Genomic DNA, 48579 nt, shown 5'->3' with positions numbered 1-48579 from the left:
CCGCCACGGAGGCCGCTTCGCGGACGGCGCCGTCGTCAAGCTCGACGACGGCGTCCGCAAGCGGCCAGAGCGCGTCGAGGTCGTGGGTCGCCACGACCGCTCCGCGCCCTTGCGCCTTATGCGCGCCGAGAAACGCGCGCAGCAGGCGGATGCCGCCGTCGTCGAGCCCCGACGTCGGCTCGTCGAGCAGCAGCCAGCCGTGCCCGGCCGCGGCCAGGCAGGCCCATGCAAGGCGGCGCTGCTGCCCGCCGCTGAGCGTCCACGGCTCGCGCGCGAGCAGCTCCGCCGGCAGGCCCGCCTGCTCCAGCGCCGCGGCTGCGCGCCGCTCCCGTTCGTCCCCGTCGAAGCCGTACGGCTTCATCGAATAATGAAGCTCCTCCCGGATGCTCCGGGCGAACCATTGGGATTCGCTGCGCTGCAGCGCGGCCCCGTAGCGAAGCAGCGCTTCCCGCCGCGGCTTGGCGCCCCGCCACAGAGGCAGGCCGTCCACCTCAATGCGTCCGGCCGCAAGGGTCCGCAGACCCGCCATCGTTTCCAACAGCGTCGTCTTGCCCGCTCCGTTCCTTCCAACGATCAGCGTAAGGGTGCCGGGCGCCGAAGCAAAAGTAACATCCCGCAGCAGTTCACCGCCGCCAACGCCGCCTATGCGGTCTTCAGCGAGTACGGTAACGTGCTCCAACCGCCAGCCTGCCGTCATAATCCGGCCACCGCCTCCGCCAGTTCTTCGGGCGTTAACGGCAGCGGATCGAGCCGGTAACCCATTTCCCTTAAAGCCAATGCCGTCTCAACGGCGTACGGAGGCCGATAACCGAGCCTCTCACTTGGGCTCGGCCGGCCCCCCCCGCGCTTCATCGCATACTCGCTCTCCGGCATCCTGCTGTCGGGCCCGCCGCCCGTTGCCTCCGTTTCCGGCACATAGAACGTTTCAACCGGCCCGTCAAACGCCACCCTTCCCTTCTCGAGCGCCACGATCCGGTCTCCGGCTTCAAATTCCTCCAAGCGGTGCGTAATCCATACGACCGTTCCGCCTGACCGCCATATGGCGCGAGCCCCGCACAGCACTTCCGCCCGCGACGCGGCATCCAGCATCGCGCCGGCCTCGTCGAACACAAGCAGCGGCGACCCGAAAGCGGCGCAGCCGGCCGCGACGAGCAGCTGCCGCTGCCCGCCCGACAGCGTCTCAACCGGCCGGCTGCGGGCTTCCCACAGCCCGCAGCCCCGCAAAATCTCCTCCGCTTTAGCGACGATTGATAAAGCATTGTCCGCCTTCGTCCTCTGCTCCAGCCCAAACAGCATATCCTCCCATGGCGTCGAACCGACGATCGCCGCGTCGGGATCCTGCGCCACGAACGGAAGCGGTTCGTCTCCGGCAAAGCCGCGGTCCATCGAGCCGCGAAACACCGCCGCCCCGCCCGCGGCCGCCTGGGGATGTCCGGCGAGCAGCAGCGCGAGCGTGCTTTTGCCGCTGCCGTTCGGCCCGATCAGCCCGACCCATTCTCCCTGACCCAGACGAAGCGATACGTCGTCGAGCAATGGAACTTCCCGTCCGTCATCCGCTGCGGCACGCACGGAGACTCCTTTTAAAATAAGATGCTTTGTGTTCAGCGTCCGCAAAAAGTTCACCGGCCCTCTTTCCGAATCCGGAACTGTATGTTAAAATCCATTTTGGTCAACCTCATTCACATGCACAGGTTAACAAATATAAGGAGTTGATGCAATCATGTCCATTCGTCCCCTGGTGTACACGGCACTGTTTGCGGCGCTGTTCGTCGCGATGAGCGCGGCGACCGTCCCGCTCGGCTTCTCGCCTGTCCCGATTACGCTGCAGAATCTGGCCGTGATGCTGGCCGGCGCCTTTCTCGGCGCGCGCTACGGATTTCTGAGCATCGGCATCGTCGTGGCCCTGGTCGCGCTGGGCCTGCCGCTTCTGCACGGCCAAGGCGGCATCGGATACATAAAAAGCGGAACCGGAGGCTTCATTCTCATGTTCCCGATCTGTGCGGCGGCCGTCGGTTATTTCACCGGCAAGCTGTTCAAATCGAACGTTCGCCGCTCCAAGCCGGCACTCTTCTACGTTCTGCTGTTCCTTATTTTCGAAGTGTTCGGATCGCTGCTTAGTTACGTCGGCGGCGTCCCTTGGCTCGCGGCTGTGTACAACTTGTCCTTCTCCCAAGCGATGGCGCTCGGCTTCTACCCTTACCTGGCCGGCGACGCCGCGAAAGCAGTCGTCTCGGCAATCGTTGCGGGCGCTTTGCACGCCTATGTGCCGGTCTGGAAGCGGAAATCGGCTAACAACATCACCGGCCTGCCGGCCGCGGCCGACAATTGACGGCTGTCGTGTGCGAATTCCCATCCCTTGTATGTTCGAACCTCCTCCTTCCCGGGTATGAATGATCAAACCCGCTAAAGGAGGCACTATTTATGGATTTCGGCGCAATAGCGGTCAAGCTGGCCGTCGGCTTCATCGGTTTATGGGCGGCAACCCGCATACTTGGAAAAAAAGAAATTTCTCAACTGACCCCCTTCGATTTCATCTCGGCATTGATTATGAGCGAAATTATCGGCAACGCGATATACGAACGCAAAAACACGATTCTGCATGTGCTGTTCGCGCTGGTGTTCTGGACGCTGCTCTCCTACATTTTTGAAAAGCTGACACAGCATGTGAAGCGAGCGCGCGAACCGCTCGATGGCGCTCCAGACCTGATCGTGAAGGAAGGGCGCATCGATTATGAGAAGCTGCGCCGCAATAAACTCGACGCCGACCAGCTGAGGATGATGCTCCGCCAGAAGGACGTTTTCTCCGTGCGCGACGTCGCTTATGCATGGTTCGAGCTGAACGGCTCGCTCAGCGTACTGAAAAAGCCCGCGTACGACACGGCGCAGAAGCAGGATCTCGGGCATTCCGAGGAGCACGTCAAGCTTCCCCATCTGCTGATTGAGGAAGGCAGCATCAACGATGACAACATACGCGGCATCGGCAAAACAAAAGAATGGCTTAGGGAAGAGCTGTCAAGGAACGGCCACCCGGATCCCTCGCGCGTTTTGTACGCGGAGTGGACGGAGGACGGAGAGCTTCATGTCGCGGCGATTCGCACTTCCGACGATTGACGGCGTTATCCGCTCGCTGACATTCAGCCAGGCAAATAAAGCCGGCCGGGAGCTTGTGCGAACACAAGACTCCGGCCGGCTTTCTGCTCTGCAGGGTCCCCGAAACGTAATATCGAAAGTTATATGCTGCAACTCGAAGATGATCGGCCACGCGTCACCCCATTAGTCGCTGCACTCCTCCGGCGCTTCCTCGGTGTTATCCGTTTCCACGTCCAGCTTCTTCGCCACCGTGTCGCGAATGACGGACATGACCAGCTGAAGCAGGTAGTTGATATCCGACTGGCTCTGCTGGAACTCGTCCACGATCGGAATGCCGTCGAGCTCATCCTGCAGAGAGGCCAACTCGCCTTCGATCTTGTCGACCATTTTCTGATTCTGGAACGACTGGAAAGCGACGAGCTCCTTCTGGCGCTTCTTCATCTGCGCGATCAGTGACTGCACACGCTCATTGCCCTTGATCTGGGCTTCGGCGCGGCGATAATGGCTGACTTCCTCCGACGTATAGATCATGTCGGCGATTTCTTTCGCCTTCGCCATAATGTCTTCCCGGATCAGCAGGTCGCGCGTATCGAACTTCGGTATCCCGCAGCCGCCGTGACCGTGATGATGATCATGGCCGTGCCCGTCATGCGCGTGCGATGCTTCATTTTTAGCCGTTTGCCGCTCTGCCATCTCGTTTCCCTCTCCTCATGACGCGGCTATCGTCCGTCAGGACACCGCTTCAGCCTTATGCTCCGTAACCGGCTCCGCCTTGATATACCACGTTTGCGGCTCCTTCACCTTCACTTGAATGAACTGTCCGATCCATTCCTTCGGACCTTCGAAGTGGACCAGCTTATTGCTGCGCGTCCGCCCCGCAAGGACGTTCGCGTTGTTTTTGCTCTCGCCCTCGACGAGCACCTCTACGATCTGCCCGCGCAGCGCTTCGTTGCCGGTCCGGCTCTGCTGGCCGATCAGCTCGTTCAACCGGTGCAGCCGCTGTTTCTTGACTTCCATCGGCACGTTGTCCTCCATCTCGGCCGCAGGCGTGCCCGCGCGCGGAGAATAGATGAAGGTGTACGCCGAGTCGAAGCCGACCTCCCGGACAAGCGACATCGTGTCCTCGAACTGCTCGTCGGTCTCGCCGGGGAATCCGACGATGATGTCGGTGGTCAGAACGGCGTCCGGCATCGCTGCCTTGATCTTGCGCACCAGCTCGAGATACGTCTCCCGGCTGTATTTGCGGCTCATCTTCTTCAGAACCTCGGTGCTGCCCGATTGAACCGGCAAATGGATATGCTCCACCAGGTTGCCGCCTTTGCCGAGCACCTCGATCAGATGATCGTCGAAATCGCGCGGATGCGACGTCGTGAACCGGATGCGCGGAATATCGATTTTGCGGATATCGTCCATCAGGTCGCCGAAGCGGTAATTCCGCTCCTCGAAGTCTTTCCCGTACGCGTTCACATTCTGGCCGAGCAGCGTCACTTCCTTGTACCCCTGCCGCGCCAGCTCGCGGACTTCGGCGATCACATCCTCAGGTAACCGGCTGCGCTCTTTGCCCCGCGTGTACGGAACGATGCAGTACGTACAGAACTTGTCGCAGCCGTACATGATGTTAACCCACGCGCGCATGCCTTCCCGCTTCTTCGGCAGGTTCTCGATGATGTCGCCTTCCTTCGACCACACCTCGACGACCATTTCCTTGCTGTACAGCGCGCCCTGCAGCAGCTGCGGCAGCCGATGAATGTTATGCGTGCCGAAAATCAAATCGACGAACGCGTGCTTTTGCAGAATGCGGCCCACGACCGATTCCTCCTGGGACATGCAGCCGCACACCCCCAGGATTAGCCCCGGCTTCTCGGTCTTCAGACGCTTCAGATGGCCGAGCTCGCCGAACACCTTGTCCTCCGCGTTCTCGCGGATCGCGCACGTGTTCAGCAGAATGACGTCCGCCTCCCTCCGGTCCTCCGTCGCGGTATAGCCCATCTGCTCGAACAGGCCTTTCATCACTTCCGTGTCGTGCTCGTTCATCTGGCAGCCGTACGTATAGATCAGATAGCGCTTGCCGCTGCCGATCGTCCGCAGCTCTTCCGGCACCGGCTCGCCGTACAGCACCTGGACGTCCTCTTTGCCGCGCTGCTTCTCCTGACGGTAATTCGGTTCGGATACGATATGAATATCCCGGCCGCCGATCCGGATCTTTTTGCCCGTCTCGTCGTCGGAGATGATTTTGGCGCCTGTAAAGTCGAAATATTTGGAGTAGTCCTTCGTTTCTTTCGCCACTTGCGTCACCCTCCGCTTTCGCAATAACCCTTAAATTATAGCACGAAAAGCGCGCAGTCGCTACTTCAAGTCCTATCCATCGCCCTGTCCGCCGCTCGTCCGCACAGCCGGATCAGTCTACGATTTCCGCCATGTCGCCGGTCGATGCGCCCGCCGCGTTCGCCTCGTCCGTGTCGATATGCATATCGAGCGCGAAATCCGGCGATACCCGCGCCACGACGTTCTCAAGCACCATTCCGCGCTCGCCGCCCAGCCGCACCCTCAGCCGCTGCTTGTCCGCTATGCCCCAGCGCTCCGCATCCGAGGTGTGAAAATGGATATGCCGCGCGGCCACGATCACACCCTCCTCGACCGTTACTTCGCCAGCCGGACCTTTGATCGTCATGCCCGGCGTGCCGGCGATGTTGCCGGATTCCCGGACAGGCGGCTTCATGCCGAGCGCAAAGGCATCCGTGCGCGAAATCTCAAGCTGCGTGCGCTTGCGTGCCGGTCCCAGAATACGGACCTTCGGAAAAGAGCCCTTCGGCCCGACGATCTCGACCGTCTCGTTGGCGGCGAATTGGCCCGGCTGCGAGAGCGGCTTCATCTCGGTCAGCCCGCCGCCTTTTCCGAACAGAATCTCGACATGCTCTTGCGACAGATGAATATGTCTGGCGGATACGCCTACAGGTACTTGTTTCAAGCAAATCAGCTCCTCTTGTATTTATCTCTTCGGTGACTGTCCCTTTCAATTTACCCTAATTTACCCCAAAAAGTGAAGTGAACCTTCGGTGAATATTGCCCGTGCTTCCCGGGGGTGCCTCAAGCGAAACAGGGTCCCCGAAAATAGTCGGAATACGCAAAAAGCATACGGCTGCGGGAGCCGTATGCTTGGGAACGATTCGGTTTAGCGGAACTCCGCCACCAATTTGTCAAATTGCGCAGGGTCAAGCTTCAGATCCTGCTTCACCAGACCTTCAGCTTGGAAGCCGGGAATCATATCCTCGTACGATTTGCGTTCCTTGTTCTGATAGATAAGGCCGGTAAGCATGCCGTTCGTCTCCATGATCTTGTTCATGGCGACTACGCGGTCGTGCGGGTTGTAATCCGGATATTGCTCCAGATTGACGATGTTCTCCTTGAACCAGTCGTAGGTGTTCACCTTGTTGAACGTGACGCAAGGGCTGAACACGTTGATCAGCGAGAAGCCCTCATGCTGAAGGCCTTGCTCGATCAGGCTCGTCAGCTGCTTCAAGTCGCTCGAGAACGACTGCGCCACGAACGTCGCGCCCGCGGACAGGGCGATCTCCAGCGGCGACAGGGTCGACTCGATCGAGCCCTCCGGCGTCGATTTCGTCTTGAAGCCTTCCGCGCTTCGCGGAGAGGTCTGGCCCTTCGTCAAGCCGTAAATCTGATTGTCCATTACGATATAGGTGATGTTCAGGTTGCGGCGGATCGCATGGACCGTATGGCCCATCCCGATCGCGAAACCGTCGCCGTCGCCGCCGGAAGCGATGACCGTCAGCTCGCGGTTGGCCAGCTTCACGCCCTGCGCGATCGGCAGCGCGCGGCCGTGGATGCCGTGGAAGCCATAAGCGTTGATATAGCCGGAGATGCGGCCTGAGCAGCCGATACCGGAAATGACCGCAAGGTTCTCCGGCTCAAGGCCGACGTTCGCCGCCGCGCGTTGAATGGCCGCTTGGACGGAGAAGTCGCCGCAGCCCGGGCACCAGTTCGGTTTGACGTTGTTGCGGAACTCTTTGAATGTCGCCATCTCAGTTCATCTCCTTGCAGGCTTTGTACACTTCGGAAGGCAGGAACGGGTTGCCGTCGTATTTCAGGAAGCTGCGGATCTTGTCGCCGTTGCCGACGTGCAGCTTCACTTGACCTGCCAGCTGAGCCGTGGCGTTGTTCTCGATCACGAGCACCTGCTTCGCCTGTGCGATGTAAGGCGCAAGCTGCTTGGCCGGAAACGGGTGAATCTGGCGAATCGTAATATGGTTGCTCGTGATCCCGTCGGCGTCAAGGCGCTGTCTCGCTTCGTCGATCGTGCCGCCGATGGAGCCCATGCCGATGATCAGCAGGTCCGGCGTCTCGTGCGGCGCGTCCACGCGCAGCGCGTCGCGGATCAGCAGGCCGTTCAGCTTGCCCAGGCGCTTATCCATCATCCGCTTGCGGTTGAGCGCGTTCTCGGACGGGCGGCCCTCCTGGTCGTGCTCGACGCCCGTCACGTGGTGCAGGCCGCCCTTCTCGCCCGGCAGGACACGCGGGGAAACACCGTCTTCCATAAACTCGTAGCGCTTGAACAATTTATTGTCCTCGAGTGCAGGCACATCGGCAACCAGCTTGCCGCGCTTGATTTCAACCGAGTTGATATCGAATACCTCACAGGATTGCTTGCCGAGCGACAGCTGCAGGTCGGTCATAACGATGACCGGCACCTGATACTGCTCGGAAATGTTGAACGCTTCGATCGTGTCGTAGAAGCAGTCCTCGATCGAGGCCGGCGCAATGACGACCTTCGGGATTTCCCCGTGCGTGCCGTATACCATCGCGTTCAGGTCGGATTGCTCCTGCTTCGTCGGGAGGCCTGTCGAAGGGCCGCCGCGCTGCGTGTCGACGATGACGAGCGGCTGCTCGGTCATGCCCGACAGACCGATCGCTTCCATCATGAGGGACAGGCCGGGGCCTGCGGACGCGGTCATCGTGCGCACGCCGGCATAGTTGGCGCCGATCGCCATCGTAACGGCCGCGATTTCGTCCTCGGTCTGTACGACCGTGCCGCCGAACTTCGGCAGCTTCTTGATCAAATACTCCATAATCTCGGAAGCCGGCGTAATCGGATAAGCGGACATCAGGCGGCAGCCGCCTGCAACCGCTCCCAGGCCGATCGCTTCGTTGCCGATGATAAACAGCTTTTGCTTGCCGTCCGCCTCGCCGAGCCGGAATTCATCGAGCGGGCCGCCCGCCTGCGCGAGTACGAATTCCGAGCCGCGCTTGACGGCTTCGATATTCTTCTCGACGATCGCCGGTCCTTTGCGGCCGAATTCTTCCTCAACCGCTTTATTGAATACCTCGATCGGCAGCCCGAGCAGTGCCCAGGAAGCGCCGGATGCCACCATGTTTTTCATAAGGGATGTGCCGAGCTCTTCGGCGATCGCCGTGATCGGAACCGCGAACAGCTGCGCGTTGACGCCTTCCGGAATGGTCGGGCTGAACTTCGCGTCCGCCACGATGACGCCGCCCCGGCGAAGCTCGTGCGCGTTCAGATCGATGCTCTCCTGGTCGAAAGCGACCAGAATGTCCAGATCGTCCGAAATGGCGCGCATCGGTGTCGTGCTGATTCTGATTTTGTTGTTCGTATGGCCGCCCTTGATGCGGGATGAGAAATGACGATAGCCGTACAGATAATACCCAAGCCGGTTCAGCGCCGTGGAAAAGATCCGGTCCGTACTTTCGACGCCTTCCCCTTGTTGTCCCCCGATCTTCCAAGACAATTGACTGATCAAAATGTCCATCTCCTCTTTGTGGTCGCGTGCCGACGCCTTTCGACGGCCGGTTAGTCCCCCGGCCAGACGACAGTCGACACGTTTCGGCATATCCATCTTTTCTTTATAAAGGTCAAATAAATTTTATGACTCCCGATCTTAAATATCAAGCCATTTTAAGCAATTGCAAACATAGTTCTTTTCGATCGAATTCATATCAAAACGAGAACGGACTGTCCCGGGTCATTTCGGCAGATGCTTCAGTAAAAACCGGAGCGCATTGCCTCGCACGAAGCTCTCCGCGGATCCTCTTCCGTAACGCCGCTCCAGCTTCTCCGCAAGCTCGGGCATTCCTTCCGGATCGGCCAAACCGGTTATATGGCGGTCGATTCCGTCAAAATCGCTGCCGAAGGCCAGGCATGTTTCCCCTCCGAGACTTAAGACCCGGTCGATGTGCGGAAACAGGTCTTCGACCTTCACCGTTTCATTCCTGCTGACGAACCACGGCACGAATGTAACCCCGATCAATCCGTCCATCGCGATAATCGCGCGGATTTGCTCATCGGACAAATTGCGCGGATGATCGCATACCGATTTGGCATTGGAATGGGAGGCGATAACGGGCGTGTCCGTCAGGTCGGCTACTTCCCAAAACCCTTTCTCCGACAAATGGGACACATCGATCAACATGCCCAGCTCGTTGCATGCCCGGACCAGCTTGCGGCCTTGTCTTGTAAGCCCCGCCCCTCGAGGCTCCATAACGCCGTCGGCCGCCCAGTTGGCATAATTCCACGTGAAACCGAGCGCACGCACGCCGAGATGGTACAGGATCCGCAGGGCGGCGAAATCGCCTTGCAGGCCGTCCGCCCCCTCCAGGGACAGCAGGGCGCAGAGCCGGCCGGCATCGACCGCAGTCCGCAGCTGCGCCGCGGTGCGGATGAAGGCGACATCGGACCGCGGAACGATGTGGCGGTAAAATAAATCGACGCTTTCCAATACGGACGAGAACGTGCAGGGGGTTTCCTCGGGCAAATAAACGGCGAACGTTTGCAGGCAAGCGTCCGCCGCCGTCAGCTTCTCATAGGTTACATCCAGCCGTTCCGATCCGGACCCGGAGAATGCCGTCGCTCTCCCCGTCAGCAGCTTGCTGAGCACGTCGCAATGCAGGTCCAACGCCCCGGTTCGCATCTAAATCCGCTCCTTTCGCGGGAATGATCGTGTCTGAACCGCACAAAAAGACCTGCTTACGAAGTAAACAGGTCATGGAATTCCACAAATTCCCGTGTATTGGCGACGCTTCTTACCGAGGTTCGACAATCAGCTTGATGGCCGTACGGTCCTCTCCGTCTATAACGATGTCGGTAAATGCCGGAATACAGATGAGATCCACCCCGCTGGGCGCTACGAATCCCCTCGCGATTGCGACCGCCTTGATCGCTTGATTTAACGCACCAGCCCCGATGGCCTGCAATTCTGCCGCCCCGCGTTCACGCAGAACGCCAGCCAGCGCGCCTGCGACGGAATTTGGATTGGACTTTGCTGAAACTTTTAATACCTCCATGGAAAGTACCTCCTCGGGAATGATGGATGGAATCCACTACTCCATCTTATTCGAGAAGGGAAATAAAATTCCTGCTTATTCACGGCCAACTTTTCGGAATAGCGTGACGATTTACCCGTGAGGACAAGCCCAGGAGGGCCGCCGCCGTATATCTACAGCAGCAGCCATTCCTCCTCCGTCAGTCTTATTTTCATGAGCGATTTCGCTTTCCCCGTCGATTCGTCCAGGTCCGCAAGCAGCCCGTGAAATTGCCATTTGCCTTCATCCACCGTGAAACGGACGGGAAGCTGTGTCAGAAAACGGTGCTCGACCGCGGTTCGCTCCATCCCAAGCACGCCTTCTTTCGAGCCGACCATGCCCGAATCCGTCAAATAAGCGGTTCCCTGCGGCAAAATGGTGTCGTCATTCGTCTGGACGTGCGTATGGGTGCCGACGACGATCGAGACGCGGCCGTCCAGATACCAGCCCATCGCGATTTTCTCGGAGGTCGCTTCCGCATGAAAATCGACGAGGACGCAAGGCGTCTGCTTGCGCAGCGAGCCGACCAGCTCGTCGGCTTTGCGGAACGGGCAGTCAATCGGCGGCAGGAACGTGCGGCCCTGCAAATTCACAATGCCCAGCGTCTTGCCGTTTGCCTTGATCAGGGCGCTTCCTCTTCCCGGCGCCTCCGGAAAATTGGCAGGCCGCACGATTCTCGGCTCTTCGTCGATCCACTCAAAGATGTCTTTATTGTCCCACGTATGATTGCCCATCGTGATGCCGTGAACGCCCCACTCGAAAAACTCGCGGGCGATCTGAGCCGTAATGCCGCGGCCGGCCGCGGCGTTCTCGCCGTTCACGATGACGATGTGCGGATTGTATTTGCTTGTCAGCGACGGCAGCACCTGTTTCAGCGCGCTTCGGCCCGTATTGCCGACGATGTCGCCGATGAACAAAACTTTCACTTGAATCCCTCCTCTACTCTCTCGTGGGAAAACCTCTATCGAGCCCTCTCGAACAGGATCGACCGCGTTTGGAGGCAGGTTTATCGCCGAACGAGAAAGTTTCCTGCGCTTCATTCCTTCAGCGAAGTTCAACTTTCTATCAGGGTAAAAAACGAAAAGCGGCTGGTAACCAGCCACTTTTCAGTCTGCCCGTTCCGGGCCGTTATTTTGCGTATTCCACCGCGCGCGTTTCGCGAATGACCGTTACTTTGATATGACCGGGGTAATCCAGCTCTCCCTCGATCTTCTTCGTAATGTCACGCGCCAAACGGAACGCTTCCGTATCGTCGATCTTCTCGGGCTGCACCATGACGCGAACCTCGCGTCCGGCTTGAATTGCGTACGATTTTTCGACGCCCTCGAAAGACTCGGATATCGCTTCCAGCTTCTCCAGCCGCTTGATGTACGTCTCAAGCGTTTCCCTGCGGGCTCCCGGACGAGCGGCGGACAAAGCGTCGGCCGCGCCCACCAGCATGGCGATGACCGAGGTTGCCTCCACGTCGCCGTGATGGGAAGCGATGCTGTTGATGACGACCGGATGCTCCTTGTATTTCTTCGCCAGCTCTACGCCGATTTCGACGTGCGAGCCTTCCACCTCGTGGTCGAGCGCTTTGCCGATGTCGTGCAGCAGTCCCGCCCGGCGCGCGAGCGTAACGTCTTCCCCGAGCTCGGCGGCCATCAAGCCGGTCAAGTAAGCGACCTCCATCGAGTGCTTCAACACGTTCTGGCCGTAGCTTGTCCGGAAACGCAGGCGGCCGAGAATTTTGATCAGATCCGGATGCAAGCCGTGTACGCCAACCTCGAACGTCGCCTGTTCCCCGTATTCGCGAATCCGTTCATCCACTTCTTTTCGAGATTTTTCGACCATTTCCTCAATGCGGGCCGGATGAATCCTGCCGTCGGCAACCAGTTTCTCCAATGAGGTACGCGCGATTTCGCGGCGAATGGGATCAAACCCGGACAATATGACCGCTTCCGGCGTATCGTCGATAATGAGATCGATACCGGTCAATGTTTCGAGAGCGCGGATGTTGCGGCCTTCGCGACCGATGATGCGGCCTTTCATTTCTTCATTCGGCAGCGACACGACGGATACCGTCGTCTCGGCCACATGATCCGCCGCGCAACGCTGAATCGCAAGCGAGATGATGTCCCTCGCCTTCTTGTCGGCTTCTTCCTTCGCCTGCTGCTCGATTTCCTTGATCATCTGCGCGGTTTCGTGGCGAACCTCCTGCTCGACATTGGACAGAATGATTTGGCGCGCTTCTTCCGTCGTCAGGTTCGAAATCCGCTCCAGTTCCTGGATTTGTCGTTTATAGATGGAATCAATTTGCTCTTGCGTTTCCTCGATTCGTTTCTCCTTGTTGGCCACTTGCTCTTCTTTGCGTTCCAGCGCTTCGAGCTTTTTATCCAGCGACTCCTCTTTTTGCTGCAGCCGTCTTTCCTGACGCTGCACTTCATTGCGGCGTTCACGAATGTCTCTTTCGGCTTCACTGCGGAGTTTATGGACTTCGTCTTTTGCTTCGAGCACCGTTTCTTTCTTCAGTGCGTCCGCTTCTTTTTTGGCATTTTCAACGATCTGCCCTGCAGCTTGCTCCGCACTGGAGATTTTGGCTTCGGCAATCGACTTTCGAACAAAATAACCTACCCCAAAGAAAATCGCGCCAACAACGAGAACGATCGGGATCCAGATTTCTAGCATCTTTCTCACCTCCTCGTTGTCACCAAGGCAAAACCATTGGATCGTATTTGGTTTTCAAGCCGGTTTTCATACCGATGTAACAGCTTTGTCGATAAAAATCGATTCGAATCAATTTTTGGAAGGAAAATCGATTCTAAGAATGAAGGAATACAGAATCATTTTAGCTGTATGCAAATTCAATTGTCAAGCCAATCCATGCCGTCCCTGTCTTCGCGCTCCACCGCGACGGTCTTCAGCGCCTCGCGAACGACGCCGGACGGATACCCCCGCCGTGTCAAAAATTGCGCCAGCTTATATCTCCGTTCGTGGAGTTCGCCCTTCAATGACCGCCAGCGTTTGGCCGCCGCTGTGACCGCACTCTCTAGCTCCGCCTGCGGATCGAGCGACTCGATCGCCTCTGCCGCTTCGGACTTGCCGATGCCCCGCCGCATCAGCTCCTGCCGGATCAGCATTCTGCCTTTGGCATGTGAATTGGTCCGCTGGCTGGCGAACGCCTTGGCGTAATCCGCGTCGTCGATCAGCCGCTCGCTTTCCAGCCGGTCGGCCGTTTCGCGGATCGTTTCTTCGTCAAGCTCCTTGCGCGTCAAATAGCGTTCGATTTCCTTGCGCGTCCGCGGCTTCGCTCCCAAATAGGCGACAGCCAGCGAGTAGGCGCGGTGCTTGCCGTCTTCGGCTTCGATGCGGCGAAGGTCCTCCTCCGTCACCCATGCGTCCTTCAGCAAACGGAAACGGATCATGATATCTTCATGAACGGACAGCACCGGCTCTTCCTGGCCTTCTTTATAAATGAAATAACGCCCGCGCTGCTTCCTGGGCTTCTCCACCGAGGAGATGCGGAACGCACCGGACATCTCCTCCCCGGACCCGGATACCATAACTTTCTCTCCCCCTTTCGGACCGTACTTCATTCTGTTGACGGCCCATCCGCCGAACCTCTAACAAAAAGGCACCTTAAAAAAGGTGCCTTGCATCGGTATAATGGAAAATTTCAATTAAAGCATCCGAAGAACGGGAGCCCGATCAGGCCGACTGACCGTTATTTACACCAGATCCTCGAAATCCTCTTCGTCCTCGTCTGCCCCGAGCGAAGCCGCGCCCGCTGCGCCAGCCGACAGGTTGCTGGACTCGCGGATCTGCTTCTCGATGGCCGCCGCGATATCCGCGCGATCCTTCAAAAACTGCTTGGCGTTCTCGCGTCCTTGGCCGAGACGATCGCCGTTGAAGGAGAACCAGGCGCCGCTCTTCTGCACGATGTCCATCTCCGTGCCGATATCGATCAGGCTGCCTTCCCTGGAGATGCCTTCTCCGTACATAATATCGATCTCCGCTTGCTTGAACGGCGGGGCGACTTTGTTCTTCACAACCTTGATACGTGTGCGGTTGCCTACCATGTCGTTGCCCTGCTTGATCGTCTCGATCCGGCGGACGTCCAGCCGGACGCTCGAATAAAACTTCAGCGCGCGTCCTCCCGGCGTCGTCTCGGGGTTGCCGAACATGACGCCGACCTTCTCGCGAAGCTGGTTGATGAAGATGGCGATCGTTTTCGACTTGCTGATCGCGCCCGAAAGCTTGCGGAGCGCCTGCGACATCAGGCGGGCCTGAAGGCCGACGTGCGAATCGCCCATATCGCCTTCGATTTCCGCCTTCGGAACAAGCGCCGCGACGGAATCCACGACAATGATGTCCACGGCGCCGCTGCGAACGAGCGCTTCGGCAATCTCCAGCGCCTGCTCGCCCGTATCCGGCTGCGACAAGAGCAGCTCGTCGATGTTGACGCCGAGCTTGCTCGCGTAAAGCGGGTCGAGCGCGTGCTCGGCATCGATGAACGCCGCTTGTCCGCCGATGCGCTGCACTTCCGCGATCGCATGCAGCGCGACGGTCGTCTTGCCGGAAGACTCCGGTCCGTAAATCTCGATTACCCTGCCTCTCGGCAATCCTCCGATCCCGAGCGCGATATCTAATGCGAGCGATCCGCTCGGCACGGTTTCAACCTGCATGCCGGCCTGCTCGCCTAATTTCATGATGGAACCTTTGCCGAACTGCTTCTCGATCTGGCGCAAGGCGTTTTCCAATGCGGCGCGACGATCTGACAACACTACCACATCCTTTTCCGTGATAAGTTAATGATACCTCATTTTAGTACCGTGAACAAGCATTTTTTCGAACATACATTCGCTTTTTTCACGACTGCCTTACCACGGCCAAAACAAAAACCGCAGCAAAGTAATCTTCGCTACGGTTCTTCCGTGAACTAGTTCAAATTATAGACTTGACGCCGCAATTTGGCAACCGGGTTCACAAAATGATCACACATTTCCAATGGCGCGCCAGAGGCGGTACAACGCTTGCTTGACGGCACGAATGCGGATGGCGCTCCGGTTGCCGTTCAGCTGCAGCTCGAACGTCCGCGTAGGCTTGCCGCGTTCGGCGACAGCCGTATAGACGAGCCCGACCGGCTTGCCTTCCGTTTCGGCCGGACCGGCTACTCCGGTGATCGCGACTCCGTAATCGCTGTTCGCGATATCGAGCGTCCGCTCCGCCATAAGCGCGGCCGTCGATTCGCTGACCGCCCCCGGGGCGCCTTGCCCTTCCAACTGAGCCATCGGGATACCGAGCAGCGCGTGCTTCATCCCGTTCGTATACGTCACGAAGCCGCCCGCGTACGCGCCGCTGCTTCCGACGACGTTCGTCAGAAGCTGCGCCAACAGGCCGCCGCTGCAGCTTTCCGCCGTAGCGACCGTCTTGGCCGTGTTGCGAAGCGCGGTAATGACCGCCTGCTCGATCGGCACGTCCTCTTTGGCATATAAATAAGCCCCCGCCAACGCTTCGATTTCCCCTACCGTCGCGTCGATCCGGGCGAACGCCTCGGCTTCATCGGCCGCTTTCGTGGAAATCCGCAGCGCCACCTCGCCTTCCTTGGCGTAAGGGGCGATCGTCGGATCGCTTTGTCCGTCGATCAGCGGCAGCAAAGCGGCCTCGAGCGACGACTCTCCGATTCCGGCAAAACGCAATATCCGCGAATAGAGCGGAAGCATTTCCCCCGTAATACCCCGCAGCCAATCGGCAGCCGGACCGTCGAACATCGGCTTCATCTCGCGCGGCGGTCCCGGAAGAAGCACATAATGCGTGCCGTCCGCGGTGAGCGCGTTGCCCACGGCCAGTCCGGTTTCGTTATCCAACGGCTCCGCGCCTTCGATCATAAGCGCCTGTCTGCGGTTGCTTTCCACCATATGGACGCCGCGCGAGGCGAACAGTTTCTCGATCCTGGCCATCGAAGGCTCATGCATAACGAGCCCGCGTCCCAGATAGGCGGCAAGCGCGTCCTTCGTCAAATCGTCCTGCGTCGGGCCGAGTCCGCCGGTGAACAGCAGCAGCTCCGCCCGGGAGCGGGCGACCTCGATCGCCTGCCGCAGCCTTGCCTCGTTATCGCCGACAACCGTCTGAAAATAGACGTCGATGCCGAGAACGGCCAAGCCTTGCGATAAATACTGCGCGTTCGTATTGACGATTTGGCCGAGCAGCAGCTCGGTGCCGACGGCGATGATTTCCGCTTTCATGCTGCAAGCCTCCTTCGATCGGTTTCCCACTCATAAAACGGACTGGCAGGGAAGCGTACGAATTTCCCGGCATCAAAAAACATCATTCCTCTCGGAATGATGTCGGGCTTCGGCACTGCCTGGGCCCGACGGCGACGAAATCGCGGGAAGAGCGACGCTCTGCCCTCACTCCACCGGAATAATATTCTTGTTCTTCACAAAGTAATCGATGCCCGAGTAGACCGTAATGAGCGCCGCCGCCCAACTGGCGACGATGTCGAATGGGATCTGGAGAAAAGCGAACGGAAAATTGTTCAGCAGCAAGGCGATGATCATCGTAATCTGGATGCCGGTTTTCCATTTGCCCCACTTGCTCGCGGCAATGACGCTGCCCTCGAGCAGCGCCACCTGGCGCAGCCCCGTGACGGCGAATTCGCGGCTGATAATGACGATAGCCATCCAGGCCGGCAGCTTATCCATCTCCACCAGCGAGATCAGCACGGCCGCCACCAGCAGCTTGTCTGCAAGAGGATCAAGCAGCTTGCCGAGATTGGTCACCTGTTTATTCTTTCGGGCGATGTAGCCGTCGAGCCCGTCCGTGCTGGCCGCGATAATAAAGATGAGCGTCGCCAGGATCTGCTCGTATGTAATCGAATACCCGTCGAATTCGATCGGGCGCAAATTCATCTCCACCAACAGAAAAAACATGATGATCGGCACGAGGAAAATGCGCGCCAGCGTGATGCGGTTTGCCAGATTCACGCGACTCCCTCCCCGGACAGATCGAACTCGTAGGCGTGCGTGATGCGAACCTTCTGGATCGAGCCGATTTCCGGCGTGCAGCCGGATATGAACACTTCGCCGTCGATTTCGGGCGCATCGAACGGCGACCTGCCGATGAACACATCGCTGCGGCCGTCATAGCGCTCCACCAGCACATCGATGACTTTGCCGATATATTTGCCGCCGAGGTTTTTGGACACCTCGCGCTGCACTTCCATCAACGTATTGGCGCGCCATTCCTTCACGTCGTCCGGAACCTGGTCCGGCAGACGGGAAGCGGGGGTGCCTTCCTCGCAAGAGTAAGAAAACACGCCTAAACGGTCGAATTTCATATCGCGCACGAATTCGCACAGCCGGTTGAAATCCTCCTCGGTCTCGCCCGGGAAGCCGACGATAATGGAGGTGCGGATCGCCGCTTCCGGCATGCGGGCGCGGATCTTCGCGATCAGCTCGCGCGCGTCGCGCTGGCGTCCGGGCCTGCGCATCCGCTTCAAAATGCCGTCCTCGCTGTGCTGCAAAGGCATGTCGATGTACTTGCAGATTTTCGGGTTGGAGGCGATCGTTTCGATCAGCTCGTCCGTGAAAAAACCCGGATACGCGTAATGCAGGCGAACCCACGAGATGCCTTCCACTTCGCTCACGCGGTTGAGCAAGGCCGGAAGCATGAAACCGTCGTACAGGTCCGTCCCGTAATTCGTCGAATCCTGCGCGATCAGGCTCACCTCGCGGACACCCTGCTCCGCCAGCCGCTCCACTTCGGCAACGATCGATTCGATCGAGCGGCTGCGGAACTTGCCCCGCATGATCGGAATGCTGCAGAACGTGCAGGCATTGTCGCAGCCTTCAGCGATCTTCACATAGGCCGTGTACCGCGGGGTCGCAACCTTGCGCGGCAGCTCCTGCTCGTAATCGAACACCGGATTGCCCACCTTGACGGGCTTCTTGCCGCGCAGCGCCTCGTCCACGATGTCGTTGATATGATGAAAATCCCCGGTACCGACGATGCCGTCGATTTCGGGCATCTCTTCCATAAGCTGCCGTTTATACCGCTGCGTCAGGCAGCCCGAGACGATGAGCGCTTTCAAACGGCCCGTCTCCTTCAAATCGGCCATGTCGAGGATCGTATTGACCGACTCTTCCTTGGCCGCATCTATGAAACCGCATGTGTTCACGATGATGACCGTGGCTTCCTCCGGCGCTTCCACAAGCTCGTATCCCCGGCCGTGTATCAGACCCGACATGATCTCGGAATCGACCAGGTTTTTCTCGCAGCCGAGCGTAACCACTTTCACTTTTTCAGTCATGCCGCGCATCCCCCAAACGTTCTCCGTAAAGCTGTCTAAACAAGTATAATACAACGGTTTGCGGCGTGTCAAAAATGGAAAAACCCCCGGCAAGCCGCTTGGAAAGCGGCATTTCGGGGGTTTTAGCGTCTTAACGATAGTTCGTGAATTGCAGCTCGACGCCCAGATCGGCGCCCCGCAGCAGCTGCATGACCGCCTGCAGATCGTCGCGGCTCTTGCCCGTCACGCGGATCTGATCGCCTTGCGTCTGGCTCTTCACCTTAAGTTTGGAATCGCGGATCAGAATGTTGATCTTTTTGGCGGCGTCCTGATCGATGCCCTGCTTCAGCTTAATGCGCTGACGGACCGTGCCGAGCGACGCCGGCTCGATTTTGCCGTATTCCAGATTGCCGATCGGAACGCCGCGCTTCACCATTTTCCCCTGCAGAATATCGATGACGGCTTTCAGCTTGTATTCGTCGTCCGATGCCACGACGAGTTCTTCCTTCTCAAGCTTGAGACTGCTTTTGCTTCCTTTAAAATCGAACCGGGTTTCGATCTCCCGCTCCGCCTGCTGGATCGCGTTGTTCAGCTCCTGCATGTCGACCTTGGACACGATATCGAATGAATTTTCCGAGCTCATCCCCGCCACTCCTTTTCCGAAAGCTTTGCTCACGATCCACATTATACCTGAACCGGCGCAAAAGAAAAAGCACCCTCCGCGGGTGGCGGAGACTGCAGGCTCCGGGCTGTCAAACCGCTGCGCGGCGGCTGCGGCCGTGCCGCGGACATGCCGGGCATGTTGGGCACGACCATACCTCGCCGTTGCCGGCATCGTCAGCCTGCCGCCGGTTCGGACGTTTCGGCCGCTCCCGCGGCAGGCGGCTCGATGATAAACCGCCTTCTCGTCTTATCGCCGTCATTCAGCAGCACGCCGTCGATCTTGATCTCGACATACGAGGTTGCTCCGATGTTCAACCATACCGGGCCTTCGATGTCGTACGATACGGCGAACGGGCCTGTTTCCGTCTTATAATGAAATCTTTCACCCTTATTGTTATTTTTGCGAACCTCGATCCAGCTCTGCCGGCCGTCGGCCACCGTAATTTCAAACTTATGAATGCCGGCCGTATTAATGGCAAACTTGTCCGTCGTGCTGTTGACGGCCTCCACGAATGTGAGCGTGGTGGCCGGGGGCGCAGGCTGAGGCTCCGGCGCGGGCTCCGGTTCGGGCAGAGGCGCCGCCGCATTGCCGTTCGCGCCCGTATCCGCGCCCGGTTTGCCGGTATCGCTTGCTTCACCATCCCCATTATCCTCCGGCGGCCGGGCCTCGTCGGTCATGCTCGGCCCGTTGTCCGCCGTCTCATTGTCGGCGCCGTTCTGCCTGTCGATCGCATACACGTACACCACGACCGCAATCAAAACGAGAAACGACCACATCAACAGCCGAAAGCCCCATTTGCTTATGCGATCCCCCGATTGCGCGGAGGACGAACGGCGTCTCTGCAGCATCGGCTGCTCCTGCATCGGCTCCGGCGAGGCCGACGGGATTTGCTTGGCGTACAGCCGCAGCACCTCTTCCGCATCCAGTCCGACCGTCTCGGCGTAGTTCTTCACGAACGCCCGCACATAAAAATTACCGGGAAGCATATGGTAATCTCCGGCTTCGATCGCTTCCAGATATCGTTTTCTGATTTTGGTCATTTCCTGAACATCGTCCAGCGAGTAGCCCCGCTGCTCGCGGGCCTTTCTCAGCAGATCGCCCAAATCCGACATGCCCCTGCCTCCTTCGGTTTCGATTTAAAGATCGTTGTAGTTCGCCGTGAACGTCTCGTAAGTGATTTCTTCGTCGGGCGTATTGCGCAGCTCGATAATGCAATCGAACGTGCTGTAGTCATAATGCGATTCCTTGATGAAAATGTCCGGATGCTCGATTACCTTCGTCGACGGCATCGCCATAATTTGCTGAAGCAGCGCGTGATGCCTCTCGTTTGAGCGGATGGTGCTGACGATGCCGTCAATGATAAACACGTTGCCCGGGTTCATTTCCTCCTCGGACAGCTGGGAGCGGACCGTCTGGCGCAGCATGGTGGAAGAAACGAACGCCCACCGCTTCATGGCGCATACGCTTCCGGCTATGATCGATTCCGTCTTGCCGACCCTCGGCATGCCGCGGAGACCGACCACCTGGTTGCCTTCCCTCTTAAACAATTCACCCAAAAAATCGACAAGCAAACCGAGTTCGTCCCGCGTGAACCGAAACGTTTTGCGGTCGTCCGAATCCCGTTCGATATAGCGCCCGTGGCGGACGGCCAATATGTCGACCAGCTTGGGCGGTCTCAGCGCGTTAACCGTGATGTTGTCGACCTTTTTCAGCATTTTGCCGAGCAGCTCGATCTTCTCGTCGTCATCGGTCTGAAGCAGCATGCCGCGCGTGCGGTCCTCCACCCCGTTGATCGTCATGATGTTCACTTCGAGCATCCCGAGCAGGGAGGCGATATCGCCGAGCAGGCCCGGACGGTTTTTATGTATCTTGTATTCCATATACCATTGCTTCAGTTCCATTAGGCACCCCAGGATGAAAAGGATAATATTCGACGCGGCCGGTTGTGTGAAAATCCATTTATAAAAATGATTCAACAAAATTCGCCATTCTCCTGCCGCGATTCGCCCAACATTGCAGAAAAGCCCCCTGTTATCGGGAGGCTCCTCTGCAAAACGATATTACGCGTTCGTTTCCGCCAATTTAACCATCAGCCTTGCGATCGTTTTGCGTTCCTGCTCGTCGCCTACATCCCACAGTTCCTTCAACACCCGTTCCTCGTCGTTCTTCGGGTCGACCTTCTCGTCCAGGAACTGGCCGATTTCAAATGCGAGCTTATTGATGGTCTCTTCGCCCATTCCCGTGTTTTTAGCCGCTTGAACGCGCTCGCCCAAAAAATGTTTCCAGTGATCGAATTTCGTAAGAACCGTTGCCATGCCTTCGTCGCCTCCCCTTGATGTGGTGTAACTGAATAAAGGAATGATCAACAGTTCTAGTGTGAGCCAACCGCGCTTTTATTATTCGACGAATGATGGCATGAAAAGGTTTCGGCCGCCCCTGCGCCGCCGCCGGTCAGGTCACCCAACCGCCGTTCGGGCTGATGATCTGTCCGGTTATGTAGCTTGATTCGGGCAAGGAGAGAAAATAAACGAGCGAGGCGATTTCATCGGGCTGGGCGAACCGGCCGGCGGGAATCTCTTCCCGAAGCGCAGCCTTCTCGTCCTGCTCCAGATTGCCCATCATGGCGGTATCGACCGCGCCCGGCGCAACCGCGTTAACCGTCACGCCGGAAGGGGCCAGCTCCTTGGCAAGCGCCTTGGTGAACGCGTTCATGCCGCCCTTCGTCGTCGAATACAACACTTCGCAAGAGGAGCCGGACATCCCCCACACCGAAGAGACGTTAATGATTCGTCCGTACCGCTGGGCGATCATGGCCGGCATGAACAGCTGCGTGGTCAGGAACATGCCCCTCAGATTGACCGCCATCACATCGTCCCAGGTTTCGTCCGTCACGTCCGCCAGCATGCCGTAATGGGCGATACCCGCATTGTTGACGACGATGTCGGGGACCATCCCCCGCTGCTCCAGCTTTTCCTTCATTCTGAGCAGCTGCTCCCGGGAACGAACGTCGGCCGACACCGTCATCGCATTGGCGCCGCTTCGCATGCACCTTCTGGCCGTTTCGTTCGCCGCCTCGTGCGAGTGCAGGTAATGGATGACGACGTTCATCCGCTCGGCCGCGAACCGCGAGGCGATGGCGGCGCCGATCCCGCGGCTCGCGCCGGTGATCAGCACCGTCATCTGGCTGAGCGGCTTCATGCCTGGTCCTTCCGCACGACCGATACCGCCATCTGATCCCAATCGAAATGCGCGCGCAAGCGCGCGTTCGCTTCCTCCAGCGCGATCGACTCGTACAGCTCAAGCAGCTTGAACAGGTCGCCTCCCCGGAAGCGGTAGCGGGTAAATTCGTTGGCAATCGATTCGGGCGAGTTCAGCATCCGCAAATAGCCGCCGACTCTTTTGCGCCTGGTGCGCTCGAACGCCGCGGGGTCCAGCCCCTTCCGCAGCGCTTCGTCAACCGCCGCCCGGACGCGGGCAAGCAGCTCGTCGGGATCGCGCGTTTCCCCGCCGATGACGGAGAACGCATAGTCCATGCTGGCATTGTATTCACTGCCGAACGAATCGGAAATCAGGTTGTCGTCGTAGAGCGACTGGTAAAGCTCCGAGCTTGCCCCGAACAGCGTCTCCAGCATCAGCTTGGTCGCCGCTTCCCGGCGCAGCAGCTCCCCCGCGGTGCCCGGCAGCTCCTTTTCCTTGAAGCCGAACATGCATTTGGGAAGCGATACGGGCAGCTTGAGCGAAAGACGGGGATTTTTGACGGAAGCGGGCTCCGGTTCGAACTTCCTTCTGATTTCGCCGGTCTCCGGAAAAGATTTGCGCGCCTGATTGTCCCGCACCAGCGCCATGACCTGTTCCGCCTTCACGCCGCCTACGACGAAGAGCAGCATGTTGGACGGATGGTAGAACGTTTCATAGCAGCGGTACAGCGTATCCTTATCGATTCGCCGGATCGATTCGACGGTGCCGGCAATGTCGATGTGAACCGGATGGTTATGGTACATCGCGTCGATCAGGCCGAAATAGACGCGCCAGTCCGGATTGTCCTTGTACATGTTGATCTCCTGCTCGATGATCCCCTTTTCCTTCTCCACGTTCTCCTCCGTAAAATACGGATGCTGAACGAAATCGATGAGCGTGTTCAGGTTCTCGTCGATTTGCTGCGTCGCCGAGAACAGGTACACGGTGCGGTCGAAGCTGGTAAAGGCGTTGGCCGAAGCCCCCTGGGAAGCGAACGTGGAGAAAATGTCGCCTGCCGGCTCCTCGAACATCTTGTGCTCCAGAAAATGCGCGATGCCGTCGGGCACCCGAATATAGTCGCCGTCACCGACGGTGAACGTGTTGTCGACGGAGCCGTACCGGGTCGAAAATGTGGCGTACGTCTTCTGGAAGCCTTCCTTCGGCAGCACGTAAACCTCCAGCCCGTTCGGCATCGTTTCCCGGTACACTGTTTCCTTCACGCCGGGATAGACAATCGTGTCCATCGTTCAGCCCTCCTTTTCGTCGCGGAGAAAATAAATCGTGTCGAGCTGGACGCGCTGCGCCACCCGTACGATGTCGGCCGCGTCCCTGTTTTCCACGTCCTGCAGCAAGCCCGCCGTCGTGCGGGTCCGTCCCGACAGCACGGAGTTGAAATCGAAGCCGATCATCTCGTACGCGCTGTCCTGAATTTCCCGCAGATGGTTGCCGATCATCGCCTTCGTCTGCGCCAGCTCAAGCTCCTGAACATCGCCTTTGCGCATCTGCTCGAGCTGCTCGGCGATGATCGCATTGGCTTTGTCGTAGTTGCCGATTTCGATGCCGGACTGAATGGTGACGATGCCTTTGTGGCCGTCGTAACGGGAAGCCGCGTAATAGGCCAGGCTGGCCTTTTCCCTCACGTTCATAAACAGCTTCGAATGAGGATAGCCGCCGAGTATGCCGTTATACAGCAGAGCGGCCGGATAATCGTCGTCCGCATAGCCGACGTTGGCCCTGAGCCCCATATTCAGCTTGCCCTGGCCGACTTCCATCCGTTCGACGACGGTTTTCGGCTTGCCCGCCGCCGCGCGGATATCCGGCGCGGGATAGCCCGCCGGCAAGCCTGCGGGCGCTTTAAACGACTGCGCGACGAGCCCGCTTACTTCCTCAAGCGTCGTATCGCCCACGACGTAAAGATCGAAGGCCGCCGAAGCGAGCCAGGCGCGATAATATTCCATAAGCGATTCGGGCGTAATGGACCCGAGGTCGTCGATCCGGCCGAGCGGATGCAGCCGATAAGGCTCGTTTGCGCACATCTCCTCCAGGCAGCGCTCGGCCGCATAGCGGATTTTGTCGTTCACGATCGCCTCCAGCCGCTTCCGAAGCGTCGTCTTCTCGGCGTCGACGTATTTGGCGCGGAACCGTCCGTCCTCGAGCGCGGGCTCGGTGACGGCCTCTCCGAGAAAAGCAAGCGCCGCTTCAAGCAGCGGCTTGTCTGAGGAAACGAATTGATCATGGATGACATCCATCCGGAATTGTACGATTTGCGCGTCTCCGCGCTTCAGCACATCGAAGCCGAAGCCCGCTCCGTACATATCGTCGAGCCGCTCGCGAAACGCTTTCGTCTCCGGCGTCGAGGCGGTTCCCCGGCGAAGAACGAACGGGATCAAGGCGGCGGGCGTCACGGCCGATTCGCTTAGCGGTACGCCTGCATAGAGGGCGACGGCGAACGTCTTGAACCTTTGGGTCGGCAGCACATGCAGCCGGAAGCGATTCCATTGCCCTCGTTGAAATCCGGTTTCGGTCACGCCCTTCAGCTCCCTTCGGACTTGCGTAATTAGGTGAACAATGCCTTACATTTCCATTGAATCCTACCCCATTCTAACCGATCGGAAAGCGAAGAAGCAACCCGCCGTGGGTTGCTTCTTCCGCGAACCATTATGGGCACGGCCGACGCTTTCGGCAAAATTCCGCGCGTCACATGGCAAATATATGCTTGCCGATCGTTTTGATCTGCGGCCTCGTCCAGATCCATCCGGAAGTGGCGGTATCCGGGTTGAAATAATAAAGAGCGCCGCCGGTCGGATCCCAGCCGTTGACTGCATCGTTCACCGCTTTGCGGGCGCGCTCGTTCGGCGTCAGCCATATTTGCCCGTCCGCCACCGCCGTAAAGGCCCTCGGCTGGAAGATCACCCCGGATATGGTATTCGGAAAGCTTTCCGATTGCACCCGGTTGAGAATGACGGCCGCCACCGCAACCTGCCCCTCATAAGGCTCGCCGCGCGCTTCGCCGTATACGGCGTTGGCCATGATTTTCAGGTCGTTCTCGGACAAGCCGAGCCGGTTCGATTTGGCCGCGCCGCCTCCGATGCCCCCGGCTTCGCCTGTACCTGGCTCACCACCGCCTCCTCCGCCTTTGTCCGCCTGGCCGCCCGGCAGTTCGTCGGCCGTGGGACGCCATTCCTTGGTCGCTTCCCACAATTTCAGCTTCGTTTTCCCTTCTACGACCCCGTTGGATTTCAGGCCGAACTTCCATTGGAACCAGGTGACGGCGTTGCGTGTCGACTGGCCGAACTGGCCGTCCACCTCTCCGCCGTAATAACCCAAATATTTCAAGCGGCCCTGAAGCTCGTAAACGTCCTTCCCGCTTGAACCGAGCCTTAAGGTGGCGGTGCCGAACGTTTCATTCGACAAGCCCCTGCCTAGATGCTGCATCGTGAATGCGCCGAACAACAGGCATACGATAATCGATGTCGCTGCGAGCAGTCTTATTTTCATGCTGTGTCGACTCTGCCTTTCTATCGCATAGTGGTTAACCCTGACGCGTTTGCGAACGGTTATAGTATGCGAGAGCGGCTGAAATCCTATGCCTGCTGCAGCCAAAAAGTGACGATCATGTATTTCGCGGGCTCCGGCGCCGCGCCCCTTATGGACATAAATCATTGTGAGCAAGAGAAAAGCTCCCGAAGGAGGCGAAGTCGCCTTCTTCAGGAGCTTATTTTGCCGGCTTGAAATTGATCCATGGACATCAGTACCTCACGGGGCTTGCTTCCTTCATACGGACCTACGACCCCGCGCGCTTCCATCTGGTCGATCAGTCTTGCGGCCCGCGTGTAGCCGACGCGCATGCGCCGCTGCAGCAGAGAAACCGAGGCCTGCTTGGCCTCGAGCACGATCTGGACGGCCTGGTCGAACAACTCGTCCAGGTTCTCGTCCTCCTCCGGTCCGCTCTCCTCGATCTCGGGAACCAGATCCTCCTTGTATTCCGCCTCGGCTTGCTCTCTTGCGAAATGGACGACCGACTCCACCTCCTGATCGGACAGGAAAGCGCCCTGCACGCGGATCGGCTTGGACATGCCCACCGGCAGGAACAGCATGTCGCCCCGGCCGAGCAGCTTCTCGGCGCCCACCATATCGAGTATGGTGCGGGAGTCGACCTGCGACGATACGCCGAACGCGATCCGGGACGGTATGTTCGCCTTGATGACACCCGTGATGACGTCAACGGACGGCCGCTGCGTCGCGATGATCAGATGAATGCCCGCCGCGCGCGCCATTTGGGCGAGGCGGGTAATCGAATCCTCAACGTCGCTCGCGGCAACCATCATCAGGTCGGCAAGCTCGTCGACGATAACGACGATGAACGGCAGCACGGCTGCCGGGTTGTCCTTCATGAGCGTATTGTAGCCCTCGATGTTGCGCGTGCCGGATTTGGAGAACAGCTCGTACCGCTTCTCCATCTCAACGACGATTTTCTTCAGCGCCAGCGACGCCCGGCGCGGATCGGTCACGACCGGCGCGAGCAGATGCGGGATGCCGTTGTACATATTGAGCTCGACCATCTTCGGGTCGATCATCAGAAACTTCACTTCGTCGGGCGCGGCTTTATAGAGGATGCTCGTGATGATCCCGTTGATGCACACGGACTTGCCGGAGCCCGTAGCGCCGGCCACCAGCAAGTGCGGCATCCTCGCCAGGTTGCCGACGATCGGCTGGCCCGAAATATCCCGGCCGAACGCAATCGACAGCTTGGAAGGCGCCTGCTGGAAAGCCGTCGTCTCCATCACCTCGCGCATCGTCACCATCGACACCTCCGTATTCGGCACCTCGATCCCGATCGCGGACTTGCCGGGAATCGGCGCTTCCATCCGGATATCCTTCGCCGCGAGCGCGAGCGCGATATCGTCGGTCAGGCTCACGATCCGGCTTACCTTGACGCCTGTGTGGGGCTGCACCTCATAACGGGTGACGGCCGGTCCTTGCACCACGTTCAGGACGGTCGCCTTCACGCCGAAGCTTTCCAGCGTCGATTCCAGCTTGCGCTTCGAGTCCGTCGTGTCCGACGGTCCGGATTTGCCGGACTGCGGCTTGGACAACAGGGACATTGGCGGCAGCAAATACGGCTTCGACGGCTTGACGCCGGGCTGGCCCGACTGCGGCGCCGCACCGGCGGCCGCAGCGGCTTGAACGCCGCCGGCTGCGGGGGCGGCATGCGGCTGCCCGTCAGGGTCGGTTCCTTCAACCGGCGCCAACGATTCCGGCCATATGGTGGGAGCGGCAGCGGCTCCGGGTTCCGACGCGTGCTCCCATGGCGGCATCGAGTCGTCCGGCTCCGCCGCCCCTGCCGCCGGGGATACTTCCTTTTCGCTCCAAGCGTCGAGGCCCACAAGCGGCGATTCCGCAGCGGTCTCCTCTTCGCCGTCCGCATCCGGTCGCCCTTGCCCGGCTGCGGACGGCTTGGCCTCCCGCCCGGCTTGCAGCCAATTGAAGAACAGCGTTTTCCTGCGTTTGGGAGCCCGGACAGGCTCGAACGGCTCTTCCATGTCTGCGTCCATGTCTTCGTCCAGGTCATCGTCGAGCATCAATATCGGCAGATCGTCTTGGCCGAGACCGTGTTTGCGCGCGGCCGATACGGCTGCCGCCGGCTGACGCGCACGGCCCGACGCCAGCTTATGCCGAAGAAGAGCCAGCATGCGGCCGCCCCGTTTGTGAAGCACCCTGGCCAGGTCCACATACGATCTGCCGGTCAGCAGCATGCCTGCGATCGCGAACAGAACGATCAGAATCAAATACGTCCCGACGTAGCCGAACAGGCTGTAAAGAATCCGGTATTCGGCATGGCCGATGAATCCGCCGCCCAAATTCCGTTGATTGAAGCCGGTTTCGAAAACGGGGGTCGATTTGAACGCCTGCCACAGACCGTTCGCAGGCTGCATAATCATGTCGCCGGTTAACGGGATGCCTAGAAACTCGGTTCGCTGGTTAACTTCCTTGATCGCCGCGAGCAGCGTCAATGCAAGAACGAGGAGCAAGACGCCCGACTTGCGGTTCGACCAGCCCGACGGCCATTTCCGTTTAATCATCACCGCCATGCCCGCATAGATGCCGACCAGCGGAATAACGAAATAAAATCCTCCCAGCAGTAAAGCGAAAAGCTTCGATAACGAGCGCCCTACCGCCGCCTCACCGGATAAGGCGATAACCGACACCGTGACAAGCAGGATGCCGTAGACCTCGTATTTCAGCTGTGCGCCGATCGATTTGTTTTTCCGTTTGCGTTTCGCCAAGCTCGGTCACCTCTCGGTATACGATTATACCATAAGAGGACAAATGTTCCTATGAGAACGTCACGCCGCTCCCGGGCACGCCGTAGGGGAACAGCATGCCGGGAGCAAGCTCCGGCCGCAGGTAGTCGTTCAGGGGACCGTCCAGAATACGGACGATTCTGCCGACACCGGGGTATATCGGCTCCAGTTGAAGCCGAAGCGCACCGCTCGTAATCTCGACGTACGTGCGCTCGTTCGCCTCTTCCCCGAGCCCCTGGGTTACAATATCCAGCGGGACGATCGTGTATAACGTCATTGCAGCGCCACCCCCTGCATCATCCGCTTGCGCTCCTCGATTCTCATGTTCAGCTCCCGCAGCACGTCCCCGATGCCGCCGATCGCGTCGATCAAGCCGTACCTGACCGCATCGGGCCCGACGACGCTTGTGCCGATATCGCGGGTCAGCTCGCCGGTTTTGAACATGAGGTCCTTGAACAGCTGATCCGTAATATTCGAGTGAGCGGTCACGAACCGCACGACCCGCTCCTGCATTTTCTCCAAATATTCGAAGGTCTGCGGCACGCCGATGACAAGCCCGTTCAATCGAATCGGATGAATCGTCATCGTCGCCGTTTCGGCAATGAACGACCTGTCGCCCGCCACCGCGATCGGCACCCCGATCGAATGCCCGCCGCCGAGCACAAGCGTCACCTTCGGTTTGGTGAGCGACGAAATCATTTCGGCGATCGCGAGACCGGCCTCGACGTCCCCGCCGACCGTATTCAGAACGATCAGAATGCCTTCGATCTTCGGATTTTGCTCGGCCGCGACAAGCTGGGGAATGAGATGCTCATATTTCGTCGTTTTGTTCTGCGGCGGAAGCACGATATGGCCTTCCACCTGTCCGATGATCGTCATGCAGTAAACGTTGGATTCCGTCGCCGGGGTCGTCGTTTGGCCGAACTGCTGAATATTTTGCGCAACCGGGTTGCCGGTTAGAGGATCTGCCGGCGTCGGCGCCGCAGGCTGTTCCATTCGGCCGCCGTCCTGATTTCGATATTCCGTCATTTGCTGTTGTTCCTCCTTCGTTGGCATACTCGTCATAGTATGGAATAAGGAACGTGTTTTATTCCGCTCAGGTTCGGTACGATAAGGCGCCGGCAGCAAGAAAAAACAGCCCCGGTCCATCCTGACGGACGGGACTCGGAGCTGTTCGTTTTCGGGTGCTTGGGTCGTATGGGTGTTATACTTCCATGATGATCGGCAGGATCATCGGACGGCGGCGGGTTTGTTCGTACAGGAACCGGCCGAGCGCGTCCTTCACGTTTGTTTTGAGCGATGCCCATTCGTTGACGTTGTCGCTCATCAGCTTGTTGAGCGTGGACGTTACGATGCGGTTCGCTTCCTCCAGCAAGCCTTCCGATTCGCGCACATATACGAATCCGCGGGAGATGATATCCGGACCGGACACGATCGCGCCGTCCTGCTTGCTGAGCGTCACCACGACGACGAGAATGCCGTCCTGGGACAGCAGCTTGCGGTCGCGCAACACGATGTTGCCGACGTCGCCGACGCCGAGGCCGTCGATCAGCACATTGCCTGCCTGTACCTTGTTGCCTTTGCGGGCGGTGCCGCCCTGCAGCTCTACCGTGTCGCCGTTGTCGAGCATGAAAATGTTGTCTTTCTCGACGCCGACCGCTTCGGCCAGCAGTGCGTGCTGGCGAAGCATCCGATATTCGCCGTGAATCGGGATAAAATATTTCGGCTTCATCAGATTCAGCATCAGCTTCAATTCCTCTTGGCTGCCGTGACCGGAAACGTGTACGCCCGATACCGAACCGGGACCGTAAATCACGTTGGCGCCAAGCCGGAACAGCTCGTCGACCGTGCGGCCGACATACTTCTCATTGCCCGGGATCGGCGTCGCGGCAATGATCACCGTATCTCCCGGCAAAATATCCACCTTGCGGTGCGTCGAGCGAGCCATGCGCGTGAGCGCGGACATCGGCTCGCCCTGGCTGCCCGTGGACAGAATGACAACGCGGTCGGCCGCCATTTTCCCGACTTCCTCCGGCTCGATGATCATGCCTTCCGGAATGTTCAGATAACCGAGCTCCGAGGCGATCGAGACGACGTTCACCATGCTGCGCCCGATGACCGCGAGCTTTCTCTTCGTAACCATCGCGGCATTGATGACCTGCTGAAGGCGGTGAACGTTGGACGCGAATGTCGCGACGACGACGCGCTGCTGCGATTTGCGGAAAATGTCCTCGAACTCTTTGCCAATATTGCTTTCCGACGGGGTAAAGCCCGGACGCTCGGCATTCGTGCTGTCCGACAGCAGGGCCAGCACGCCGCCGCTGCCGATTTCCGCCATACGCTGCAGATCGGCATACTGGTTGTTCACCGGGGTATGGTCGAACTTGAAGTCGCCCGTGTGAACGACGCGCCCCTCGGGCGTGTCCAAACAGACGCCGACCGAATCGGGAATACTGTGGTTCACCCTGAAGAACGTCGCCTTGATCGTGCCGAGCTGGACTTCGGAGTCGGCGTTGATCAGAATCCGTTTCGTCTCGCCGAGCAGGCCGGCTTCCTTCAGCTTGCCTTCAATCAAGCCGAGCGTAAGCTTCGTGCCGTATACCGGAACGTTCAAATGCCTCAGTACGTAAGGCAGCCCCCCGATATGGTCTTCGTGTCCGTGAGTGATGAGTATGCCGCGCACCTTGTCGCGGTTATCCGTCAAATACGTAATGTCGGGGATGACGATGTCGATGCCGAGCATGTCTTCTTCCGGAAATTTGAGGCCCGAATCCACGACCACAATGTCGTTTCCGTACTGAACGACATACATGTTTTTGCCGATTTCACCGACGCCGCCCAGTGCAAAAATGAGCAGTTTATCTTGGTTGTTCTTTTTAGACAAGTAAATCCGTACCTCCTGAATGTGTTGGACGCCGGTCCAAACGTTATTAGATTTTCAAAGATTTGCCGCACCCAGTCACTTGATCCCATTATACATGAAGAAAATGACATAACACAAGTCGACCCGCAAATCCGCCGTACCCGTAGGCTCTCCTAAAATACAAAAACCGATGCCGAGTGTGCACCGGTTTCCGTATCGCCTGCTTCGTTCCGGACTGTGGTCACAGCAATTTGCTTATAAAAGCGGCCTCCGCTTCCGTTGGCTCAACGAGCGGCAAACGGACGCCACCGACAGGCATTCCCTTCAGGCCGAGCGCGTATTTGACCGCCACCGGATTCGGCACGGGATGGGGACATTCGAACAGTCCCTTGAATACAGGATAACACTCCTGGTGCAGCTTGGCGGCTTCCGCCGCGTTGCCGGCGAGATGGGCTTCGATCAGGCGCTTCATTTTGCTTCCGATGATATGGCTCGCCACGCTGACGATGCCGTAGCCCCCGACCGCGAGCACCGGCAAGGTTACGCTGTCGTCGCCGCTGTATACGCGAAAATGGTCCGGCGCGCCGGCCGCGATAGCCGTAATTTGCTCGAGCGGCGCGCAGTCCTTCGTGGCGACGACATTCGGCAGCTGGGCCAGGCGCAGCGTCGTTTCCGCGCTGATGTTGACGCCCGTGCGACCGGGAACGTTGTACAGGAAAACCGGCAGCTTGGTCGCTTCGGCGACGGCACGGAAGTGGCGGTACAGCCCTTCCTGGCTCGGGCGATTGTAATAAGGCGCGACCAGCAAAATGCCGTTGACGCCGCAAGCCTCGGCCTCTTGGGTCAAATGGATGGAATGGGCCGTATTGTTGCTCCCGGTGCCGGCAATAATTTTGCAGCGGCCGGCTGCGCGCTCCACGGAGAACCGGAACAGGGCCAGCTTCTCCTCGTCTCCGAGCGTCGGCGATTCGCCGGTGGTGCCCGAAACGACGAGACTGTCGCTTTCCTGATCCTCAATCAAGTAATCGATCAAACGGCCGGTCGCTTCCCAGTCGATGCCGCCTTGCGCATCGAACGGTGTAACCATGGCGGTGATCAGTCTGCCGAATTCCACCATATGGACGCCTCCATCAAAGTTTCGGATTAATGGTACGGACAAGAGGTCGCTGCGCTGCATTGTAACGGTCTCCACCATCTGTTGAAGTCGCCTCCCCGCGGATTAGACACAAGGTAGGGAGGCGCCTTCAAAGGATGGCCGTAAACTTTCCGACTCGTTACAATTGCGCTCCACTCAGCCCGTTCGCACAAAAATACTTTAAATTAATTGCAAAAACCGGTTCCGTGGGTTTGGAACCGGTCAATTTGATGATTCGGAACCTGCACGTTATAAACGAGTGAACGACTAACGTTCATTATACCTTATGACCAGGGTATTAAAGCAAATAAATTATAAGTGCAGTTCAAATTTGTTGTGCAGGGCGCGGATGGCGGCGGTCATCTGCTCTTGGCGGACCAGCACCCAGATGGTGGCGTGCGAGTCCGCCGATTGGAGAATGGTGATGCCCTCCTCCGTCAAGGCCTCCACAATGCGCGCCATGACGCCGGGAACGCCGTGCATGCCGCTGCCGACTACGGAAACCTTGGCGCAGCCCCGCACGGCCGTCGGCGTATAGCCGAGCTTGCCCAGCACCTCAAGCGCGCGGTCCGCGTCCTCATCGAACACCGTGTACAGCGCTCCGCCGGGCGTCACGTTGATAAAATCAACGCTGATGCCGTGCTTCGCCATCGATTGAAAGACGTTTAATTGCATGTCTTTCTCGCCCTCGGCCGTCACCGATATTTGCGTCACTTTGGGCACATGCGCAATGCCTGTGGCAAGGCGGTCCCGCACCTGCGACTCGGAAACCGGGTCGGCCGTGACGAGCGTACCCTCGCTGTCCGAAAAGGTGGAGCGAACGCGCAGCGGTATGTTGCTCTGCGCCGCGATTTCCACGGCCCGCGGATGGATAACCTTGGCGCCTTGGCGCGCCAAATTGGTAATCTCCGCATAGCTGACCGCCGCGAGCGGCTTGGCGTCGTCGACAAGTCTAGGATCGGCGGTCAGAATGCCGTCGACATCCGTATAGATGTCGATTCGCTCAGCCCGCAGCGCCGCGCCGATCGCCGTTGCCGACGTGTCGCTCCCGCCCCTGCCGAGTGTTGTGAAGTCGCCCTGGTCCGTCTGTCCCTGAAAGCCGGTGACGACGACCACTTTGCCTCGATCAAGCTGCCGAACGACCGGGTCGGGATCGATGCGCATAATGCGCGCTTGCCCGAAGCCGGCGTCCGTCCGTATGCCGGCCTGGCCGCCGGTCATGACGATCGACGGTATGCCCTCGCTGTGCAGCAAGCCGCATAATACGTTGGCTGAAATAATCTCGCCGCAGACGGCCAACAAATCCTTTTCTCTCGCAGGAAGCGAATGGGCGACACCTCCGAGCGACAACAGCGTATCGGTCGCGTAGGGATCCCCCATCCGCCCCATTGCGGAAACGACGACGACGAGCGAATAGGAATTGGAGCGCTCGCGTTCAATATGTCCTAGCACACGCCGGCGCGCCTCTTCGCTGGCAAGCGACGTGCCGCCGAATTTCTGTACGAGAATGGCCATGCGGTCTGATCTCCCTCTCTCCGCCGGAATGACGACCGGCACTTCCTTGCGGATATACGCGGTTAGAGGACCTTGAAGAAGTCAGTTTTGTTCGATCGCGATATATTCGGCGATTTGCACGGCGTTCCAAGCCGCGCCCTTCAGCAGGTTGTCGGATACGATCCACAGATTCAAGCCGCGGGGCGAACCGAGGTCGCGGCGGATGCGTCCGACGAACACGTCCGGCTTGCCGGCGGCCGCTGTGGCTAGCGGATACTGCTGAGCGTCCATGTCGTCGACCACTACGATACCCGGGGCGTCCGAGAGCAGCTTCCTCACGTCCTCCAGCTCATAGTCGTTTTTCAGTTCAACGTAAACCGATTCCGAATGGCCGTAAACGACCGGAATACGCACGCAGGTAGCCGTAACGTCGATCGATTCGTCGCCCATGATTTTCTTTGTTTCACGGACCATCTTCATTTCTTCAAGCGTGTATCCGTTGTCCTGGAACTTGTCGATTTGCGGAATCGCGTTGAACGCAATCTGATGCTTGACCGGAAGCGAGCCTACCGGCAAAATATCCGGCTTGACGTCGTTTCCTTCGAGCGCCTCCCGCGTCTGGCGAAGCAGCTCGTCGATCGCCTTGCTGCCCGCGCCCGAAACCGCCTGATAGGTGGACAAGATGATGCGCGAAATGCCGTAGCGGTCATAAAGCGGTTTAAGCGCGGCCACCATCTGAATGGTGGAGCAGTTCGGATTGGCGATAATGCCTTTGTGTTCGCTTACTTTTTCGATATTCACTTCAGGCACCACGAGCGGCGTCTCCGGATCCATCCGGAAGGCGTTCGTATTGTCGATGCATACGGCGCCGTGTTCGACGGCATGCGGGGCAAGAGCCTTGCTGACCTCGCCGCCGGCGCTGAAGAGGGCGATTTCGACCCCTTTGAAGCTGTCCGGCGTCGCTTCCTCCACCGTAAGCTCCCGGCCTTTGAACGTCATTTTCTTGCCGGCCGATCTTGCGGAAGAGAGCAGCTTCAGCTCGTTGACCGGGAAGTTCCGTTTCTCGAGCAGACCGATGATTTGTTCCCCTACCGCGCCTGTCGCCCCTACTACGGCGACGTTAAACAATTTTTGTTCCGACATGATTCCAATCTCCCCTCAAGTTGCAACGGCTTGCCGAGTTTCGCCACGCGTCCGTCTACTATTGATAGCGTTCGACCAGAACGGGCTGGATTTGCTTGCCCTGAAGCGCCGCTTCGCAGGCTTCCAGAAGCAAATCCATCCGGGCTACGAGCGAATTCGGCTTCTGCTCCGGGTTGTCCTGACCGAACGGCACGAAATAAATGTTCTTGGTAATCAGCAGCTTGGCGATGTTGGCCGCGTTGAGCCCCAGGCCGTCGTTCGTCGAAATGGCCAGCACGAGCGGTCTCCCGTTGCGCATCTGCGCTTTGGCCGCCATCAGAACCGCACTGTCCGTCATCGCGTTCGCAAGCTTGCTGGTCGTGTTGCCCGTGCAAGGCGCAATGAGCATGACGTCCAGGAGCTTGGACGGGCCCAAAGGCTCCGCCTCCACGATGGTCGATATGATCTCGTTGCCTGTAATGTCCTTAAGCTGCCTCTGCCATTCGGCCGACGTTCCGAACCGTGTATCCGTCGTCATAATCGTCGACGTCACGATCGGAATGACCCTGGCCCCGGCGTCGACAAATCGCTTGATTTGCGGCATAACCTCCGCAAACGTACAATGTGAACCGGACAATGCGTAGCCGACCGTTATGCCCTGCCAATTCATTGCTCATCCCCCCGTAATCGTAAATCCTCCATAATCAACCGACTCATGCAGTCCGCTATGATGCGTCCGGCTGTCTTGGGAGCTACGATTCCGGGTAATCCCGGGGCGAGCATCGCCTTGATTCCGCGCTTCTCCGCGAAGCGGAAATCCGTGCCGCCAGGTTTCGACGCGAGGTCGATAATGACGGCGCGCGGCGGCAATTTGGCTATTATTTGCGCTGTGACTATCATAGTCGGAATTGTATTAAAAAGCAAGTCGAGATTGCCTGCGTGATGCAGCAAATCCCTGATGTAGAGCGGCTTGAAGCTCATCTCCTCGGCACGGGCGTAATGCTCCTCGCGACGCACTCCGACTAGCACGTTCGCCCCCATTCCCTGGAGGGTTCGGGCGAGGGTAAAACCGGTTCTTCCGAGACCGAGCACGAGCGACGTCGAACCGTGGATCGTAATGTCGGTGTTCTGGATCGCCATCATGATCGCGCCTTCCGCGGTGGGGATCGAGTTGTAGATGGCGACGTCGTCCCGCTCGAACAGCTCGACGACCGCGATGCCGTGCTTGGCGCAAAGCTGCTTCAAATACGGTTTGGCCATTCCGGTATACACCTTGCAATGTTTGGGCAGACGGGCGATATGCTCATCCGTCAGCCGCAGCTCCCGGTCGCTGAAAACGGCCGTAACGATACCTTCGTCGTCGGTGCCGACCGCGGGCAAGATGAGCGCATCCGCTCCTTCGAACAGCTCCTCGTTCAGCTCGGCCTTGACCGCTCCGTCCAGCGGCGAATGCAAGCCGTCGAACCCGCCGACCATGACGGCGGCGTCGAGCTCCGCGAGCTTGCGGATCACCTCCAGCTGGCGGGCGTCGCCGCCGAGCAGCACGACATTAACTCCTGTGAGCAAAAGCATCTCACTCCTCTCTGAGCCAATCCTGCATAGACCATCTTATGCATGCGCCCAGATGAGGGTGAGAACAACCCGCGAGAAACCCGCGACAGCCTGCCTCGGGACCCAACCGCACCCATCCAGCACCGCAAATGCCGCAAACACACAAAAACCGGAGGCAGCGCCCCCGGTTCGTTAATCGTCAATAGGATGAGTTCGTCCAAAGCATATGCCGTATGAACAGGCGTAAGCCTACGCTGTTTTTTGGGGTATGATCCCAACCTGCAGCGGAGGTTGTTCGGGGGAAGAGCGACTTGTTTGTGGCCGTTTCCACCTTGGTGGGGCTTAGTGAATCAGGAAACGGACACGAAACGGAGCGAAGACGCCGAACAACCGGAGCCCATCCGGAGCCCCTACCGCCCCGTATGCCCGAAACCGCCGGCCCCGCGCTCCGTATCCGGCAGCTCGCCGACCTCGGCGATCTCGATACGCGGCACGACCTGGAACACCATCTGCGCGATCCGCTCGCCGCGCGCGATCGTGAACGGCTCCTGCCCCAGGTTCGCGAGCAGCACCTTCACCTCGCCCCGGTAATCGGCGTCAATCGTGCCGGGCGTATTGAGACAAGTAACGCCGTGCTTGTATGCGAGGCCGCTGCGCGGCCGGATTTGCGCCTCCAGCTCCGGCGGCATCGCCATCGCGAAGCCGGTCGGAATGAGCCCCCGTTCGCCGGGCTTCAGCGTGACCGGCTCTGTCACGGCGGCATGCAGGTCGAAGCCGGCCGCCCACTCCGACATTCTGGCCGGAAGCGGGACGTCCTCGTTGCCCGGAAGCCTTTTAAATTGCACGCGAAACAAGGCAATCCCTCCCCAATGAGGCTGCAGCCTTATCGCTCGCGCCGACCATCGCGACGGCGAACGGAACCTCCAGCATCCGGCGCGTAATGTCGCGGATGTCGCTCATCGCGACCGCATCGATGCGATCCAGCATCTGATCGAGCGTATAGTGGCGGCCGAGCATGAGCTCGTTTTTGCCGATCCGGTTCATGCGGCTGCTCGTGCTTTCGAGGCTCAGGATCAAACTGCCCTTCAACTGCTCTTTGCCGCGGTGAAGCTCCGCTTCCGTCAACCCTTTATCCGCGATCTCGCCCAGCTGCTCGATCGTCAGGTCGAGCACTTCCTTCGTCTGCTTCGGCGCCGTCCCCGCGTAAATCGTAAAGAGGCCCGTATCAGCGAATGACGTATGATAGGAATATACCGAATAGGCCAGCCCGCGCTTCTCGCGGATTTCCTGAAACAACCGGGAGCTCATGCCTCCGCCGATCGCATTGTTGAGCAGCACCATCGCGTACAGCTGCGGGTCGGCGATCGAGCAGCCGGGAAACGACAGGCAAAGATGGTTCTGCTCGGTTTTCTTCTTATGGAACAAGTACTCGCCGCTGAAGCCGGGGATCCGATGGTCGGCACTGCCGCCGCCCTTGCGGTCGAACCGGCCGAAATACGTCTCCAGCAGCTCGAGAACGGCGTTGTCCTCTACGTTGCCCGCGACGGCGATGACCGTATTGTCGATCCGGTAATGGTCCTCCATGTAACCCCGCAGCTCCGAAGGGCCCATAGCCGTCAAGCGCTCCTCAAGCCCCAATATCGAATAAGCGAGCGGGTGATCGCCGAAGGCGGCGCGCGAAGCTTCGTCGTGCACCTTGTCGTCAGGCGTATCCTCGTACATGGCGATTTCCTCAAGTATAACGTTCTTTTCCTTGCCCAGTTCCCCTTGATCGAACCGCGAATCGAAAAACATGTCGGCCAGCGCTCCCACCGCGATCGGCAGGTGCCGATCCAGCACCTTGGCGAAATAGCAGGTGTATTCCTTGGATGTGAAAGCGTTAACGTTGCCGCCGATGCCGTCGAACAAATCGGCGATGTCCTTCGCGCTCCGCTTCCCGGTTCCTTTAAACAGCATGTGCTCGATAAAATGGGAGATGCCGTTATTGTCCGGCGTCTCGTAACGGGAGCCGGTTCTCACCCAAATGCCGAAGGATACCGATCGGCACGTAGGGATATTCTCGACAACCACTCGTAAGCCGTTCTGCAGCGTGTATCTGTTCACCGGGTCTCCTCCTAGAAAATCAATGATTTCACTATATCAGAATCGGGCTTCCGCCTCAACCGGAGGCCAGCGCTTGGCCGAAAGCGTCTCGGTGACGGTGCCGAGCGCCAGCCCTTTTTTCCTGATCGCGGCGATCATGCCGGCGAGGGCGTCGCTCGACGAGGAGGTCGGATGCATCAGGATCAGCGAGCCCGGCCCGACGTCGCGCGCAATTTTCGCCACGATCGCAGAGGGCGCCGGTTTCCGCCAATCGACCGTATCGACGGTCCACAGCACCGTTTTCAGCCCGAGCTCCGCCGCCGTCTGCACAGTCGTTGCGTTGTACGCCCCCGAGGGAGGGGCGAACCAGCGGTTCTCGACGCCCAGCGTCGTGCGGAGCAGCTCTTCCGTCCGCTCGATTTGGCGCCGCTGCTGCTCTTTGCCGAGCCGGCTCATATCCGGATGGGAATAAGCGTGGTTGGACATCTCGTGGCCGCGCGCCGCAATCGCACGGGCCATCTCCGGATTTTTCGCAAGCCAGGACCCGTCGAGGAAAAAGGTCGCTTTGACTCCTTCGCGGTCGAGCGTATCGAGAATCGGCGTGAGGTATTCGTTGCCCCACGCGACGTTGACCATGATCGCCGCCATCCGCTTGCGCGGATTGCCGCGATAGATCGGCTGCGCGCCCAGCGCCCCCAAATCGACCCTGGGCTTCACCTCCCTGTAAACGAACCGGATCGGCGCCTCGGCGGGCAACCCCTTCATCCTCGCGTAAGTCCGCTCAATGTCGACCTCCACCCCGTTATAGCCGGGGATCGCCTTCCATACCCGGTCTACGACCGCATCGACCGGCTCTTCCTTCCGCGCGGCCGCCTCCCCCCGGATACGGGCGAGCAGCGGGTCCTCCCCTTGGGTCCCGGATAAATCGCCGTATGCCACCGCCTCTCCGCCTGCCCGCTGCTTGACGCTGCGCACATATTGACCGACGTCGCCGTTCCAGGCGGCCAAACCGGCGACGACTGCCAGGCATGCGGCCATCGCGGCCGCTTTTTTCATCATCGCCCGCACCTCTTCCGCTGGATTGATACCAGTGTATGCCGGCCGGGACAAGGTTATGAGAAAACCTCTATCGACGCATTTCCGAAGATGAGCGACCGCATTTAAAGGTAGGTTTTATCGCCGATAGGAACGTTTTATACGCTTTAACACTTCAGCGAATTTAAACATTCCTATACGGTGAAAATGCGGACAAACAAAAAAGAGACAGAGGGAATCTGGCTCTTCGTTGCTTCATGATTCGATTTGCGGATCGTGCTACGATTGCGCGGGCTCCTGCGCGGCAAGCACGGCTTTGCGGGACAGGTTGACGCGGCCCTGCTGGTCGATCTCCGTTACCTTGACCGTAATCTGGTCGCCGATCTTCACAACGTCTTCCGTCTTCGCCACGCGCTCGGAGGACAACTGCGAGATGTGGACAAGTCCTTCCTTGCCGGGCAAAATTTCAACGAACGCGCCGAACTTCTCCACGCGCTTGACCGTGCCGAGGTATACCTCGCCGACGACGACTTCCTTCACGATGCCTTCGATGATCTGGCGCGCCCGGACATTCGCCTGCTCGTCCGACGAAGCGATGAACACTTTGCCGTCCTGCTCGATGTCGATTTTGACGCCGGTTTCCTCGATGATCTTGTTGATGATCTTGCCGCCGGCGCCGATGACGTCGCGGATTTTGTCGGGATTGATCTGCATGATGATGATCTTCGGCGCGTATTGCGACAGGCTTGTACGCGGCGCTTTCATCACCTCGAGCATTTTGCCGAGGATGTGCATCCGTCCTTCACGGGCTTGCTCGAGGGCCTGCGTCAGAATCGCGCGGTCGATGCCGTCGATTTTGATATCCATCTGGATGGCCGTTACGCCTGCGGACGTTCCCGCCACCTTGAAGTCCATATCGCCGAGATGGTCTTCCATCCCCTGGATGTCGGACAGGATGGAGAACTGCTCGCCGTCTTTGATCAATCCCATCGCAATGCCGGCTACCGGCGCCTTGATCGGCACGCCCGCGTCCATCATCGCCAGCGTGCCGGCGCAAATGCTCGCCTGCGACGTCGAGCCGTTGGATTCGAGCACCTCGGAAACGAGCCGGATTGTGTACGGGAATTCCGCTTCGGACGGAATGACCTTCGAGAGCGCGCGTTCGCCGAGCGCGCCGTGGCCGATTTCGCGGCGTCCCGGTGCGCGCAGCGGGCGGGCTTCGCCGACGCTGAACGGCGGGAAGTTGTAGTGATGCATGAACCGCTTCGTTTCCTCGAGGCCGATGCCGTCCAGAATCTGCACGTCGCCGAGCGCGCCGAGCGTACAAACGCTGAGCGCCTGCGTCTGGCCGCGGGTGAACAGGCCGGAGCCGTGGGTGCGCGGCAGCAGGGCGACATCGCACTCGATCGGACGGATCTCGTCCAGGCCGCGGCCGTCCGGACGCACTTTGTCATGCGTGATCAGGCGGCGCACTTCTTCCTTGACGATGTCGTACAGCACTTCCTTGACGTCGCCGAGCAGCTCGGGGGCGTCCGCATACGCTTCTTCGAAATGCGCAACCGCATCCGCGTTGACGGCGTCGATCGCCTCCTGGCGGGCGTGCTTCTCCGGAATGCGGATCGCCTCCACCAGCCTGGCGGATGCGAAGGCACGCACGTCGCGGTTGACGTTCTCGTCGACGGCGTGGAGCTGCACGTCCATTTTCGGCTTGCCGGCCACCTGTACGAGCTCATCGATGACCGCCACGATTTTTCTGATTTCGTCGTGCCCGAACATAATCGCTTCAAGCATGACCTCTTCCGCTACTTCATCGGCTTCCGCTTCCACCATCATGATCGCGTCCTTCGTCCCTGCGACCACGACGTAAATATCGGAGCGCGACTCCTGCTCCACGGTCGGATTGATGACGAACTTGCCGTCCACACGGCCGACGATGACGCCGCCGATCGGTCCGTTGAACGGTACGTCGGAGATGGACAGAGCCGCCGACGTGCCGATCATCGCGGCGATTTGCGGCGGGCAATCCTGGTCGACGCTCATGACAAGGTCGACGATTTGCACGTCATTGCGGAAGCCCTCGGGGAAAAGCGGGCGGATCGGACGGTCCGTCAAACGGCTCGCAAGTATCGCCTTCTCGCTCGGACGTCCTTCCCTTTTAATGAAGCCTCCCGGAATTTTGCCGACGGCGTAAAGCCTTTCCTCATAATTCACGGTAAGCGGAAAAAAGTCCAGATCCTTCGGACCCGGCGACGCCGTTACCGTACAGAGCACGACCGTGTCGCCGTAGCGGACGGTCACCGCGGCGTTGGCCTGCTTGGCGAGCCTGCCGGCTTCCAGCACGAGCGTCCGGCCGCCGAGCTGCATTTCCACGCGTTGTGTCATCGTTAACCTCCCATATCGTTTATGTATCATAGTACCATAGTTACCCATTCGACAACATTCCCGCCATTCCTGCCGGGCCCGCTACATGGCAAAAAGCAACCGGGTGCCGGCCGCCGTCCGGTTAACCGGACGGCTTGACAACCAGGTTGCTTTTCTCCCGCATGATTATCGGCGAAGGCCGAGTTTTTCAATCAGAGCGCTGTAGCGTCTTACATCTTTATTTTTCAGGTACGCCAGAAGCTTGCGGCGTTGGCCGACCATCTTGAGCAGTCCGCGACGGGAATGGTGGTCTTTCTTATGCTCCCGCAGGTGCTGGGTCAAGTTGGTGATGTTCTCGGTCAGGATAGCGACTTGAACTTCCGGCGAGCCGGTATCGTTCGCATGCGTCTTATGCGTGTCGATCACTTCGTTCTTGCGTTCTTGGGTGATTGCCATCCTTGTGTTCACCTCCTTCATTGGAATCGCCGATGGCCTCGACGCCGCCGGTGAGCGCGGGCGACCAAGCCATGGTTCGAAAGCGGCTGTGCAGCCGCAACGTGTTTAAGTATAGCATATCCGAACGGTTAAAGTAAACGTCCGGTCGGATCGATGCCGGAGCGCCGCATCATTCCGCCTTTTCCAGCAGCTTCCTCGCGGCTTCCGCATCCCGGCCGATCTGCTCGATCAGCTCGGAGACGGAGCCGAACTTCCGCTCGGCGCGCAGAAAAGCGCGGAAGTCGAGCGTTACCCGGCTTCCGTACAAATCGCCTTCATAGCCGAAAAGATGGGCCTCCAGCTTCGGATCGACGCCACTCTCATGAAAGGTCGGCTTCACGCCCACATTCATGACGGCCGGGAAGCAGGCGCCCGCCGACTCGACCGAGACCGCGTAAACCCCCAGCCTGGGCAGCACATAGGCGCCGTCCGGCTCGACATTGGCCGTAGGGTACCCGATCGTTCGGCCTCTTCCTTCTCCATGGACGACGGTGCCCGATATCCGGTACGGCCTGCCAAGCAGACGCGCGGCCCGGCCGACATCGCCTTGCTCGAGCGCCGCCCGGATGCGCGAGCTGCTTACTTTGCCGCCGTCCAGCTCGAGCGGCTCCATAACCTGCACCTTCATCGAAGGAGCCGCGAGCTTGCGCAGCAGCTCCGGCGTCCCCGCCCCCCGGCTGCCGAACGAAAAATCGAAGCCGACGACCGCTTCCTCGACCCGCAAAGGAAGCAGCATGTCATGCACGAACGACTCGGGCGGCAAGGCCGCAAAAGCCATGTCGAAACGGACGACGTAAACGATGTCGACCCCCAGCTCCGCGAAACGCCGCAGCTTCTCTCCGGCGGGCGTGAGCGATGTCACATACTGCTCTCCTTGCCCGAGAACCTCCTTCGGGTGGGGATGAAACGTCATGACGGCGGACAGCCTTCCGGCGGATGCCGCGCGTTCGACGGCCCGGCCGATGACGTTCCGGTGGCCGAGATGAACGCCGTCAAAATAGCCGATTGCGATCACTTTCCCCCGATCCGCTCCGTATAGGGCGCCGGGGTCGAAAGGAAAACCAAGATGAATGATTTCCAATGCCGTTACACCTGCAATTCTATGTTTGCTGCACGCGTCTAAGAGAAGACCTTGACGGGCACGAGCAGGTCCGCATCGCCGTCCGCCCGGTACAAGCCGATGAATCTGCCGTCTTCGCCGAACAGACGGATGAGGCCTTCAGAGGCCGAAGCTTCCGTTCCCGCTGCGGCGTACGGCAATTTGCGCCCCTGCAAAGCCATCTGCGCGATCCGGCTGTCGGCCGTCATCCGGGGCAGATGCTCCAGCGCCCGCTCGGCCGGCAGCAGCTTGTCCTCCAGCAGGCCTTGCGCCTGCAGAGCTTCAATCTCCTCCAGCGTCACGCAGTCCGCTTCGCTCAGGCCGGCGGAAACCGTCCGCCTGAGCTCCGCCATGGCGGCCGGCACCCCCAGGGCGCGGCCGATATCGACGCAAAGCGTGCGGATATAGGTGCCTTTGGAGCATGTGACCGCAAAGCCGATCCTCGGCAGCGGAACGTCCAGCTCGGCAAACGTCAGCTCAATGCCGTATACGGTCACCCGCCTTGATTTGCGCTCGACCGTCTTGCCCTCGCGAGCCAGCTCGTACAGCCGTTTGCCGCCGACCTTGACGGCCGAATACATGGGCGGGACCTGCTCGATCTCGCCGGCAAACCGGGCAAGCGCCGCCCGCGCCTGTTGCTCCGTGACGCGGACGCCTTCGCGCCGTTCGAGCACGTTGCCCGTCATATCCTCGGTATCGGTCGATACGCCGAGCTGCAGGACGGCTTCATACGCCTTCGGCAGCTCCTGCAAATATTCCACGACACGGGTCGCCCTCCCGATGCACAGCGGAAGCACCCCCGTCACCTGGGGATCGAGCGTGCCGGCATGGCCGATCCGCTTGATCCGAAGCAGACGCCTGACCTTCGCGACCACATCGTGCGACGTCCAGCCGGCCGGTTTCCATACGGCTAATATACCGTCCATTGCGCAATCATGCCTTTCCTGCTTGCTTGTTCAAACCGCGTCAAGCGCTTTGCGGACAACGTCGACGACCGTCGCCATCGCATCCTGGATCGGGCCGTCCACCCGGCATCCGGCCGCGCGGACATGTCCCCCGCCGCCGAACGATTGGGCGATCGCCGCCACATCGGCGGCGCCGGCCGAGCGCAAGCTGACCTTCACTTCCCCGCTCTCGGTCACCTTGAACAGCATGCCGACCTCGACGCCTTCAATGTTGCGCGCATAATTGACGAGCCCTTCCAGGTCTTCGCCGGCCGCGCCCGTTTCGGCCATGTCGGCGGGCTCGATGTACAGCCAGCCGATTTTGCCGTCCTCGCTGAGCGCGAGGCGCGACAGGCCGCGCTGCAGGACGCGCAGCTGCGGCAGCGACATTTTCTCCAGCAAATGATCGGCCAGGCCGAAGCCGTCCACCCCGGCCTCAAGCAGCTTCGAGGCGATGGCCATCACATGGGCGGTCGTATTCGAATAACGAAATCCGCCGGTGTCAGTCAACAGGCCGGTATAAATCGCCGTGGCGACCTCGACGTCGAGCGGAATGCCGGCGTAATCGATCAAATCGAACAAAATTTCAGCCGTCGCCGCCGCGTCGAAACGAAGCAGGTTCGCGGAGCCGAACGCGTCGTTGGTCGGATGGTGGTCGATATTGAGCAGGGCATACCCTGCCTCGAACAGTTCTTCGACCCGGCCCACCCGCCGGAAATCCGCGCAATCGACCGTCACGATCCGGCCGTACAAGCGGTCGGGCTTGTTTTCGGATAAATTGACGATCAGATCGGAGGACCGCAAATAATCCAAGCGTGGCGGCACGCGGCCCTCGTTGAAGAGCACCGCCCGCTTGCCCAGCTTCTCAAGCAACCAATGAACGATGACCGTCGAGCTGACCGCGTCGCCGTCGGGCTGAACGTGGGAGACGACCAGATAATCGTCTCCGGCCTTCAGGAAGGCGAGCGCGTCTTCGAGCATGCGCCCGTATTCGGAGCCGCGAATCGTCATACGTCGTCGTTCCCCCGGTTCACCTGATCGAGCAGCGCTTCGATCCGGCTGCCGTACTCGATGCTGCTGTCGAATTTGAAAATCAGCTCCGGAATGTGGCGCAGCTGGATTCGCTTGCCAAGCTCGGAACGCAGAAATCCTTTGGACCGCGCCAGAGCGGCGAGCGTATTTTCCTTCTGCTCCTCGCTGCCCAGCACGCTGAGATACACCTTCGCCTGCGACAGGTCGCTGGTCACTTCCACGCCGGTCACCGTAATAAAACCGATGCGGGGATCCTTCAGCTCCTGCTGAATAATCAGACTGATTTCTTTCTTAATTTGCTCGCCGACGCGGCCTACACGGACTTTCGCCATGCTTGATCACCTCTCAACGGTTTCCATGATGAACGCTTCGATCGTGTCCCCTTCTTGGAGGTCGTTGTAGCCGTCCAGCGTAATCCCGCATTCGTAGCCTTGCGCAACCTCTTTGGCGTCGTCCTTGTAACGCTTGAGCGAATCGATCCCGCCCTCGAAAACGACGATGCCGCCGCGGATGAGACGCGCCTTGGCCGAACGGGTGATTTTGCCCGACGTAACCATACAGCCGGCAATCGTGCCGACCTTGCTGACCTTGAACAGGTTGCGGACTTCGGCCTGGCCGATAACGGTTTCCTTGTAAACCGGATCCAGCATACCCTTCATCGCGTGCTCGATCTCGTCGATCACTTTGTAGATGATGCTGTGCAGTCGGATGTCGACCTTCTCCTGCTCGGCGTTCTGCTTCGCCTGCGGCTCCGGACGGACGTTGAAGCCGATGACGATCGCATTCGACGCCGACGCGAGCGTAATGTCGGATTCCGTAATGGCGCCGACGCCGCTGTGCAAAATCTTGACGCGGACGCCTTCGATTTCGATCTTCGCGAGCGAGCCCTTCAGCGCTTCCGCGGAGCCTTGAACGTCGGCCTTGATAATAACGTTCAGGTCTTTAATTTCGCCATCCTTGATATGTTTATACAGATCGTCCAGCGTCACGCGCGAGTTGGAGCCGCGTTCCGATTCACGCTGCTTGATCGCGCGGCGGTCGGCGATGGCGCGCGCCTTGCGCTCGTCCTCGAACACCATGAACGGGTCGCCGGCCAGCGGCACTTCCGTCAATCCGGTAATTTCGACGGGGGTCGACGGACCCGCTTCCTTCAGGCGGCGGCCCTTGTCGTTGACCATCGCCCGGATGCGGCCGAAGCAATTGCCCGCCACGAACGCATCGCCTATTTTGAGCGTTCCGTGCTGGACGAGCACGCGCGCGACCGGCCCCTTGCCTTTGTCCAGCTCGGCCTCGATGACCGTGCCGCGGGCCCGCTTGTTCGGGTTCGCTTTGTAGTCGTTGACCTCCGCCACGAGCAGAATCATCTCCAGCAGCTCTTCCAGGTTCATGCGCTGCTTGGCGGAAATGTTGACGAAAATCGTCTCGCCGCCCCATGCTTCCGGCACCAGCTCGTACTCGGTCAGCGCCTGCATAATTTTCTCGGGGTTGGCGCCTTCTTTATCGATTTTGTTCACGGCCACGATAATCGGCACGCCCGCCGCTTTCGCGTGGTTGATCGCTTCGACCGTCTGCGGCATGACGCCGTCGTCGGCCGCGACGACGAGAATCGTAATATCGGTTACCTGGGCGCCGCGCGCGCGCATCGTCGTGAACGCCTCGTGGCCCGGCGTATCGAGGAATGTGATTTTCTTGTGGTTGATTTCGACCTGGTATGCGCCGATATGCTGCGTAATGCCGCCCGCTTCGCCGCCGGTGACGTTCGTCTCGCGGATAGCGTCGAGCAGCGTCGTTTTGCCGTGGTCGACGTGACCCATAATCGTTACGACCGGCGGACGGGATTCCAGATCCGCTTCGTCGTCGTTCTCTTCGACCGTCTCGAACGTGTCTTCATCGACCGGAAGCTTGATTTCGACTTCCGCGCCGTATTCGCCGATAACGAGCTGGATCGTATCCAGGTCGAGCTCCTGGTTGATCGTCGCAAGAACGCCCATCATCAGCAGCTTCTTGATCACTTCCGAAGCGTCCTTATGCAGCAGCTTCGCCAGTTCTCCGACCGTCATGCTGCCGCGGACGATAACCTTCTTCGGGGTGTTGTCGATCTTCTCGCGGCGCTCCTGGTTCTGGTTGCCGCCGCGCCCGCCGCGGTTGTTTTTGCCGCCGCGTGCGGGTTTGAAGCTGCGGTTGTCGTCGAAACGGCCGCCGCCCGGCTTCGAACGGTTGTTTCTCGAGCGCGAATCGCCGCCGTCGCCGGAACGTGCCGCACCCGGCTTGGAATCGCTGAAGCGGTTCTGCTGCGGACGCGCGGCTGCTTGGCCGCCTCCCGCGCCGCCGGTTCCGCCGCCGCGGAACCCGCCTTGGCCTTGGCCGGACGGACGGTTGCCGCCGCCTTGGCCGCCGCTGCGCAATCCGCCCTGGCCCTGGCTGAACGGACGGTTGCCGCCGCCTTGCGGCCCGCGGTTCTGCCCGCCC

At 59.3% G+C, this 48579-nt stretch carries 45 protein-coding genes; 2 read left to right on the top strand and 43 right to left on the bottom strand.

From position 1 onward, the window contains the following. On the bottom strand, positions 1-697 hold a 697-nt coding region (locus RWM61_RS10445; protein WP_314000380.1), incomplete at its 3' end, for an ABC transporter ATP-binding protein. Next, on the bottom strand, positions 694-1569 hold the full coding sequence (locus tag RWM61_RS10440; RefSeq protein ID WP_314000378.1) for an ABC transporter ATP-binding protein: 876 nt from the start codon (positions 1567-1569) through the stop codon (positions 694-696). The genes RWM61_RS10445 and RWM61_RS10440, both read right to left, overlap by 4 nt. A 151-nt stretch (positions 1570-1720) precedes the next feature. Here RWM61_RS10440 and RWM61_RS10435 point away from each other — a divergent pair, with 151 nt between their 5' ends. Further along, positions 1721-2329 carry a biotin transporter BioY gene (locus RWM61_RS10435; protein ID WP_314000376.1) on the top strand — a complete coding sequence of 203 codons (609 nt, stop codon included), beginning with the start codon at positions 1721-1723 and terminating at the stop codon, positions 2327-2329. 92 nt (positions 2330-2421) lie between these two features. Then, on the top strand, positions 2422-3111 hold the full coding sequence (locus tag RWM61_RS10430) for a DUF421 domain-containing protein (RefSeq protein ID WP_314000374.1): 690 nt from the start codon (positions 2422-2424) through the stop codon (positions 3109-3111). A 162-nt stretch (positions 3112-3273) separates the two neighbouring features. Here RWM61_RS10430 and RWM61_RS10425 read toward each other — a convergent pair whose 3' ends face one another. The 41 genes from RWM61_RS10425 to infB all read right to left on the bottom strand — a co-directional run. Then, positions 3274-3783, bottom strand: coding sequence for a YlbF family regulator (locus RWM61_RS10425; RefSeq protein ID WP_314000372.1), 510 nt, complete (start codon positions 3781-3783; stop codon positions 3274-3276). A 36-nt stretch (positions 3784-3819) separates the two neighbouring features. Next, positions 3820-5376 carry a tRNA (N6-isopentenyl adenosine(37)-C2)-methylthiotransferase MiaB gene (gene miaB / locus RWM61_RS10420; protein WP_314000370.1) on the bottom strand — a complete coding sequence of 519 codons (1557 nt, stop codon included), beginning with the start codon at positions 5374-5376 and terminating at the stop codon, positions 3820-3822. A 112-nt stretch (positions 5377-5488) separates the two neighbouring features. Continuing rightward, on the bottom strand, positions 5489-6058 hold the full coding sequence (gene pduL / locus RWM61_RS10415) for a phosphate propanoyltransferase (protein ID WP_314000368.1): 570 nt from the start codon (positions 6056-6058) through the stop codon (positions 5489-5491). Between the two features lie 204 nt (positions 6059-6262). After that, the gene (locus tag RWM61_RS10410; RefSeq protein WP_314000366.1) at positions 6263-7129 is read right to left on the bottom strand and encodes a 2-oxoacid:ferredoxin oxidoreductase subunit beta; all 867 of its coding nucleotides are present in this window, start codon (positions 7127-7129) and stop codon (positions 6263-6265) included. Position 7130: 1 nt separating this feature from the next. Next, positions 7131-8864: a 2-oxoacid:acceptor oxidoreductase subunit alpha gene (locus RWM61_RS10405; RefSeq protein WP_314000364.1), complete on the bottom strand. Its 1734-nt coding sequence runs from the start codon at positions 8862-8864 to the stop codon at positions 7131-7133. A 222-nt stretch (positions 8865-9086) separates the two neighbouring features. Further along, positions 9087-10031, bottom strand: a complete 945-nt coding sequence (locus tag RWM61_RS10400) for a dipeptidase (protein WP_314000362.1) — start codon at positions 10029-10031, stop codon at positions 9087-9089. 112 nt (positions 10032-10143) lie between these two features. Beyond that, positions 10144-10404 (bottom strand): stage V sporulation protein S, encoded by a 261-nt coding sequence (locus RWM61_RS10395; protein ID WP_006286829.1) that lies wholly within the window; start codon positions 10402-10404, stop codon positions 10144-10146. A gap of 152 nt (positions 10405-10556) precedes the next feature. After that, positions 10557-11348 (bottom strand): TIGR00282 family metallophosphoesterase, encoded by a 792-nt coding sequence (locus RWM61_RS10390; protein ID WP_314000354.1) that lies wholly within the window; start codon positions 11346-11348, stop codon positions 10557-10559. 202 nt (positions 11349-11550) lie between these two features. Then, positions 11551-13089 (bottom strand): ribonuclease Y, encoded by a 1539-nt coding sequence (gene rny, locus RWM61_RS10385; RefSeq protein ID WP_314000352.1) that lies wholly within the window; start codon positions 13087-13089, stop codon positions 11551-11553. 176 nt (positions 13090-13265) lie between these two features. Beyond that, the gene (locus RWM61_RS10380) at positions 13266-13964 is read right to left on the bottom strand and encodes a RecX family transcriptional regulator (RefSeq protein ID WP_314000350.1); all 699 of its coding nucleotides are present in this window, start codon (positions 13962-13964) and stop codon (positions 13266-13268) included. A 165-nt stretch (positions 13965-14129) separates the two neighbouring features. Further along, positions 14130-15182, bottom strand: a complete 1053-nt coding sequence (gene recA, locus RWM61_RS10375) for a recombinase RecA (protein WP_314000348.1) — start codon at positions 15180-15182, stop codon at positions 14130-14132. A gap of 213 nt (positions 15183-15395) precedes the next feature. Then, positions 15396-16646, bottom strand: a complete 1251-nt coding sequence (locus tag RWM61_RS10370; protein ID WP_314000345.1) for a competence/damage-inducible protein A — start codon at positions 16644-16646, stop codon at positions 15396-15398. 165 nt (positions 16647-16811) lie between these two features. Further along, positions 16812-17387 carry a CDP-diacylglycerol--glycerol-3-phosphate 3-phosphatidyltransferase gene (pgsA, locus tag RWM61_RS10365; protein ID WP_314000343.1) on the bottom strand — a complete coding sequence of 192 codons (576 nt, stop codon included), beginning with the start codon at positions 17385-17387 and terminating at the stop codon, positions 16812-16814. Continuing rightward, on the bottom strand, positions 17384-18712 hold the full coding sequence (gene rimO / locus RWM61_RS10360; RefSeq protein WP_314000341.1) for a 30S ribosomal protein S12 methylthiotransferase RimO: 1329 nt from the start codon (positions 18710-18712) through the stop codon (positions 17384-17386). Before rimO ends, pgsA begins: the two co-directional genes overlap by 4 nt. Positions 18713-18842: 130 nt before the next feature. Next, on the bottom strand, positions 18843-19334 hold the full coding sequence (locus RWM61_RS10355) for a YajQ family cyclic di-GMP-binding protein (RefSeq protein WP_314000340.1): 492 nt from the start codon (positions 19332-19334) through the stop codon (positions 18843-18845). Positions 19335-19528: 194 nt separating this feature from the next. Further along, positions 19529-20467 carry a helix-turn-helix domain-containing protein gene (locus tag RWM61_RS10350; protein ID WP_314000338.1) on the bottom strand — a complete coding sequence of 313 codons (939 nt, stop codon included), beginning with the start codon at positions 20465-20467 and terminating at the stop codon, positions 19529-19531. 24 nt (positions 20468-20491) lie between these two features. Next, entirely contained in the window at positions 20492-21256 is a 765-nt protein-coding gene (locus RWM61_RS10345; RefSeq protein WP_314000336.1) for a DUF3388 domain-containing protein, read from the bottom strand. A gap of 159 nt (positions 21257-21415) precedes the next feature. Beyond that, positions 21416-21670 (bottom strand): DUF3243 domain-containing protein, encoded by a 255-nt coding sequence (locus RWM61_RS10340; protein WP_314000334.1) that lies wholly within the window; start codon positions 21668-21670, stop codon positions 21416-21418. A gap of 136 nt (positions 21671-21806) precedes the next feature. Beyond that, positions 21807-22553 carry an elongation factor P 5-aminopentanone reductase gene (ymfI, locus tag RWM61_RS10335; RefSeq protein WP_314000332.1) on the bottom strand — a complete coding sequence of 249 codons (747 nt, stop codon included), beginning with the start codon at positions 22551-22553 and terminating at the stop codon, positions 21807-21809. Next, positions 22550-23836, bottom strand: a complete 1287-nt coding sequence (yfmH, locus tag RWM61_RS10330) for an EF-P 5-aminopentanol modification-associated protein YfmH (protein ID WP_314000330.1) — start codon at positions 23834-23836, stop codon at positions 22550-22552. Before yfmH ends, ymfI begins: the two co-directional genes overlap by 4 nt. Positions 23837-23839: 3 nt before the next feature. Next, positions 23840-25120, bottom strand: coding sequence for an EF-P 5-aminopentanol modification-associated protein YfmF (gene yfmF, locus RWM61_RS10325; RefSeq protein WP_314000328.1), 1281 nt, complete (start codon positions 25118-25120; stop codon positions 23840-23842). Positions 25121-25289: 169 nt separating this feature from the next. Then, positions 25290-26090, bottom strand: coding sequence for a spore cortex-lytic enzyme (gene sleB / locus RWM61_RS10320; RefSeq protein WP_314000326.1), 801 nt, complete (start codon positions 26088-26090; stop codon positions 25290-25292). A 209-nt stretch (positions 26091-26299) separates the two neighbouring features. Beyond that, the gene (locus RWM61_RS10315; protein ID WP_314000324.1) at positions 26300-28879 is read right to left on the bottom strand and encodes a DNA translocase FtsK; all 2580 of its coding nucleotides are present in this window, start codon (positions 28877-28879) and stop codon (positions 26300-26302) included. A 49-nt stretch (positions 28880-28928) separates the two neighbouring features. Further along, positions 28929-29174, bottom strand: a complete 246-nt coding sequence (locus RWM61_RS10310; RefSeq protein ID WP_314000322.1) for a YlzJ-like family protein — start codon at positions 29172-29174, stop codon at positions 28929-28931. Beyond that, positions 29171-29926, bottom strand: coding sequence for a ClpP family protease (locus RWM61_RS10305; RefSeq protein WP_399538357.1), 756 nt, complete (start codon positions 29924-29926; stop codon positions 29171-29173). Before RWM61_RS10305 ends, RWM61_RS10310 begins: the two co-directional genes overlap by 4 nt. Before the next feature lie 175 nt (positions 29927-30101). Further along, positions 30102-31781: a ribonuclease J gene (locus tag RWM61_RS10300; RefSeq protein ID WP_314000320.1), complete on the bottom strand. Its 1680-nt coding sequence runs from the start codon at positions 31779-31781 to the stop codon at positions 30102-30104. A gap of 220 nt (positions 31782-32001) precedes the next feature. Further along, positions 32002-32877, bottom strand: a complete 876-nt coding sequence (gene dapA / locus RWM61_RS10295) for a 4-hydroxy-tetrahydrodipicolinate synthase (RefSeq protein WP_314000318.1) — start codon at positions 32875-32877, stop codon at positions 32002-32004. Positions 32878-33207: 330 nt separating this feature from the next. Next, complete coding sequence (dapG, locus tag RWM61_RS10290) at positions 33208-34410, bottom strand: aspartate kinase (protein WP_314000316.1); 1203 nt, start codon at positions 34408-34410, stop codon at positions 33208-33210. 81 nt (positions 34411-34491) lie between these two features. After that, on the bottom strand, positions 34492-35532 hold the full coding sequence (locus RWM61_RS10285; protein ID WP_314000314.1) for an aspartate-semialdehyde dehydrogenase: 1041 nt from the start codon (positions 35530-35532) through the stop codon (positions 34492-34494). Positions 35533-35590: 58 nt separating this feature from the next. Further along, entirely contained in the window at positions 35591-36181 is a 591-nt protein-coding gene (locus RWM61_RS10280) for a dipicolinate synthase subunit B (protein WP_314000311.1), read from the bottom strand. After that, on the bottom strand, positions 36178-37077 hold the full coding sequence (gene dpsA, locus RWM61_RS10275; RefSeq protein ID WP_314000309.1) for a dipicolinate synthase subunit DpsA: 900 nt from the start codon (positions 37075-37077) through the stop codon (positions 36178-36180). The genes RWM61_RS10280 and dpsA overlap by 4 nt, the downstream gene beginning before the upstream one ends. A 395-nt stretch (positions 37078-37472) precedes the next feature. Next, the gene (gene dut, locus RWM61_RS10270) at positions 37473-37916 is read right to left on the bottom strand and encodes a dUTP diphosphatase (RefSeq protein ID WP_314000307.1); all 444 of its coding nucleotides are present in this window, start codon (positions 37914-37916) and stop codon (positions 37473-37475) included. Continuing rightward, complete coding sequence (locus tag RWM61_RS10265; RefSeq protein WP_314000304.1) at positions 37897-39165, bottom strand: pitrilysin family protein; 1269 nt, start codon at positions 39163-39165, stop codon at positions 37897-37899. The genes dut and RWM61_RS10265 overlap by 20 nt, the downstream gene beginning before the upstream one ends. Positions 39166-39201: 36 nt before the next feature. After that, a complete protein-coding gene (locus tag RWM61_RS10260; protein ID WP_399538352.1) occupies positions 39202-40203 on the bottom strand; it encodes a polysaccharide deacetylase family protein in 1002 nt (333 codons plus the stop codon). Positions 40204-40458: 255 nt separating this feature from the next. Continuing rightward, a complete protein-coding gene (gene pnp / locus RWM61_RS10255; protein ID WP_314000300.1) occupies positions 40459-42561 on the bottom strand; it encodes a polyribonucleotide nucleotidyltransferase in 2103 nt (700 codons plus the stop codon). Positions 42562-42726: 165 nt separating this feature from the next. Next, positions 42727-42996, bottom strand: coding sequence for a 30S ribosomal protein S15 (gene rpsO / locus RWM61_RS10250; RefSeq protein ID WP_036579338.1), 270 nt, complete (start codon positions 42994-42996; stop codon positions 42727-42729). Between the two features lie 169 nt (positions 42997-43165). Continuing rightward, entirely contained in the window at positions 43166-44116 is a 951-nt protein-coding gene (locus tag RWM61_RS10245; RefSeq protein WP_314000296.1) for a bifunctional riboflavin kinase/FAD synthetase, read from the bottom strand. Between the two features lie 38 nt (positions 44117-44154). Continuing rightward, positions 44155-45060: a tRNA pseudouridine(55) synthase TruB gene (gene truB, locus RWM61_RS10240; protein ID WP_314000294.1), complete on the bottom strand. Its 906-nt coding sequence runs from the start codon at positions 45058-45060 to the stop codon at positions 44155-44157. A 30-nt stretch (positions 45061-45090) separates the two neighbouring features. After that, positions 45091-46089: a bifunctional oligoribonuclease/PAP phosphatase NrnA gene (locus RWM61_RS10235; RefSeq protein WP_399538348.1), complete on the bottom strand. Its 999-nt coding sequence runs from the start codon at positions 46087-46089 to the stop codon at positions 45091-45093. Further along, positions 46086-46442, bottom strand: a complete 357-nt coding sequence (gene rbfA, locus RWM61_RS10230; protein ID WP_314000292.1) for a 30S ribosome-binding factor RbfA — start codon at positions 46440-46442, stop codon at positions 46086-46088. The genes RWM61_RS10235 and rbfA overlap by 4 nt, the downstream gene beginning before the upstream one ends. 6 nt (positions 46443-46448) lie before the next feature. Then, a partial coding sequence (infB, locus tag RWM61_RS10225) for a translation initiation factor IF-2 (RefSeq protein WP_314000290.1) occupies positions 46449-48579 on the bottom strand: 2131 nt, incomplete at its 5' end.

The sequence above is a fragment of the uncultured Paenibacillus sp. genome, from assembly GCF_963515335.1.
Lineage (GTDB): Bacteria > Bacillota > Bacilli > Paenibacillales > Paenibacillaceae > Paenibacillus_I.
Note: the sequence above shows the minus strand (reverse complement) of the source record. Positions and strands in the feature narration are given on the sequence as shown.

Excerpts from the sequence above, each read along its gene's own strand:
- RWM61_RS10310 (WP_314000322.1), bottom strand. The coding sequence starts at position 29,174 with ATGACGTTATACACGATCGTCCCGCTGGATATTGTAACCCAGGGGCTC.
- RWM61_RS10285 (WP_314000314.1), bottom strand. The coding sequence starts at position 35,532 with ATGTCGGAACAAAAATTGTTTAACGTCGCCGTAGTAGGGGCGACAGGC.
- rimO (WP_314000341.1), bottom strand. The coding sequence starts at position 18,712 with ATGACTGAAAAAGTGAAAGTGGTTACGCTCGGCTGCGAGAAAAACCTG.
- RWM61_RS10355 (WP_314000340.1), bottom strand. The coding sequence starts at position 19,334 with ATGAGCTCGGAAAATTCATTCGATATCGTGTCCAAGGTCGACATGCAG.
- rny (WP_314000352.1), bottom strand. The coding sequence starts at position 13,089 with ATGCTAGAAATCTGGATCCCGATCGTTCTCGTTGTTGGCGCGATTTTC.
- dapA (WP_314000318.1), bottom strand. The coding sequence starts at position 32,877 with ATGGTGGAATTCGGCAGACTGATCACCGCCATGGTTACACCGTTCGAT.
- RWM61_RS10400 (WP_314000362.1), bottom strand. The coding sequence starts at position 10,031 with ATGCGAACCGGGGCGTTGGACCTGCATTGCGACGTGCTCAGCAAGCTG.
- RWM61_RS10350 (WP_314000338.1), bottom strand. The coding sequence starts at position 20,467 with ATGTCGGATTTGGGCGATCTGCTGAGAAAGGCCCGCGAGCAGCGGGGC.
- sleB (WP_314000326.1), bottom strand. The coding sequence starts at position 26,090 with ATGAAAATAAGACTGCTCGCAGCGACATCGATTATCGTATGCCTGTTG.
- ymfI (WP_314000332.1), bottom strand. The coding sequence starts at position 22,553 with ATGAAGCCGCTCAGCCAGATGACGGTGCTGATCACCGGCGCGAGCCGC.
- RWM61_RS10380 (WP_314000350.1), bottom strand. The coding sequence starts at position 13,964 with ATGGTATCCGGGTCCGGGGAGGAGATGTCCGGTGCGTTCCGCATCTCC.
- RWM61_RS10370 (WP_314000345.1), bottom strand. The coding sequence starts at position 16,646 with ATGAAAGCGGAAATCATCGCCGTCGGCACCGAGCTGCTGCTCGGCCAA.
- RWM61_RS10430 (WP_314000374.1), top strand. The coding sequence starts at position 2,422 with ATGGATTTCGGCGCAATAGCGGTCAAGCTGGCCGTCGGCTTCATCGGT.
- RWM61_RS10345 (WP_314000336.1), bottom strand. The coding sequence starts at position 21,256 with ATGGAACTGAAGCAATGGTATATGGAATACAAGATACATAAAAACCGT.
- rpsO (WP_036579338.1), bottom strand. The coding sequence starts at position 42,996 with ATGGCAATCACCCAAGAACGCAAGAACGAAGTGATCGACACGCATAAG.
- RWM61_RS10410 (WP_314000366.1), bottom strand. The coding sequence starts at position 7,129 with ATGGCGACATTCAAAGAGTTCCGCAACAACGTCAAACCGAACTGGTGC.
- RWM61_RS10235 (WP_399538348.1), bottom strand. The coding sequence starts at position 46,089 with ATGACGATTCGCGGCTCCGAATACGGGCGCATGCTCGAAGACGCGCTC.
- RWM61_RS10305 (WP_399538357.1), bottom strand. The coding sequence starts at position 29,926 with ATGACGGAATATCGAAATCAGGACGGCGGCCGAATGGAACAGCCTGCG.
- RWM61_RS10260 (WP_399538352.1), bottom strand. The coding sequence starts at position 40,203 with ATGATGAAAAAAGCGGCCGCGATGGCCGCATGCCTGGCAGTCGTCGCC.
- yfmH (WP_314000330.1), bottom strand. The coding sequence starts at position 23,836 with ATGGACACGATTGTCTATCCCGGCGTGAAGGAAACAGTGTACCGGGAA.
- dapG (WP_314000316.1), bottom strand. The coding sequence starts at position 34,410 with ATGGCCATTCTCGTACAGAAATTCGGCGGCACGTCGCTTGCCAGCGAA.
- truB (WP_314000294.1), bottom strand. The coding sequence starts at position 45,060 with ATGGACGGTATATTAGCCGTATGGAAACCGGCCGGCTGGACGTCGCAC.
- rbfA (WP_314000292.1), bottom strand. The coding sequence starts at position 46,442 with ATGGCGAAAGTCCGTGTAGGCCGCGTCGGCGAGCAAATTAAGAAAGAA.
- pnp (WP_314000300.1), bottom strand. The coding sequence starts at position 42,561 with ATGACACAACGCGTGGAAATGCAGCTCGGCGGCCGGACGCTCGTGCTG.
- RWM61_RS10340 (WP_314000334.1), bottom strand. The coding sequence starts at position 21,670 with ATGGCAACGGTTCTTACGAAATTCGATCACTGGAAACATTTTTTGGGC.
- RWM61_RS10425 (WP_314000372.1), bottom strand. The coding sequence starts at position 3,783 with ATGGCAGAGCGGCAAACGGCTAAAAATGAAGCATCGCACGCGCATGAC.
- RWM61_RS10280 (WP_314000311.1), bottom strand. The coding sequence starts at position 36,181 with ATGAATTGGCAGGGCATAACGGTCGGCTACGCATTGTCCGGTTCACAT.
- RWM61_RS10435 (WP_314000376.1), top strand. The coding sequence starts at position 1,721 with ATGTCCATTCGTCCCCTGGTGTACACGGCACTGTTTGCGGCGCTGTTC.
- RWM61_RS10395 (WP_006286829.1), bottom strand. The coding sequence starts at position 10,404 with ATGGAGGTATTAAAAGTTTCAGCAAAGTCCAATCCAAATTCCGTCGCA.